This window comes from Nocardia flavorosea NBRC 108225 (genome assembly GCF_001613385.1).
GTDB lineage: Bacteria > Actinomycetota > Actinomycetes > Mycobacteriales > Mycobacteriaceae > Nocardia > Nocardia flavorosea.
On sequence record NZ_BDCG01000018.1, the window covers coordinates 56,591 to 113,738 of the forward strand.

The 57,148-nt window shown below is 68.8% G+C and carries 52 protein-coding genes, 1 tRNA gene and 1 riboswitch (1 of these 54 only partly in view); of the genes, 20 read left to right on the forward strand and 33 right to left on the reverse strand.

Annotation, left to right across the window (positions count from 1 at the left end; translation table 11 throughout):
• The 3 genes in view from NFL01S_RS24125 to NFL01S_RS24135 are tightly spaced (each overlapping or abutting the next) and all read right to left on the reverse strand, a layout consistent with a single transcriptional unit that may run on beyond the window.
• Positions 1-423, reverse strand: partial view of an ABC transporter substrate-binding protein gene (locus NFL01S_RS24125; RefSeq protein WP_062978599.1) — the 5' end (the start) only. Its footprint begins 588 nt before the window's first position; only the first 423 of its 1,011 coding nucleotides appear in the window; it begins with the start codon at positions 421-423; the stop codon falls past the left edge of the window.
• Complete coding sequence (locus NFL01S_RS24130; RefSeq protein WP_062978600.1) at positions 424-1,194, reverse strand: ABC transporter ATP-binding protein; 771 nt, start codon at positions 1,192-1,194, stop codon at positions 424-426.
• Entirely contained in the window at positions 1,194-2,246 is a 1,053-nt protein-coding gene (locus NFL01S_RS24135; protein ID WP_062978774.1) for a FecCD family ABC transporter permease, read from the reverse strand. The genes NFL01S_RS24130 and NFL01S_RS24135 overlap by 1 nt, the downstream gene beginning before the upstream one ends.
• Before the next feature lie 109 nt (positions 2,247-2,355).
• A riboswitch (cobalamin riboswitch) is annotated at positions 2,356-2,570 on the reverse strand.
• 176 nt (positions 2,571-2,746) lie between these two features.
• Between NFL01S_RS24135 and NFL01S_RS24140 the strand changes: the two genes are divergently transcribed.
• A tRNA-Met gene (locus NFL01S_RS24140) sits at positions 2,747-2,820 on the forward strand.
• Between the two features lie 144 nt (positions 2,821-2,964).
• Here NFL01S_RS24140 and NFL01S_RS24145 read toward each other — a convergent pair.
• From NFL01S_RS24145 to sucB, 6 genes are all read right to left on the reverse strand, one after another.
• Positions 2,965-3,252: a putative quinol monooxygenase gene (locus NFL01S_RS24145; protein ID WP_062978601.1), complete on the reverse strand. Its 288-nt coding sequence runs from the start codon at positions 3,250-3,252 to the stop codon at positions 2,965-2,967.
• Between the two features lie 250 nt (positions 3,253-3,502).
• The gene (lipA, locus tag NFL01S_RS24150; protein WP_062978602.1) at positions 3,503-4,525 is read right to left on the reverse strand and encodes a lipoyl synthase; all 1,023 of its coding nucleotides are present in this window, start codon (positions 4,523-4,525) and stop codon (positions 3,503-3,505) included.
• Positions 4,522-5,295, reverse strand: coding sequence for a lipoyl(octanoyl) transferase LipB (lipB, locus tag NFL01S_RS24155; RefSeq protein ID WP_062978775.1), 774 nt, complete (start codon positions 5,293-5,295; stop codon positions 4,522-4,524). Before lipB ends, lipA begins: the two co-directional genes overlap by 4 nt.
• A 2-nt stretch (positions 5,296-5,297) precedes the next feature.
• On the reverse strand, positions 5,298-5,825 hold the full coding sequence (locus NFL01S_RS24160; protein ID WP_245670853.1) for a GNAT family N-acetyltransferase: 528 nt from the start codon (positions 5,823-5,825) through the stop codon (positions 5,298-5,300).
• Positions 5,822-6,712, reverse strand: a complete 891-nt coding sequence (locus NFL01S_RS24165) for a TIGR01777 family oxidoreductase (RefSeq protein WP_062978603.1) — start codon at positions 6,710-6,712, stop codon at positions 5,822-5,824. The genes NFL01S_RS24160 and NFL01S_RS24165 overlap by 4 nt, the downstream gene beginning before the upstream one ends.
• Before the next feature lie 10 nt (positions 6,713-6,722).
• On the reverse strand, positions 6,723-8,492 hold the full coding sequence (gene sucB, locus NFL01S_RS24170) for a 2-oxoglutarate dehydrogenase, E2 component, dihydrolipoamide succinyltransferase (RefSeq protein ID WP_062978604.1): 1,770 nt from the start codon (positions 8,490-8,492) through the stop codon (positions 6,723-6,725).
• 254 nt (positions 8,493-8,746) lie between these two features.
• On the opposite strand from sucB, the gene NFL01S_RS24175 reads away from it, so the two are divergent.
• Positions 8,747-9,100 (forward strand): hypothetical protein, encoded by a 354-nt coding sequence (locus tag NFL01S_RS24175; RefSeq protein WP_062978605.1) that lies wholly within the window; start codon positions 8,747-8,749, stop codon positions 9,098-9,100.
• A gap of 590 nt (positions 9,101-9,690) precedes the next feature.
• Here NFL01S_RS24175 and NFL01S_RS24180 read toward each other — a convergent pair.
• Entirely contained in the window at positions 9,691-11,202 is a 1,512-nt protein-coding gene (locus NFL01S_RS24180; RefSeq protein WP_062978606.1) for a leucyl aminopeptidase, read from the reverse strand.
• 10 nt (positions 11,203-11,212) lie between these two features.
• Positions 11,213-12,016, reverse strand: a complete 804-nt coding sequence (locus NFL01S_RS24185) for a TetR/AcrR family transcriptional regulator (protein WP_062978607.1) — start codon at positions 12,014-12,016, stop codon at positions 11,213-11,215.
• Positions 12,017-12,118: 102 nt separating this feature from the next.
• Here NFL01S_RS24185 and NFL01S_RS24190 point away from each other — a divergent pair, with 102 nt between their 5' ends.
• The 3 genes from NFL01S_RS24190 to NFL01S_RS24200 all read left to right on the forward strand — a co-directional run bounded on the left by NFL01S_RS24190 (position 12,119) and on the right by NFL01S_RS24200 (position 15,663).
• Positions 12,119-12,730 carry a GNAT family N-acetyltransferase gene (locus NFL01S_RS24190; protein WP_062978608.1) on the forward strand — a complete coding sequence of 204 codons (612 nt, stop codon included), beginning with the start codon at positions 12,119-12,121 and terminating at the stop codon, positions 12,728-12,730.
• A 642-nt stretch (positions 12,731-13,372) separates the two neighbouring features.
• Positions 13,373-14,467 (forward strand): glycine cleavage system aminomethyltransferase GcvT, encoded by a 1,095-nt coding sequence (gene gcvT / locus NFL01S_RS24195; RefSeq protein ID WP_062978609.1) that lies wholly within the window; start codon positions 13,373-13,375, stop codon positions 14,465-14,467.
• A 95-nt stretch (positions 14,468-14,562) separates the two neighbouring features.
• The gene (locus tag NFL01S_RS24200) at positions 14,563-15,663 is read left to right on the forward strand and encodes a branched-chain amino acid aminotransferase (RefSeq protein ID WP_062978610.1); all 1,101 of its coding nucleotides are present in this window, start codon (positions 14,563-14,565) and stop codon (positions 15,661-15,663) included.
• 60 nt (positions 15,664-15,723) lie between these two features.
• On the opposite strand, the gene NFL01S_RS24205 is transcribed toward NFL01S_RS24200, so the two are convergent.
• The 4 genes from NFL01S_RS24205 to NFL01S_RS24220 all read right to left on the reverse strand — a co-directional run bounded on the left by NFL01S_RS24205 (position 15,724) and on the right by NFL01S_RS24220 (position 19,565).
• Entirely contained in the window at positions 15,724-16,437 is a 714-nt protein-coding gene (locus NFL01S_RS24205; RefSeq protein ID WP_062978777.1) for an MBL fold metallo-hydrolase, read from the reverse strand.
• A gap of 310 nt (positions 16,438-16,747) precedes the next feature.
• Complete coding sequence (locus NFL01S_RS24210) at positions 16,748-17,497, reverse strand: adenosylcobinamide-GDP ribazoletransferase (protein ID WP_245670854.1); 750 nt, start codon at positions 17,495-17,497, stop codon at positions 16,748-16,750.
• 25 nt (positions 17,498-17,522) lie between these two features.
• Positions 17,523-18,611 carry a nicotinate-nucleotide--dimethylbenzimidazole phosphoribosyltransferase gene (gene cobT, locus NFL01S_RS24215; RefSeq protein ID WP_062978612.1) on the reverse strand — a complete coding sequence of 363 codons (1,089 nt, stop codon included), beginning with the start codon at positions 18,609-18,611 and terminating at the stop codon, positions 17,523-17,525.
• A gap of 267 nt (positions 18,612-18,878) precedes the next feature.
• Positions 18,879-19,565 carry a maleylpyruvate isomerase family mycothiol-dependent enzyme gene (locus NFL01S_RS24220; protein WP_174555718.1) on the reverse strand — a complete coding sequence of 229 codons (687 nt, stop codon included), beginning with the start codon at positions 19,563-19,565 and terminating at the stop codon, positions 18,879-18,881.
• A 100-nt stretch (positions 19,566-19,665) separates the two neighbouring features.
• Between NFL01S_RS24220 and NFL01S_RS35705 the strand changes: the two genes are divergently transcribed.
• On the forward strand, positions 19,666-19,824 hold the full coding sequence (locus NFL01S_RS35705) for a hypothetical protein (protein ID WP_157116886.1): 159 nt from the start codon (positions 19,666-19,668) through the stop codon (positions 19,822-19,824).
• Positions 19,825-20,283: 459 nt separating this feature from the next.
• On the opposite strand, the gene NFL01S_RS24225 is transcribed toward NFL01S_RS35705, so the two are convergent.
• Positions 20,284-20,952 (reverse strand): DUF3043 domain-containing protein, encoded by a 669-nt coding sequence (locus tag NFL01S_RS24225; RefSeq protein WP_062978613.1) that lies wholly within the window; start codon positions 20,950-20,952, stop codon positions 20,284-20,286.
• 250 nt (positions 20,953-21,202) lie between these two features.
• Between NFL01S_RS24225 and NFL01S_RS24230 the strand changes: the two genes are divergently transcribed.
• On the forward strand, positions 21,203-21,559 hold the full coding sequence (locus NFL01S_RS24230) for a HesB/IscA family protein (RefSeq protein WP_062978614.1): 357 nt from the start codon (positions 21,203-21,205) through the stop codon (positions 21,557-21,559).
• 290 nt (positions 21,560-21,849) lie between these two features.
• The gene (locus NFL01S_RS24235) at positions 21,850-22,821 is read left to right on the forward strand and encodes a carbohydrate kinase family protein (RefSeq protein ID WP_062978615.1); all 972 of its coding nucleotides are present in this window, start codon (positions 21,850-21,852) and stop codon (positions 22,819-22,821) included.
• 379 nt (positions 22,822-23,200) lie between these two features.
• On the opposite strand, the gene asnB is transcribed toward NFL01S_RS24235, so the two are convergent.
• Positions 23,201-25,144, reverse strand: a complete 1,944-nt coding sequence (gene asnB / locus NFL01S_RS24240) for an asparagine synthase (glutamine-hydrolyzing) (protein ID WP_062978616.1) — start codon at positions 25,142-25,144, stop codon at positions 23,201-23,203.
• 440 nt (positions 25,145-25,584) lie between these two features.
• Between asnB and ctaC the strand changes: the two genes are divergently transcribed.
• The gene (gene ctaC, locus NFL01S_RS24245; protein WP_245670872.1) at positions 25,585-26,571 is read left to right on the forward strand and encodes an aa3-type cytochrome oxidase subunit II; all 987 of its coding nucleotides are present in this window, start codon (positions 25,585-25,587) and stop codon (positions 26,569-26,571) included.
• Positions 26,572-26,584: 13 nt separating this feature from the next.
• Positions 26,585-27,001, forward strand: a complete 417-nt coding sequence (locus NFL01S_RS24250; RefSeq protein WP_062978617.1) for a cytochrome c oxidase subunit 4 — start codon at positions 26,585-26,587, stop codon at positions 26,999-27,001.
• Positions 27,002-27,238: 237 nt separating this feature from the next.
• On the opposite strand, the gene NFL01S_RS24255 is transcribed toward NFL01S_RS24250, so the two are convergent.
• Positions 27,239-28,516, reverse strand: coding sequence for an FAD-binding oxidoreductase (locus NFL01S_RS24255; RefSeq protein ID WP_062978618.1), 1,278 nt, complete (start codon positions 28,514-28,516; stop codon positions 27,239-27,241).
• Between the two features lie 277 nt (positions 28,517-28,793).
• The gene (locus NFL01S_RS24260) at positions 28,794-29,558 is read right to left on the reverse strand and encodes a sporulation protein (protein WP_062978619.1); all 765 of its coding nucleotides are present in this window, start codon (positions 29,556-29,558) and stop codon (positions 28,794-28,796) included.
• Between the two features lie 165 nt (positions 29,559-29,723).
• Between NFL01S_RS24260 and NFL01S_RS24265 the strand changes: the two genes are divergently transcribed.
• Together NFL01S_RS24265 and NFL01S_RS24270 are read left to right on the forward strand one after the other, a co-directional pair.
• The gene (locus tag NFL01S_RS24265; RefSeq protein ID WP_062978620.1) at positions 29,724-31,037 is read left to right on the forward strand and encodes a hypothetical protein; all 1,314 of its coding nucleotides are present in this window, start codon (positions 29,724-29,726) and stop codon (positions 31,035-31,037) included.
• Positions 31,034-31,918 (forward strand): DMT family transporter, encoded by an 885-nt coding sequence (locus NFL01S_RS24270; RefSeq protein WP_062978621.1) that lies wholly within the window; start codon positions 31,034-31,036, stop codon positions 31,916-31,918. Before NFL01S_RS24265 ends, NFL01S_RS24270 begins: the two co-directional genes overlap by 4 nt.
• Here NFL01S_RS24270 and NFL01S_RS24275 read toward each other — a convergent pair.
• The 10 genes from NFL01S_RS24275 to NFL01S_RS24325 all read right to left on the reverse strand — a co-directional run bounded on the left by NFL01S_RS24275 (position 31,827) and on the right by NFL01S_RS24325 (position 40,656).
• Positions 31,827-32,552, reverse strand: a complete 726-nt coding sequence (locus NFL01S_RS24275; RefSeq protein WP_063916026.1) for a phosphoribosylanthranilate isomerase — start codon at positions 32,550-32,552, stop codon at positions 31,827-31,829. The two genes, NFL01S_RS24270 and NFL01S_RS24275, sit on opposite strands and share 92 nt — an antisense overlap.
• Positions 32,553-32,573: 21 nt before the next feature.
• Positions 32,574-33,299 (reverse strand): lysophospholipid acyltransferase family protein, encoded by a 726-nt coding sequence (locus tag NFL01S_RS24280; protein ID WP_062978622.1) that lies wholly within the window; start codon positions 33,297-33,299, stop codon positions 32,574-32,576.
• A gap of 214 nt (positions 33,300-33,513) precedes the next feature.
• On the reverse strand, positions 33,514-34,488 hold the full coding sequence (locus NFL01S_RS24285; RefSeq protein ID WP_062978623.1) for an ROK family protein: 975 nt from the start codon (positions 34,486-34,488) through the stop codon (positions 33,514-33,516).
• Positions 34,485-35,000 (reverse strand): hypothetical protein, encoded by a 516-nt coding sequence (locus tag NFL01S_RS24290; protein WP_174555719.1) that lies wholly within the window; start codon positions 34,998-35,000, stop codon positions 34,485-34,487. The genes NFL01S_RS24285 and NFL01S_RS24290 overlap by 4 nt, the downstream gene beginning before the upstream one ends.
• The gene (locus tag NFL01S_RS24295) at positions 34,997-36,358 is read right to left on the reverse strand and encodes an ArsA family ATPase (protein WP_245670855.1); all 1,362 of its coding nucleotides are present in this window, start codon (positions 36,356-36,358) and stop codon (positions 34,997-34,999) included. Before NFL01S_RS24295 ends, NFL01S_RS24290 begins: the two co-directional genes overlap by 4 nt.
• 62 nt (positions 36,359-36,420) lie before the next feature.
• Complete coding sequence (locus tag NFL01S_RS24300; protein ID WP_062978624.1) at positions 36,421-36,858, reverse strand: SRPBCC family protein; 438 nt, start codon at positions 36,856-36,858, stop codon at positions 36,421-36,423.
• 42 nt (positions 36,859-36,900) lie between these two features.
• Positions 36,901-37,278, reverse strand: coding sequence for a hypothetical protein (locus tag NFL01S_RS24305; protein WP_062978625.1), 378 nt, complete (start codon positions 37,276-37,278; stop codon positions 36,901-36,903).
• A gap of 383 nt (positions 37,279-37,661) precedes the next feature.
• A complete protein-coding gene (locus NFL01S_RS24315; protein WP_062978627.1) occupies positions 37,662-38,786 on the reverse strand; it encodes a glycosyltransferase family 4 protein in 1,125 nt (374 codons plus the stop codon).
• A gap of 46 nt (positions 38,787-38,832) precedes the next feature.
• Positions 38,833-39,915 carry an NlpC/P60 family protein gene (locus NFL01S_RS24320; protein ID WP_062978628.1) on the reverse strand — a complete coding sequence of 361 codons (1,083 nt, stop codon included), beginning with the start codon at positions 39,913-39,915 and terminating at the stop codon, positions 38,833-38,835.
• 162 nt (positions 39,916-40,077) lie between these two features.
• A complete protein-coding gene (locus tag NFL01S_RS24325; protein WP_062978629.1) occupies positions 40,078-40,656 on the reverse strand; it encodes a C40 family peptidase in 579 nt (192 codons plus the stop codon).
• 566 nt (positions 40,657-41,222) lie between these two features.
• Here NFL01S_RS24325 and NFL01S_RS24330 point away from each other — a divergent pair.
• Positions 41,223-42,998 (forward strand): DEDD exonuclease domain-containing protein, encoded by a 1,776-nt coding sequence (locus NFL01S_RS24330; protein ID WP_062978781.1) that lies wholly within the window; start codon positions 41,223-41,225, stop codon positions 42,996-42,998.
• An 823-nt stretch (positions 42,999-43,821) separates the two neighbouring features.
• Complete coding sequence (locus NFL01S_RS24335) at positions 43,822-44,097, forward strand: Lrp/AsnC family transcriptional regulator (protein WP_062978630.1); 276 nt, start codon at positions 43,822-43,824, stop codon at positions 44,095-44,097.
• A gap of 217 nt (positions 44,098-44,314) precedes the next feature.
• Here the strand turns inward: NFL01S_RS24335 and trpD are convergent, their stop codons facing one another.
• Positions 44,315-45,373: an anthranilate phosphoribosyltransferase gene (trpD, locus tag NFL01S_RS24340; protein WP_062978782.1), complete on the reverse strand. Its 1,059-nt coding sequence runs from the start codon at positions 45,371-45,373 to the stop codon at positions 44,315-44,317.
• 512 nt (positions 45,374-45,885) lie between these two features.
• Here trpD and ctaE point away from each other — a divergent pair.
• The 4 genes from ctaE to qcrB all read left to right on the forward strand — a co-directional run bounded on the left by ctaE (position 45,886) and on the right by qcrB (position 50,367).
• Complete coding sequence (gene ctaE / locus NFL01S_RS24345; protein ID WP_062978631.1) at positions 45,886-46,494, forward strand: aa3-type cytochrome oxidase subunit III; 609 nt, start codon at positions 45,886-45,888, stop codon at positions 46,492-46,494.
• Positions 46,495-46,615: 121 nt separating this feature from the next.
• Positions 46,616-47,479 (forward strand): cytochrome bc1 complex diheme cytochrome c subunit, encoded by an 864-nt coding sequence (gene qcrC, locus NFL01S_RS24350; RefSeq protein ID WP_084493204.1) that lies wholly within the window; start codon positions 46,616-46,618, stop codon positions 47,477-47,479.
• Between the two features lie 102 nt (positions 47,480-47,581).
• Positions 47,582-48,730, forward strand: coding sequence for a cytochrome bc1 complex Rieske iron-sulfur subunit (qcrA, locus tag NFL01S_RS24355; protein ID WP_062978783.1), 1,149 nt, complete (start codon positions 47,582-47,584; stop codon positions 48,728-48,730).
• Positions 48,727-50,367, forward strand: a complete 1,641-nt coding sequence (qcrB, locus tag NFL01S_RS24360; RefSeq protein WP_062978633.1) for a cytochrome bc1 complex cytochrome b subunit — start codon at positions 48,727-48,729, stop codon at positions 50,365-50,367. The genes qcrA and qcrB overlap by 4 nt, the downstream gene beginning before the upstream one ends.
• A 247-nt stretch (positions 50,368-50,614) precedes the next feature.
• Here qcrB and NFL01S_RS24365 read toward each other — a convergent pair whose 3' ends face one another.
• Complete coding sequence (locus NFL01S_RS24365; protein ID WP_062978634.1) at positions 50,615-51,103, reverse strand: polyadenylate-specific 3'-exoribonuclease AS; 489 nt, start codon at positions 51,101-51,103, stop codon at positions 50,615-50,617.
• A 126-nt stretch (positions 51,104-51,229) separates the two neighbouring features.
• On the opposite strand from NFL01S_RS24365, the gene NFL01S_RS24370 reads away from it, so the two are divergent.
• Positions 51,230-52,615 (forward strand): class II 3-deoxy-7-phosphoheptulonate synthase, encoded by a 1,386-nt coding sequence (locus NFL01S_RS24370; RefSeq protein WP_062978635.1) that lies wholly within the window; start codon positions 51,230-51,232, stop codon positions 52,613-52,615.
• Positions 52,616-52,899: 284 nt separating this feature from the next.
• On the opposite strand, the gene pknB is transcribed toward NFL01S_RS24370, so the two are convergent.
• Complete coding sequence (gene pknB, locus NFL01S_RS24375; protein ID WP_062978636.1) at positions 52,900-54,813, reverse strand: Stk1 family PASTA domain-containing Ser/Thr kinase; 1,914 nt, start codon at positions 54,811-54,813, stop codon at positions 52,900-52,902.
• Between the two features lie 141 nt (positions 54,814-54,954).
• Between pknB and NFL01S_RS24380 the strand changes: the two genes are divergently transcribed.
• Entirely contained in the window at positions 54,955-55,323 is a 369-nt protein-coding gene (locus tag NFL01S_RS24380; protein WP_062978637.1) for an Rv2175c family DNA-binding protein, read from the forward strand.
• A 421-nt stretch (positions 55,324-55,744) separates the two neighbouring features.
• Here NFL01S_RS24380 and NFL01S_RS34740 read toward each other — a convergent pair whose 3' ends face one another.
• A complete protein-coding gene (locus tag NFL01S_RS34740; RefSeq protein WP_245670873.1) occupies positions 55,745-56,902 on the reverse strand; it encodes a phytoene/squalene synthase family protein in 1,158 nt (385 codons plus the stop codon).
• Positions 56,903-57,148: the final 246 nt, after the last annotated feature.

Sequence of the window (57,148 nt, forward strand, 5' to 3'; positions counted from 1 at the left end):
CGAACGCACCCACTCCGGGGTGAGACCGGTGGACTCCTTGAACCCGTAGTTCCACCCGGCGAAGACGAAATCGGGATCGGCCGCCTGGACCACCTCGCGGGTGAACGCGTAGCCGAGCAGCGGTGTGCGCTCGAATTCGGCCTGCCACGGTGAGGAGGCGATATCCCGCTCCTTTCCGGGATAGCTGCTGTGGCCTACCAGCCGGTCGGCCAATCCGAGCGCGAACATCATCTCGGTGATCCCGGTGTCGTTGGTGACGACCCGCTCGGGGACGCCCGGGACCGTCAGCGGCGCACCGCAGTTGGTGACCGTGACCGGCGTGCCGGTCGCGGCCTGTGCGGGCCGCTGCACCTCGGCGCCGCACGCCGTCGAAACGACCGCGGCCGCCACGGCCGATGCCACCAGCAATCGGGGAGACCTCATCTAACAGTCCTTCTCGTCGAAGATGATCTGCGGAACACCCAGCCGGGGATGGCTGACGATATGACCGCCGATCGAGAACCAGCGGGCAATCACCTCCGCGGTGATCACCTCGTGCGGTGTGCCCGCGCAGGCGATCCGGCCGCCGTGCAGGACGAAGAGCCGATCGCAGTATTGGGCGGCCAGATTGAGATCGTGCAGGGCCGCGACCACCGTGATCCCCAGCTCTCGCGCCGCGGACAGCACGCTGTACTGGTGGTGCACGTCGAGGTGATTGGTCGGTTCGTCCAATACCAGCACCCGCGGCTGCTGAGCCAGGGCCCGGGCGATCAGGACGCGCTGGCGTTCCCCGCCCGACAGTGACAGGAAACCGCGGTCGGCGAGGTGGGCGATATCGGCCGTCGCCATCGCCGCCGCGCAGATCTCGTCGTCGCGCCGAGGGGTGCCGCGCAGCAGTGCCGTATGCGGTAGCCGCCCGGTGGCGACGACCTCGGCGGCGGTGAAATCGAACGGTGTGGTGGTGTCCTGGGTCAGCGCCGCCACCTGGCGGGCGTTCGCGCGCATACCGAGCGCTGCGATATCCGTGCCGTCCACCAGGACCCGCCCGGAACCGGGGGACAGCGCGCGGTACAGACACCGCAGCAGGGTGGATTTACCGCTGCCGTTCGGTCCCACGATGCCGATGAACTGCCCGGCGTCGGCGGCCAGAGTCACCTCCTCGAGGATTGTCGTACCGTCGATTTCCACGGTGACATCGTCGTAGTCGACACGCATCAGGCGCCCCCGGCCAGTGCGCCGCGGCGCCGCATCAGCAGCACGAACACGGGGACGCCCACCGCCGCGGTCACGGCGCCCAGCGGTAATTCCTGCGGCGGCAGGAGAATACGGGCCACGAGGTCGGCAGTCACCAGGAATACCGCGCCCAGTAGCGGGGTCACCAGCATCAGCCGCCGATGGTCGGCGCCGACCAGTAGCCGGGCGACATGCGGTACCACCAGACCGACGAAACCGATGGCCCCGCAGACCGCGACGAAACAGCCCGTCATCGCGGCGGAGACCACGAACAGCAGCAGGCGGAACCGGGCAGCGTTCAGGCCGAGAGCGGCGCTGACCTCATCGCCCATCGACAGGGCATTCAGGTGCCGGGCGAACGCCGCGATGATCGCCAGGCCCACCACGGCGACGGTGACCACCAGCGGAACCATCTGCCAGGTCGCCCCGGCCAGACTGCCGAGCAACCAGAACATCACCGAACGGGCGGCATCGCCGTGCGGTGCCATGAATACCAGCACCGTTGTCGCCGCAGAAAAACCGTAGCCGACGGCGGTACCTGTGAGCACCAGCCGCAACGGCACCAGCCCGGCACTCGACCGGGCCATCAGGTAGACGAGGACAGTGGCGCCGAACGCTCCGGCGAATGCCGCGGACGACAGTGCGTAGACCCCCAGCGCGCCGAAGGCGCCGAAAAGCACGACCGCGGTGGCGCCCACCGAGGCACCCGACGAAATACCCAGTACATACGGATCGGCGAGGGCGTTGCGCACCATGGCCTGCACCAGTAACCCGACCGCACCGAGCCCCGCGCCGACCGCGGCCGCCAGCACGACCCGCGGCAACCGGGAGTCGACGACGATCCGGTACTCGGCGATATCCGCCGCCACGACGACACCGCCGGTGAGTTCGGCCCACAGGAAACCGAGGACGGCCCGCCACGGGATATGCACCGCGCCGAGCATCAATCCCAGTAGGGCGACGATCACCAATGCCACCGTGAGACCGGTAAGCAGCATCGCCACCGGAAGCCGTCGCAGCCCATGCGAATTCATCGAGCCGGAACCGGCCACCCGTCCCCGATATGACCGTGTGCAGGCATACGTGCGCGACGAAGACCCATATCTTGTCAACCGCTCCCTCGGAGTCGACACCGGCCACACCGGCGGTATGGCCACGCGGGCAGGTCTTCGGACTCGTGGACGTGCTCCCGGATACCGGGATTGCCTACTGGCGGTCGCTTCCCAGGCGCAAGGCCCAGTGCTGATGACCGCGGTCGTTTCCACTCACCGCTGCGGGGCAGTTCCGGATTCCCACCGGATTCCCTCTTACGAACCACTCGTCGTCGACGGGCGGTAACCAGCGCGCGGTCACGGTAACACCCCGGATTTGCCCGCCGGGCATTCCGTGCGGGAATGTGCATCACCTCACTCGGCCGGCGCCGCGTACCGACGAGCGAGCGGGCTTCGGCGGACCGATTCGAGGGGTTGGCGGCCGGACGTCCGGAGGGCGTTTTGGTCCCGCGGCCCTTCGTGCGCTACGGTTGTCGATGCAACGCGGGGTGGAGCAGTTCGGTAGCTCGCTGGGCTCATAACCCAGAGGTCGCAGGTTCAAATCCTGTCCCCGCTACTGAAGGGTCCGGCCGGACGGTACAACACCATCCGGCCGGACCCGATTTTTCGTTTCATCACCTCGAGGATCATGCCGCGGCGGCATGATCCTGAGCCCGGTGAGCCGCATCGGCTGCGACCGGAATACGACGCCGGTCGGCGGTCAGGTCAGCGGACGAGTTCCGGCGATATCGTATTCGGACACCACTGCCCCGGCGATCTCCGCATTCTGCTCGGCGCTTGTGCCGGAGCCGCGAAATACCTCCACCGATTCCTGGGAGTCCCAGCGTTCGAAGATATTGATCCGGCCGGGATCGGTGAGGTCGGCACCGATCGCGAAATCGAGGCAGCCCGGCGCGGCCCGGGCCTGCGTGATCACGGTGACGCAGCCGGCGAGATACGCCTCGCGGGCGTCCGGTGCGACGAGAAGGTGTCCGGCGACGATGACCATCTACTTCGCTCCTGTTCGGTCGATTCACCGATAGAGACCGAACCGGGCAGCCCGATTCATCGGTGCGTGCTCGGCATCCGATGCCGCACACCGAACGCATGGTCAACCGGGCTGTGGGCGCGATCCGGGCACCGGCGGACGCTCGCGGCGGAACAGCGCGGGACCGCGGACTGGAGCCTGTCGGGTGCTCCGGGATCCGGCGCTGGTCGCGCAACCGGACTCCCGGAGCGTACGGCGCTGTGGGAAGGGCTCAGGCCCGCGACCCGAACCGTTCCAGGACTGCGCTGGCCTCCTGGGAGGCGGTGCCCCCGTCGGCGAGATGCGCCATGGTGTCCGCAATGGTGCGGCCGTGATGCGCCATGGCCTGGGCGTAGAGCCGACCGGCGCGGTAGGAGGAACGCACCAGCGGACCGGCCATCACACCGGCGAAACCGATCTTCTCGGCGACCTTCGAATGCTCCACGAATTCTTCGGGTTTCACCCAGCGATCCACCGGGTGATGCCGCGGCGAGGGGCGCAGGTACTGGGTGATGGTGAGAATATCGCAGCCGGCTTCGTGCAGGTCGCGCATGGCCTGGGTGACTTCCTCGGGGGTCTCGCCCATACCGAGGATCAGGTTGGATTTGGTGACCAGGCCTTCGGCGCGGGCCGCGGTGAGCACCGCGAGCGAGCGTTCGTAGCGGAATGCCGGCCGGATCCGTTTGAAGACGCGGGGCACGGTTTCCAGGTTGTGCGCCAGCACCTCCGGACGTGTGGAGAACACCTCGGCGAGCTGGTCGGGTTTCGCGTTGAAATCCGGGATCAGCAGTTCCACACCGGTGTTCGGGTTGAGCTGCTTGATGGCGCGCACGGTTTCGGCGTACAGCCACGCGCCGCCATCGTCGAGATCGTCGCGGGCGACACCGGTGATGGTGGAGTAGCGCAGGCCCATGGCCTGGACGCTCTCGGCGACCCGGCGCGGTTCGTCGCGGTCGAGCGGGGACGGTTTACCGGTGTCGATCTGGCAGAAATCGCAGCGCCGGGTGCACTGTTCGCCGCCGATGAGGAAGGTGGCCTCGCGGTCCTCCCAGCATTCGAAGATATTGGGGCAGCCCGCTTCCTCGCACACGGTGTGCAGGCCTTCCCGTTTCACCAGGCCCTTGAGCTCGGTGTATTCGGGACCCATGGTGGCGCGGGTGCGGATCCAGCCGGGTTTGCGCTCGATCGGGGTCTCGGCGTTGCGGGCCTCGATACGCAGCAGTTTACGGCCGGCAGGGGCTTGGGCGGAGGTCATGCGGTGGGACCTTTCGAATCGCTTGCCGCGGTGGCGGCGGCGGGCTCCGCGGCGGCCGGGGTGGGGGCCTGCGGAATATCGTGCTCGGTAACGGGAAGCTCACCGTTGAGTGCGGCCGGTATCGCGGCGGCCAGCCGCGGACGGACCTCGGCGACGGTGACCGTGCGGCCGAGTTCCTGGCTGAGACCGGTGGACCCCACATCCCGGATACCGCAGGGAATGATGGCGCCGAAAGCACCGAGATCGGGATCGCAGTTCAGCGAGATCCCGTGCAGGGTGACACCGCGCTGCACCCGGATCCCGATGGAGGCGATCTTGCGTTCGGGCAACAGACCGGACGCGGCGAGCCATACACCGGAGCGCCCGGGCACCCGCCCGCATTCCACACCGGCATCGGTGACCACCTGGATCAGCGCCTGCTCCAGCCGCCGGACGTAATCGACGACGTCGATCGGCTCGGCGAGCCGGATGATGGGATAGCCCACCAGCTGTCCGGGCCCGTGCCAGGTGATCTTGCCGCCGCGGTCGACATCGATCACGGGGCTGCCGTCGGCGGGGCGGTCGGCTTCCTCGGTGCGGCGGCCCGCGGTGTAGACGGACGGGTGTTCCAGCAACAACAGGGTGTCGGTGCCGCGGCCGTCGGCGCGCTCGGCGGCGAGTTCACGTTGCAGATCCCAGGCCTGCTGATACTCGATGAGCCCCAGGTCGCGCACGTCGACGGGGGTGCTGTCGTAGCGTGCCGACCGGGTTGCGGTACGGGTGTTGTTCACGATCACGACGTTACGCTCATCTCCAGTGTGAGCTGCATCAGTGTCAGGTCCATCCAGCGGCCGAATTTGCGGCCCACTTCGGGCAGCCGGCCTACGGTGCGGAAACCGAACCGTTCGTGCAGCGCGATGGAGGCGGTGTTGCGGGATTCGATCACCGCGATCATGGCGTGGATATCGTTGCCGGCCCGGGCGCGCTCGATCAGTTCGGCCAGCAGGGCCGCGCCGATACCGCGCCGCTGGAAGTGGTCGGCGATATAGATGGAGTTCTCGGCGGTGTGCCGGTAACCGGATTTGGGCCGCCACGGGCCGTAACTGGCGTAACCGGCGAGCTCACCGTCGACCTCGGCCACCACGATCGGCCGGCCGTGCGCGGTGCGGTTGTCGAACCAGGCCTGCCGGTCGGCCAGATCGACGGGTTCGTCGTCCCAGATGGCGGTGGTTTCGGCGATCGCCCGATTGTGGATCTCCAGGATCGCGGGCAGGTCACTGATCCGCGCATCGCGGACCAGGGTGGCGGTGGCGGGGTTCACCGGCCCACCGCGGCGGTGAGTGCCGCGCCGACCGTGGGGTGGCGGAATTCGTAACCGGTCGCCTCGAGCACGCCCGGAAGCGCGCGGGGGCTGTGCAGGATCGCCTCGTCGGCGAATTCGCCGACTACCAGTTTGAGGGCGAAGCCCGGGACCAGCAGGGGGGTCGGCCGATGCAGGGCCCGGCCCAGGGCGCGGGTGAATTCGGCATTCGTGACCGGTGCGGGGCCCACCGCGTTGAGCGGACCCCGGACCGACGGGGTGGTGAGCGCGTGCCGGATCGCGCCGATCTCGTCGTCGAGGGAGATCCACGGCTGATACTGCCGGCCGTTGCCGAGCCGGCCGCCCAGACCGAACAGGAACAGGGCCTTCAATTGCGGCAGCATCCCGCCGGTGCCGGCGAGTACGACCCCGCTGCGCAGCAAGACCGTGCGGGCACCCGCCTCGGTGGCCGCGTGGGTGGCGGCCTCCCAATCCACGCACAGCGTGGGCAGGAAACCGGTACCGGGCGCACCGTTTTCGTCGACCGCGCGGGCGCCGGTGTCACCGTAGTAATGCACACCGCTGGCGTTCACCAGCGTCGGTACACCCGCCCGCGCGACGGCCGTAGCCAGCACATCGGTGGGGGTGATACGGCTGTCGCGGAGTTCCTGTTTGTACGCACCGGACCAGCGTTTACCGCCGATCCCGGCGCCGCACAGGTTCACCACAGCGTCCGCACCGTCGAAAACGGCGGGGTCGAGTTCGCCACCGGCGGGATCCCAGCGGCGTTCGTCGGGAGCGGCAGCCGGGCGCCGGACCAACCGGAGCACCTGCTCCCCGTCGCGGCGTAGTGCCGCGACGAGAGCAGTGCCGATCAGCCCGGACGAACCGGCCACCACAACCAGCATCTACGTGACCTTACAGGCCGAGATCGGCCTCGAACGCCGCCTCTTCGAGGCGGTGCCGGATGGTGGTGAGGAACCGTCCGGCGTCCGCGCCGTCGATCAGGCGATGATCGTAGGTCAGCGGCAGATAGCACATCGAGCGGACGCCGATGAATTCGCTACCGGAATCGTCGGTGACCACGGTAGGCCGCTTGACGATCGCGCCGGTGCCGAGCATCGCCGACTGCGGCGGCACCAGGATCGGGGTGTCGAACAGCGCGCCCTGGCTGCCGATATTGGTGATGGTGAAGGTGCCACCGGCCAGCTCGTCCGGCTTCAGGCCGCCGGTGCGGGCCCGGTTGGCGATATCGGCGATAGCGCGTGCCAGCCCGGCCAGCGAGAGGTCGCTGGCATTGTGGATCACCGGCGAGAGCAGGCCCTGCTCGGTGTCCACGGCGATCCCGAGATGCACCGATGCGTGGTAGGTGATCTCCTTGCTGTTCGCGTCGTAGCTGGCGTTGATGTTCGGGTGCGCCCCGAGTGCCTCCACCACGGCCTTCGCGAAGAACGGCAGGAAGGTCAGGTTCACGCCCTCGCGCTTGGCGAACTCGGCCTTGGCCTTCGACCGCAGGGTCGCGATCTTGGTGACATCGGCCTCGTGCACCTGGGTGAGCTGCGCGGTGGTCTGCAGCGATTCCAGGGTCTTGGTCGCGGTGATCTGCCGGATCCGGTTGGCCTTCTGCGTGGTACCGCGAAGCGCCGCCAGCGCGGGGCTGGGCGCGGGCGCGGCCGGAGTCTTCGCCGTGGGGGCGGCAGCCGGTGCCGGGGCGGCGGGCGCCTTCCCGGCTTCGGCGGCGGCGAGCACATCCTGCTTGCGGATCCGCCCGCCGACACCGGAACCGGTGACAGTGGACAGGTCGACGCCGTTCTCCTCGGCCAGTTTGCGGACCAGCGGGGTCACGTACGGGGTGGCGCCGTTACCGGACGAAGTGGGGGCCTGCGCTGCGGGCGCAGGTGCCGGAGCAGGGGCAGGTGCCGGAGCGGGCGCAGGTGCCGGAGCAGGGGCAGGTGCCGGAGCAGGGGCAGGTGCCGGAGCAGGGGCAGCGGCGGGGGCCGGCGCGGGCTCGGGCGCCGGGGCCGGCTCGGGAGCCGGAGCCGGAGCGGGCTCGGGCGCCGAACTCGCGGCGGGTGCGCCGGAGCCGATCACGCCGAGCTGACCGCCGACCTCCACGACATCGTCTTCGTTCGCGGTGATCTCGAGCAGGGTGCCCGCCACGGGCGAGGGGATCTCGGTATCGACCTTGTCGGTCGAGACCTCGAGCAGCGGTTCGTCGACCGCGACCTCGTCACCGATCGCCTTGAGCCACCGGGTCACGGTGCCCTCGGTGACCGATTCGCCGAGTTCCGGCATCTTCACCGGGGTCCCGGAGGCCGAACCGGACGCCGCCGCGGGCTGCGCAGCCGGCGCGGGCTCCGGTGCGGGCGCGGCTTCCTGCGCGGGCGCGGGGGCAGGCTCGGGTTCGGCGGCAGCCGGCTCCGGAGCCGGTGCGGGGGCGGCGGATTCGCCGGCCTCACCGATAACACCCAGTTCGCCGCCCACCTCGACGACGTCGTCTTCCTGCGCAACGATCTTCGTCAACACACCCGCCGCGGGGGACGGGATCTCGGTGTCGACCTTATCGGTGGAGACCTCGAGCAGCGGCTCGTCGACCTCGACCGTGTCTCCTTCCTGTTTCAGCCACCGTGTCACCGTTCCCTCGGTAACGCTCTCACCAAGAGCGGGCATCTGGACGGAGAAGGCCATGTCCGTTGACTCCTCTAACTGCTCGACGGGTCTACAACAGTTCGTTCCGGTGGATCCCGTCGCGGGTCGCGACAGTGTTCCAGCCGACGTTCATTCTGCGCGGCGCCGGAGATCCGTGTGGTTGTTGTTCCGGGAACCATCCTTGCACCCGCCGCCGCGCGCGGTTACCGGAGGGCATCCCATTCTGCGATCCGGCACCATGGAATCACCGCCCTGTACGGCGGGTTCGAGTAGCGAGCAGGAGGTCGGCCGCAGTGGGCTTACTCGATCGTTTCCGTCGCGTCGCAGCTGGGCGTGGCCGTGTTTCCCGTGGCCGCTCGCCCGAGGCCGCGTATCTGGCGGACTGGGTGCGCACACATACCGGAGTGGAGGGGTTCGTAGAACCGAAGACGACTGTGACCGATGTCACCGTGGTGCTCGTTGCCGCGGATGGGGAGTGGACCCGGCGGATCGTCGGCGAACGCGGCGCCCGGCGACTCGCCCGCGATCTGAGGATCCCGGTATACGACGTCGGCAAGACCGGCTATCCGCAACGGATGCGCGACTACGACGCCCGCCGCCGGATCGAACGCAAACACGCGCTCGAACGCGAACTCGGCGAGGACTGATCAGCGCGTCCCCCAGCGGTACGGCCGGCACCGGCCGGTACGACCATGGGCGGCGGGGCCTACTCCCGGCGAACGGCCACCCGCTATCGGTCGCCGCCGTGGCATCCCGGCGGGCGCGAACCGAAGAGTCGTCCATGAGTGCCCTGCCCGTGGTGACATGGGTGCGGATCCCCGGCCCGAGGGCAGGGCGGGAGCTGTGCCCGCTCCGCCGGGTCGCTCGTTCACGGCGCGTGCGCGACGCTCGGTCGCGGTTACCTCGGGGCGGGATCCGAAGCAGAAGGCCGAGGCTCGTCCCGTTCACCTACTCGAACGCCCACCGCGCGGCACCGTGGCGTCCGGCTCTCGCCCGCGCGGCGAGGGGCTGCCGGCCCCGCCGGTCGATGATCCGGAGCCGCGGTGCGGTCGGACACTGTCTCCGGCGCCGTCGGAAAATTCCCGGTCCTTGCGTCAACTCGTCAGTCGGTCATCCCAGCGGACGAGTCGTGACCGGGGCCGGATTCGGCCGGCGGGGATCGGGCCGATATCCGGCGCCGCCCGCGGACGGCGCCGGATGTAGGTCGCTTCGTTACCTGCCCGACTCGGCCTGCGACCTATTCGGCGGCGATATCCTCGAGCACGGCGATAAGCGTGCGGACCGGGACGCCGGTGCCGCCCTTGCCGATATAGCCGAACGGCCCGCCGGTGTTGTACGACGGACCCGCGATATCGATATGCGCCCACTGGACGCCCTCGGGCACGAATTCCTTCAGATAGGTGCCGGCCACCAGCATCCCGCCCCAGCGGTGCGAGGTCGCGTTGACCATATCGGCAACCTTCGAATCGAGGTCGGCGCGCAATTCCCCGGGGAGCGGCATCGGCCAGCCGTGCTCGCCGACCTCGCGGGAGATACGGGCGACCCGGTCGCGGAAATCGTCGGTGCCCATCACGCCCGGGGTCCGGGTGCCCAGCGCGACCATCTGGGCGCCGGTGAGCGTGGCGACGTCGATCAGGTACTGCGGATCGTCCTCCCCGGCGCGGACCATGGCATCGGCCAGGATGAGCCGGCCCTCGGCGTCGGTATTGGTGACCTCGATCGTGGTGCCGCCGTACTGGGTGAGTACATCGCCGGGCCGCTGCGCGGTATCCGACGGCATGTTCTCGGCCATCGGCACGGTCGCGATCACGGTGATCGGCAGGCTGAGCCGTGCCGCCAGCAAGGTCGTCGCCACGACCGCCGCCGCCCCGGCCATATCCGAGGTCATGTTCTCCATGTTCGCGGCCGGTTTGATGGAGATACCGCCGGTGTCGAAGGTGATGCCCTTGCCCACCAGCGCGACCTTCTTGTCGCCGCCGCGGTAGGTGAGCCGCACCAGTCGCGGCGGCCGCGAGGATCCTTTGCCGACACCCACGACGCCGCCGTAACCCCCGGCTTCCAGCGCTTTCTCGTCGAGGATCTCGACCTCGAGCCCGGCGCCCTCGGCGAGCAGTTCGGTCCGGCGCGCGAATTCGGCCGGGAAGAGATGGCTGGGCGGGGTGTTCACGAAATCGCGTGCGGTGGCCACGGCCTCGGCCGTCAGCTGCGCCCGCAGCAGGGCGTCACCGCCGAAATCAGGTTCGGGGACGAGCAGTTCCAGCCGGGCGAGCGGGGCGGCCTCCGGTTTCGGCGCGGATTTCGCCGAACGGAACGGGGTGAAGGAGTATGCGCCCAGGTAGAAACCCTCCGCCGCCGCGCCGATATCGAGACCGGACAGGGTGGTGACTGCCCGCGTGACCCCGGTCAGCGAGCGGGCGGCGACACCCGCGCTGCGGCGGATCTGCTCGGCGTCGAGGTCGGCGGCGCTGCCCAGTCCGACGGCCAGCACGCTGGTGACATTGTCCAGCCCGGCCGGTGCGGGCACCCGGATCAGCTGTTCGGCCTTACCGGTGCCGCCGACCGCGGTCACCTGATCGAGCAGCCGGACGCGCAGGTCGGCGTCGAGCACATCGCCGAAGAGGTCCTCGGGCACCAGGGCGGGCCCGTCGTCGGTGGTGGCCACACCGACGACGAGGACGTCGGTGCCGGGCTCGATGGTCTGGGTACGTGCCAATTCCGGTCCGAGCGGACGATCTGCGACAGCTGTCATGGCTTTCAGGCTATTCGGTGACGGTCCGCTGCCGTACCGCGACACCGTCGAGGAGCATGTCCACGCCGTAGGACAGCAGCGCGTCGAAGTCGAGTTCCGGCGGCGGCCAGGCCTGCGGATCGAAGACCCGGTACAGCGTGGGCCGCGCTGTCGCGTCGATGAGATCGGCCAGACCCGGCGGGTCTACCGCGGTATCGTCCGGTCCGCCCAGCCGATCGGTTCGTTCCGAGGCCCACAGCAGGGCAAGCCCCTGTACCAGCGCCGAGTAGCTCAGATAGGCCGACATCAGCTCGGCGCGGGGCAGATCCAATTCGCCGAAGGCCGACATCGTGCGCTCCAGAGTGTCCAGCAACCCGGGGCCGAGCGGTGGCCGGACGCGTGCCAGCACCGGCAGTACCCACGGGTGGCGCCGGTAGAGCTGCCATTCCCGCTGCGCCTCGTGACGCAGGCGTGCGCGCCACCCCGACAGTTCGCCGGGCGGCGGCGAGGGAGCGTCGAGAACCAGCTCGACCATTGCCGCGAGCAACTGTTCGCGATCGTCGAAATGCCGGTAGAGCGCCGCGGTGGCCACTCCCAGCTCCCCGGCCAGCCGGCGCATGGTGAGGCCGTCGAGGCCGGTGCGATCCGCGAGTTCCACGGCTGCCCGGGTGATCACGACTGCCGACAGGCGGCGCGGCGCCGGGCGGACGCGGGCCGGCGCGGCGGTCTGCCGGGCACGGTAGGCGCGCGCCTGGCAGGAGCGGGAGCAGTATTGCCGGCGCCGGCCCCGGGAAGGTTGCCGGAGCTCCGCGCCGCAGCGCACACAGTGAGTCACGAATTCGATTTCAACACACGAAATACCGTGACGAAATAGTGGTTGTGCAGAGGTAGGGCGCATAACTTCGAATCGCAGGAACACCATTCACGAGGAGGCAACGTGGGTACCGAACTGGATGTGCGGCGTGCGGAAAAAAGCGACTTCGACGCGTTGCTGACCGCGCTCCTGGTAGCGGCCCCGGACGAGGCGGTGACGGAGTGGATCATGCGCGGTCACCCTGCGGATCAGTTTCTCGACGTCTATCTGCCCGAGCTCATCGAACGCGGGCTCGCCGAGGACGAACTCTGGGTCGCGGGCGCCGCGGGCGAGATCTGGGCGGTATCGCTCTGGCAGGCCATGGATTCCGTCGAGCGGCTGCACACCGAGGCGGCGATCGCCCGTGCACACGCCGACCGCGCCCCGGATTTCCGGCCGGTGCAGCGTTCGGCGTACGTCACCGAGCTCCTGGCCCGGGAGCATCCGCGGCGGTTCCCGCACCGCTACCTGGAGCTGATCGTCACGGTCCCGCAGTACCGCGGCCGGGGTGCCGGTGCGGCGATTCTCGGCAATCGCATCCGGGCGCTGGCGGCCGCGGGGATTCCGGCCTACCTGGAGGCCAGTACCGAGCGTTCGTCACGCCTGTATGCCCGGCAGGGGTTCGTGCGCATCGGCGAAACCCACACCCTGCCCGAGGACGGTCCGACCTTGATCCCGATGTGGTTCGAGGCCTGATCATGCCTCCGGCCGCCGAGATGACGGCTACCGAGACCTGTGCACCCGACCAGCCTCGGCTCAGTCCGGCTCGGCCCGGCTCGGCCCGGTCCGGCTCGGCCCGGCTCGGCTCAGTCCGGCTCGGCTCGGCTCGGCTCGGCTCGGTCCGGCTCGGTCCGGCCCGGCTCGGCCCGGCTCGGCCCGGTCCGGTCCGGTCCGGTCCGGCTCAGCTCAGCCCCGTTCGGCCCGGCCCCGTTCGGCCCGGCCCCGTTCGGCCCGGCCCCGCTCGGCTCGGCCCGGCCCGGTCCGGTCCGGTCCGGTCCGGCTCAGCTCAGCCCCGTTCGGCCCGGCCCCGCTCGGCCCGGCCCGGTCCGGCCCGGCCCCGCTCGGCCCGGTCCGGTCCGGTCCAGCTCAGCCCCGTTCGGCCCGGCCCCGCTCGGCCCGGCCCGGTCCGGCCCAACTCAGCCCCGTTCGGCCCGGCCCCGCTCGGCCCCGCTCGGCCCCGCCCCGCTCGGCTCGGCTCAGCTTGGCCCGGTGCGCATGGCTTGGACCCGCCTGGCTCGGCTCGGTCCTGCCTGGCCCAGCCGGGGTGGTCACGGTCGTGGATACCGGGCCCGGGCGCTGCGTCCGCTGGGGCGGCTCGGGGCGGGATAAGCTCGCCGGGTGAGTGACGCCGGGCTGAAACAGGGACCTGTCCATGGAGTTCACGTCGAACTCGGAGCGAAATTCGCGCCGTTCGGCGGATGGGAGATGCCGGTCTCCTATGCGGGCACCGTGGCCGAGCACACCGCGGTCCGGGAATCGGTGGGACTGTTCGACGTGAGCCATCTCGGCAAGGCGACGGTACGCGGGGCGGGCTCGGCGGAATTCGTGAACTCGGCGCTGACCAACGATCTGGGCCGGATCGGCCCGGGTAGAGCCCAGTACACCCTGTGCTGCACCGCCGACGGGGGAGTTGTCGACGATCTGATCGCCTACTTCGTCCGCGACGACGAGATCTTCCTGGTGCCGAATGCCGCGAACACCGCCACGGTGGTCGAGTTGCTGGCGGCCGCCGCGCCACCGGCGATCACCGTGACCGACGAGCACCGCGACTACGCGGTATTCGCGGTGCAGGGGCCGCAGTCGACACAGGTCCTCGACGCGCTGGGGTTCCCCACGGACCTGTCGTTCATGGCGTTCACCGATGCCGAATGGTACGGACAGCCCGTCCGGGTCTGCCGGACCGGCTACACCGGCGAGCACGGATACGAACTGCTGCCCCGTTGGACCGGAGCCGAGGAACTGTTCCGGGCCCTGGTCGAGCAGGTGCGGGCCGCCGGCGGCGCGGTGGCCGGGCTGGGCGCGCGCGATACCTTGCGGACCGAGATGGGCTATCCGCTGCACGGGCACGAGCTGTCCACCGAGATCACGCCCGTCCAGGCCCGGGCGTCCTGGGCTGTCGGCTGGGCGAAGACCGACTTCTGGGGCAAGGCGGCGCTGGAGGCCGAACGCGCAGCCGGCGCGCGGCGCGTCCTGCTCGGCCTCGAGGCGCTCGACCGCGGGATCCCACGGGAGAACCAGACCGTGCGCCACGACGGCCGCGAGGCCGGGGTGACCACCTCGGGAACCTTCTCACCGACCAAGCAGATCGGGATCGCCCTGGCCCTGCTCGACCCGGCGATCACTCCGGGGAGCGAGGTCGAGGTCGATGTGCGAGGGCGGGCGCTGCGCTGCACCGTGGTGCGGCCGCCGTTCGTGAAGCCGCGCACCAGCTGATCCGGGCCGGGTAGCCGGGCGAAACCGCGTCTCACCGATGCCGGACAACCGACCACCGCGTATTCTGCCCGACCCCAGGACATAGACTGCTGGTCATGACCGCTGCTGCACAGTTCGCCCGTATCCCTCATCCTGCGCCCACCCCGGCGCAGCGGGTACAGGAGATCCTGGCGGCGCCCGGTTTCGGCCGCTTCTTCACCGACCATATGGTCACCATCGACTACACCGAGGCCGACGGCTGGACCAATGCGGTCGTCGAACCGTACGGTTCGCTCACCCTCGACCCCGCGACCATGGTCTTCCACTACGGGCAGGCCATCTTCGAGGGGCTGAAGGCCTACCGGCAGCCGGACGGGCAGGTTGCGTGTTTCCGGATCGACGCCAACGCGGCCCGGTTCCGCCGTTCCGCGCGCCGGATGGCGATGGCCGAACTCCCCGAGGAACTGTTCATCGAATCGGTGCGCCAGCTGCTCGAGGTCGACTCGGCCTGGGTGCCCGCCGCCGGTGGCGAGGAATCGCTGTACCTGCGGCCGTTCATGTTCGCGACCGAATCGGGTCTGGGCGTGAAACCGGCTTCCTCGTACAAGTACCTGCTGCTCGGCTCACCCGCCGGGGCCTACTTCCCACGCGGCGTGAAGCCGGTGCGGGTGTGGCTGTCCACCGAATACGTGCGCGCCGCCCCCGGTGGCACCGGCGAGGCGAAAGTCGCCGGTAATTACGCGGCCTCGCTGCTCGCCCAGGCCGAGGCCACGGCCAAGGGCTGCGACCAGGTGGTGTGGCTGGATGCCGTCGAACGCCGCTACGTCGAGGAGATGGGCACCAACAACCTGTTCTTCGTGTACGGCTCCGGTGCCGACGCCCGGCTGGTGACCCCCGAACTGTCCGGGTCGCTGCTGCCGGGTATCACCCGCGATTCGCTGCTCACTCTGGCCGCCGATTCCGGCTATCCGGTCACCGAGCGCAAGATCTCGGTGGAGGATTGGCGCGCGGGCGCGGAATCCGGGGAGATCACCGAGGTCTTCGCCTGTGGTACCGCGGCCGTGATCACACCGGTCGGCTCGGTCTGCGGGCCGGACGGCGAATTCGTGATCGGCGGCGGCGAACCAGGCGAGGTGACCATGGCGCTGCGCGACACCCTCACCGGAATCCAGCGCGGCACCTTCGCCGATGTGCACCAGTGGATGCGGGTGCTCTGAACCCCCGGGACATCCGGTGATCGCCGGGTACCGGATCGCGTCCGGTACCCGGGCGGCAGATCAGCCCGGCATGAGGGCGTGCCATTCGGCGAGCGACCGCGGGCGCAGCACGTAGTTGTTGTCGCGGATCGAGTCCAGCGAGGCATGCGGGTCCGCCGAATACCAGTGCCCCGGGTATACCTCCGGGTTGATCGGCATATCCGCCAGTGACCGCAGGCTGGCGAACATGGCCGCGGAATCGCCGCCCGGGAAATCGGTCCGGCCGCAGCCGTCGATGAACAGAGTGTCGCCGGCGATGAGCTTGTCGTCGACGAGGAAGCACTGGCTACCGGGAGTATGGCCCGGAGTGTGCAGGAATTCGATATCGAAGACGCCGACGCTCAATTTGTCGCCGTGCCCGTGCCCGGTCAGCTCACTGGGCGCGATCCCGGTGACATTCGCCACCCAGGATTTCTCCTCGTCGTTCACATGAACCGGAACAGTGGACTCTTCGAGCAGTTCCTTCACGCCACGTAGCGTGAAACCCATCATCGAGCCGCCGATATGGTCGGGATGGTGGTGGGTGACCAATACCCCGGACAGTTTCAGCCCGTCGTTCTCGGCGATACCGGCCAGATCGCCCGCGGCGTACGCCGGGTCCACGACGACGCATTCACCGGTGCCCCGGTCACCGATCAGATAGGCGAAATTACGCATCTGCGTGGCGATCGGGTCGCCCACGGCGAAATCCCGGCCGGCCAGCAGTTGACGGAAGTAGAGGCGCTCGGCTGACATACCTTCCACCTTATGGGCAGTGGCGCGGCGGTGAGACGCTGCGTTCGCAATATTGAGGCGGGTGACATCAGGACGCCTGGGGGTTGTGGTGCGCAACGTGTCTGGGTCACCCTTTGCCGAAGGTCCGGAACGCCGGAGCGATACGGAAACGAACCGGCCATCGCGCGCCGGGATCGGATCGCGGGGTCTCCGTGAGCCGTCCGATCGGGCAGGCGCGGGAGCGCCGCTCGGTGGCGCGGCGATTTGCCGACGCCGGTCTCACCCGGGTGCCTCCGATCGAATGATGCCGGGCGTTGTCATGCGTTGCCGTTCAGACAGCGTTCGCCGCGGCAACGAACCCCAACGCGGACAACGCCGTGGTGAGCTCGACGGCGGCGCCGAGCAGATCGCCGGAGAGCCCGCCGATCCGGCGGGCCCCGTGATCGGCCAGCCGTACGGCCACCAGTAGCGAGAGCACCGCGACCAGCGGCCCCGGCCATACGAGTCCGGGTACCGCGAAAACCGATACCGCGGCAGTCACGACAACCCAAACCGCGACCGTGACCCAGGACTGTGTTCCCGCGACCAGCGCGCCGAACCGGGTATCGGGCGCGGGTTCGATACCGCGGCGGCAGGCGGCCACGACCGCGACCCGTCCCAGGGCCACCGCCAGGATCACCGCATACCAGTGCCCGGATGCGGCGAGGGCGGTGAACGCACCGGCCTGGATACCGGCGGCCACCACGATGGCGGACACCCCGAAGGGTCCGGCGCCGCCGCTTTTCATGACCTCCCGCGCCCGCTCCGGCGGACCGTACACCCCGAGGCCGTCGAAGGTATCGGCCAGCCCGTCCAGATGCATGCCCCGGGTCAGCAGCGCCAGGACCGCGACCGCGGCGAACCCGGCCGCCGCACCCGCCGGTTCCAGAAGCCACAGCACGGCCGCCGCCGCGAGCCCGAGCGTGAGCCCGGCGATCGGTGCCAGTGCGATCGCGCGGGCGGCCGCGCGGCGGTCGACCTCGGCCGGGCCGCGGACGGGGAGCACGGTGAGCCAGGAGAAAGTGAGCCGGAGGGTCAGCACAGGACAGTCTCCGCGCCGAGGGCCGTCACTTCCGCATATCGATAGCCGGGCTATCGGCATCTTCGGTGGGAGCGGCGGCCGTGCTGACCCCGGCGTCGGCGAAGGTCGCCATCTCGGCGAGCACCGCTACGGCCGACCGCAGCACGGGCAGCGCGGTGAGTGCGCCGGAACCCTCGCCGAGCCGCATATCGAGGCCGAGGATCGGGTCGAGTTTCAGCTTCGTCAGCGCGGCCGTATGTGCGGGTTCGGTGGAGCGGTGCGCGGCCACCCACCAGGCCGAGGCGCCCGCCGCCAGATCCTCGGCCACCAGGGCCGCGGCCGTGACGATCACTCCGTCGAGCAGGACGGGCGTGCGCCGGGCCGCCGCCTGGGCGAGGAAACCGGTCATCGCCGCGATATCGGCGCCGCCGGCCACCCGCAGCAATTCGATCCCGTCCCGGGCGACCGGCCGTACCCGCCACATGGCGTCCCGGACAGCCGCGACCTTGCGCATCCAGCCGTGGTCGTCGACCCCGGTACCGCGGCCGACCGCCTTCACCGGTTCGGTGCCGGTGAGGGTCGCGATCAGCACGGTGGCCGGTGTGGTGTTGCCGATTCCCATATCGCCGGCAATCAGCAGATCGGCGCCCGCATCGATCTCCTCGTCCGCGACGGCTCGGCCCGCGGCGAGCGCGGCCGCGACCTCCGCGCTGGTCAGCGCATCCGCCCGGTCGATGGCGCCGCTGGACCGGCGGATCTTGTGCGCGCTCACCGCCGGATCCGTATCGGCGGCGACCGCGATATCCACCACCCGCACCGTGGCATCGGCCACCCGCGCCAGCGCGTTGACCGCCGCCCCACCCGCCTGGAAATTGGCCACCATCTGCGCGGTGACCTCGGTCGGAAACGCCGACACGCCATGTGCTGCCACACCGTGATCGCCCGCGAACACCACTACCCGGGCCCGCTCGAACTGCCGCGGCGGACAGAGCCCCTGGCAGGCGGCGACCCAGTTGCCCAGCTCCTCCAGCCGTCCCAGCGACCCCGGCGGTTTGGTCAGCGACGCCTGCCGCTGCTCGGCCGCCGCGCGGACGCCGGCATCCGGCGGAGCAACGGGTGCGAATCCCTCTGACACTGATGGAGCCTTCCGGTCGGGTAGCTGACGTGCCGGGACGCAGACCGGAAGCCGGTGACCGGCCCCCGGCCGCGATGGCCGGTCCTTCCGACAATATTGCCCGCCCGTCCGAGTAACAGCGCGAGGCACCCGCCACACGACCGTCGCCCACTCCTCAGGCCTACCGCCGCGGTGTCCCGGCGGCTGCCGCGCACCCGGAGGGCATGCCGCGCTGTGTCGGCGGTCTCCGTGGGTGTTCGCCGTCGGCGGCACAGCTCCGGCCGGTATTCAGGGCAGCGCGTCGGCAGCCCTGCCACCGCCCGACCGGGGGCGTCGATCCGCGATTCGGGACCGCAAGGTGGGCACACCCGGCCCCGTGAGCTCGTCGCAGTAGTCGGTGCGCCCGGCCATCGCCATGACCAGTGCCAGGGTGCTGCCCCGGACCTCCGGACCCGCGCCGATATCGAACGGTCCGTCGGTGGCGACGAGGTGCAAACCCTTGCGGATCGTGCGCCCGGCCACGGTGAAATCACGTTCGGCGAAGAACCGGGCGACCTCGGTGACCGCGGCGAGCTCCGGCGTTCCGGGCAGCCCTAGGGGCCGGCGGATGTCCTCACCGTGCACGACGACCTCACCGAGCCAGGCCGGTGTATGCCCGGAAGGCGCGGTCGTACTGGTGACCACCGCCCGGAAACGCGCCAGCGTCTCATCGGGACCTGCCCCGCGCTGCTCGAGCATCCGCCGCTGATTGTGCAGGTCGGGATCGAAACGCGCACCGGCCATACTCCGGATCCACCGCCATCGGCCGGTACTCGCCGCGGCAGTGAGATGTGCAACGACTTCCTCGACCGTCCACTGCCCGCACAACGAACGGGCGGCCCACTGGTCCGGTGTCAGCTCGGCGAGTCCCTCGGCCAATGCGGTCCGTTCCCGGTGTATTGCGGCCCAGACCTCGGCGCGCGGCATGTTCTCCATGATCGCATATGGAAGCACGGTCCAGTGACACACTGGATCATCGACAGCTACCGGCTCACTGCCGCCGATACCGTCCTGCAAAACCCTTGCTACCTTCGACGTGTCCGTGTGGGATCTGTCCGCCACCCTCGCCGTCGGCGCCCGCCTCGTCTTCGCCCGCCCGGCGGACACACCGACCGGCTACTTCGCCGCGGACCACGAGCTCGCCGAACGCCGCCACGAAATGGCCGATGACGGGCGCCCGGCACGAGATGAATGAGCTGACCCGGCCGTCGCCGGCGCGCGCGACGCCCCGGCTCACCGTGCCCCACGCATGGGTGTTACCCGTGCGTCCCACGACGTCGCCGGCCGCCTCTGGTTCGCGGCAGGTGACAGCACGCGCTGACCGGCAACCGCCCGGCGCGCGCAGCACGGCCCGCCGCACGGCGCCGAAGTGAATTCGGGCACTCCGCGCACAGGACGCGTTCGTCACGTGAACCGTGGCGTGCCCGCAAGCACGGCGCATAGTGATTCGGGCGGTGGCTTACACGCGGCGGGCGGCGAAATCCGGTTCCGCCGGATCGGGGATCGCGGTGGCGATACAGCGGACCGGACCCGTACCGGCCAGGGATTCGTGTAGGCGGATTTCCCCGACCGGGAGCTGACGAGCACCGGGGTACGTAACCGGTCGACCGGACGGGTGCGCCGCGGAAACCGGGTGCGGTACCGGGAAGGAAGGTCAGATGGCGTCGCCGGGACCGACGCGCGGTTTCGGCGCGCGCATCTTGCGCATCTGCGAAGCGCGCACGAACGCGTACCAGCCCAGCCGGAAACCGGTATCGGTGCTCTTGGGGAAGCGTTCCCGGACCCGCCGGTTCACGATGCGGCCGAGCAGGAAACCCTCGGCGATCATGAACGCCATCATCACGAGCATGGCCAGAGTGACGATGGACTGCCATGCCGGGGCCGCGAACATGGACAGGATCAGCAGCAGGGCCATCGGCATGAACAGCCCGACCAGATTGCGGCGGGCATCGACGATATCGCGCACGTACGCACGCAGTTCCCCGCGGTCGCGCGGCAGCAGGTATTTGTCCTCGCCGGCGAGCATCCGGGCGCGCCGGTCCTGCGCGGCGGCCCGCCGTTCCGCGGCCGCGGCCTTGCGATCCGCCTTGCTGCCGCGGGTCTCCTTGCGGCGGGCACGGGCTTCCTTCGCGGTCATCGGTGGTGGCGCTACGGGGCCGCGGCGGCGGCCCTCGGCTTCGCGCCGGCTCGGTGTCGGCCGGCCCTTCCCTGCAGTGGGGGTGGCTTTTGCCGGTGCCGCGTCGGCTTCGGTGGCGGTCGCGGCCCGCGAGCTGTCGGCGGGCACGTCGGTACCGCTGGACTCACCGCGTCGGAACAACTTCACGGTAACCAGGCTAATCGGTCGGCTGACCGGCCCGGAAGCCGGGCGGTAGCTCGGTGGGAACAGTCACCACGCGGACCGGTCGTGGCGGCCCTCACGGACGGTAGGTCCGGATACGATTCGCGAACCGACCCGGGTGCTGTGGCGGGCGGGGCCTCAGATGGCAAGATGGGGAATAGCAGCCCGTCCGAGGGTGTTGACCCCTGAACCGTGCGCTGTTCACGGACCGACCACGCTGTCCATAGGAGAGTTCATGACTGTGCAGAACGAGACCGCCACCGAAACCCACGGCGTGAAGCTGACCGATACCGCCGCGAGTAAGGCCAAGGCGCTGCTCGATCAGGAGGGCCGCGACGATCTCGCGCTGCGGATCGCGGTACAGCCGGGCGGTTGCGCCGGGCTGCGCTACCAGCTCTTCTTCGACGACCGCACTCTCGACGGTGATCTGACCGCCGATTTCGGCGGCGTCACGCTGACCGTCGACCGGATGAGCGCCCCCTATGTGCAGGGTGCCGCCATCGACTTCGTCGACACGATCGAGAAGCAGGGCTTCACCATCGACAATCCGAACGCCACCGGATCCTGCGCCTGCGGCGACTCCTTCAACTGAATGTGCGCCGCTCCGCGCGGCGCAACCCCGGCTCCTCGGGACCAGCGTCCGGCCCGTGATACCGGCGGCTGCGCCGCACCAGCGGCGCGGTTCGAGCCGGAGGCCGGGCGGTGGAGTCCGGCATCGTCAACCCGGATTACGGGCCGGAATCGGCTGTTGCCCGAGGGTATCGCCGGATAAACACCGTTTACGACACATAGTCGTAGCTCCCGTGAGTTGATACGGTAACTCAGCGGGGGCAAGGCCCCGTTCACTTTCTGTTCGCGCTGATTCCGAAGGGGCCCACCTACGTGTCCATAGCTGTATCCGCGTCCGTCGCGACCGACCATCTCATGCGTTTCCCCGGCCGGTTCGCCGACGCACTGCTGCCCGATCAGCTCGAGCATGTCTCGCTGAGTTTCCTCGTCGACGATCTGGTCGTCCGGCGCGGCGGGGTGGGCGGCAATATCGCCTACGCCATGGGTCTACTCGGCCGTACACCGCTGCTGATCGGCGCGGTGGGCCGCGATTTCGACGATTACCGCACCTGGCTCGAGAACAACGGTGTCGATTGTTCGGCGGTCCGGGTCTCCGAGACCGCGCATACCGCGCGCTTCGTCTGCACCACCGACGAAGATATGGCCCAGATCGCTTCCTTCTACCCCGGGGCGATGAGTGAGGCCAGCGATATCTCGCTGACCGCGCTCGCCGAACAACGCACCCTCGATCTGGTGCTGATCGGCGCGAACGATCCCGAGGCCATGCTGCGGCATACCGCCGAATGCCGCGAACTGCACGTCCCGTTCGCCGCGGACCCGTCCCAGCAGCTCGCCCGCCTCGACGGCGACCAGGCCGTACAGCTCATCGAGGGCAGCACCTACCTGTTCACCAACGAATACGAATGGGGCCTGCTCAAGCAGAAGACCGGCCTCACCGAGGAAGAGATCGCCGCCCGGGTCGGGGTGCGGGTCACCACTCTCGGCAAGGACGGTGTGCTGGTGGTCGATACCGACGGCACCGAGGTGCGGGTCGAGGCGGTACCGGAGACGGCCAAGGTCGATCCGACCGGCGTCGGCGATGCCTTCCGGGCAGGGTTCCTCACCGGTCATACCTCCGGGCTGAGCCTGCAGCGCTCGGCACAGCTCGGTTCGCTGATCGCGGTGCTGGTGCTGGAAACCGTCGGCACCCAGGAATGGACGCTGGACGCCGATGCCGCCCTGAAACGGCTCGGCGAGGCCTACGGTGCCGAGGCTGCCGCGGAGCTCGAACCGCTGTTGCGCTGAGCTGTACCGCACGCCGTGCCGGGCGAACAAGGAGAGCGGCCGGCGGTACGTCCCGGTCTTCATCCCGACCGGGGGCGATGGGAACGGACACTCCCCGGAGACGTACGGCAACAGACCCGCCGACTGGGCGGGCGGTGGTTCGACCGCAACAGAGGGGGGTCGTGAGGCCCACACCGAGAACTGGCGCCGGGGCGCGCCGGACCAGCGGGCATCTCCGTACCGGGCGGCTCGTTTATGTCCGCTCGGTATTTCGACCGGCTCGGACTTCGATCGCCTGGTGCCTCGACCGGCTCGGACTTCGATCGCCTGGTGCCTCGACGCAGTACTCCGAAGGCCCCGCTCGTTCGTCGAGCGGGGCCTTCGACCGGGGTGGTGCCTGCTAGACCTGCACCGGGTAGGTCGGTTCGGCGATCTCCGGTTTGATGCGGTCCTCGACGAAGATCCCGTGCCAGATCATGAACACCAGCAACGTCCACAACCGGCGGCTGTGATCGCCGTCCCCGGCGCGGTGCGCGTCGAGCATCGCCAGGACGGCCGCCTTGTCGAGCAGGTGGTCGGTCTGCGATTCGGTGATCTGCTGCCGGGCCCAGTCGTAGAGTTCGGTACCGCGCAGCCAATGCCGCAGCGGGACCGGGAACCCGAGCTTCGCGCGATGCAGCACATGCCCGGGGACGATGCCCTCGAGCGCCTGCCGCAGCGCGTACTTCGTGGTCTCCTTGGTGATCTTCTGCTCCAGGGGGACCTGTTCGGCCACCCGGAACACCTCGGTGTCCAGGAACGGCACCCGCAGCTCGAGCGAGTTCGCCATGGTCATCTTGTCGGCTTTGACCAGGATATCGCCGCGCAACCAGGTGAACAGGTCGAGATGCTGCATCCGCGTCACCGGATCCCAGCCCGCCGACCGCTCGTAGATGGGGGCGGTGACGTCCTGGTGGGTCCATTCCGGACGGAACTCCCGCAGTACCGACCGCAGCTGGGCGTCGCTGAAACTGCGGGCGTTGCCGTAGTAGCGCTGTTCCAGGGTGAGCGATCCACGATGCAGCAGGCTCTTACCGCGCGTGCCCTCCGGGATCAGATCGGATACCTTGCCGGCCAGCCGGCGCAGTCCGCCCGGCAGTTTGTCGAACGCGGCGAGCGACAGCGGTTCCCGGTAGATGGTGTAGCCGCCGAACAGCTCATCGGCCCCCTCGCCCGACAGCACCACCTTGACGTGCTTACGGGCCTCCTTGGCCACGAAATACAACGGCACCAGCGCCGGATCGGCGACCGGGTCGTCGAGGTACCAGACGATCTCCGGAATCGCGGCCGCGAACTCGGCGGGAGAGACCACCTTGACGATATGCCGGGCCCCGATCGCCGCGGCGCTTTCGGCCGCCACATCGACCTCGGAATAGCCCTCGCGTTCGAAACCGGTGGTGAAGGTGATGAGGTTCGGGTTGTGCCGCATGGCCAGCGCCGCGATGGCGGTGGAATCGATACCACCGGACAGGAACGAGCCGACGGTCACATCGGCACGCATATGTTTGGCGACCGAATCCTCGAGCGCGGCCGCGATCTCGGAGTAGCGGGTGGCCTCGCTGCCCGCCGCGAACGGGCGGATATCGAATTTCGGTACGAAGTAGCGGGTTGTCACCGGCCGTTCGCCGGGCCGCAGCACCGCGTAACTACCCGATTCCAGCCGCCGGATACCGGCGTGCAGCGTTTCCGGCTCCGGGACGTACTGCAGCACGGTGTAGTGCTCGAGCGCGCGATGGTCGAGCGATTCGTCGAGCCCGAGGTCGGGGAGCAGCTCCAGCAGGCTTTTCTTTTCGCTGCCGAACGCCGTACCACCGGACCCGGTGGCCAGGAACAGCGGTTTGATGCCGAAGGGGTCGCGGGCCAGGAACAGCTCCCGGCTGCGGGTATCCCAGATCGCGAAGGCGAACATCCCCCGCAACCGGCGTACCGCGTCGGGACCCCAGTAATGGAACGCCGCCACGATGGCCTCGCCGTCGCCTTCGGTGGCGAACATCGGCTGCTCGCCGAATTCGGCCGCGTGGTCGCGGGCCAGTTCCTCGCGCAGCTCCAGATAGTTGTAGATCTCGCCGTTGAAGGTGAGCGCATAGCGCTCGGGGTCGTCGGCCGGCCCCCAGCGCAGCGGCTGATGCGAATGTTCGATATCGATGATCGAGAGCCGGTTGAAGCCGAAGATCAACTGGTCGTCGTGCCAGGTGCCGCGCTCATCCGGACCCCGGTGCCGCACACAGTGCAGGGCGTCGTACACCCGTTCCACTGTTTCCGGCGCTGCGGTATCGGACGTCAGAAATCCGAGCAGTCCACACACTGCGGCGCTAACCTCGTTTCCTCTGGTCGGGGGTCCGCGCCGAGGGATGCGGGCGCGGCGGGCGAAATCTAGTGTCCGAGTATGCCGCACGCCCGGTTCTCCCGTGCGATACACCTCCGTTCTGCGGCTACGCTGTCGCGCGGAGTGCCGAAGCCGACCCGACGGCGTACCGGGCGCGTGTTTGGTCTACGCTGCGTAGTACTCGGACTGTTCCGGGTGGTGCCGCGTGGTGCGCGGAGCCTCCGGAAGGCCCGATGAGCTGTTTGTCTGTATCACCGGAGGCGTCCTGCCACCGTGGATGCGATGTCGGAATGTGTGGCGACCAGGAAGGCGTGAGCGTGGCGCACAAGGCGAGCGACGAGATCGGGGCACGGCCTGCCCGGCGGCGGGGAAGTGTCCTGCGGCGGGCCGGACTGGCGGTATCCCTCGGGATCACCGCGATGCTCGTCTCCGGCTGCTCGATCGACAATGTGTGGTTGCGGTTCGGCTGGCCCTCGGGTGTCACCCCGCAGGCGCACCGGATGCGGGAACTGTGGACGTGGTCGGTCGTGGCCGCCCTGATCATGGGTGTGCTGGTCTGGGGTCTGACCTTCTGGACCATCATCTTCCACCGTAAGAAGAAGGATTCGCCGGAGTTCCCGCGGCAGACCGGTTACAACGTGCCGCTCGAACTCAGCTACACGGCGATCCCCTTCGTGATCATCGCGGTGCTGTTCTACTTCACCGTGGTCGTGCAGAACTACGTGCACGAGAAGGTCGACAACCCCGATGTGGTCGTCGACGTGACCGCCTTCCAGTGGAACTGGAAGTTCGGTTACCGCGAGGTCGACCTGAAGAACGGCTTCACCTACAACGGTGTCGACACCGTGCGTGAGGACGCCAACCAGGAGCAGTTGCAGGAATACGCCGAGCGGACGAACGAGGACGGCCACGAGCAGCCGGGCCCCGTGCACGGCCGCCCGGAGAACGACATCCTGTCGTTCCTGCACTACAACAAGATCGAAACGGTCGGTACCAGCACCGAGGTGCCCATCCTGGTGCTGCCCACCGGCAAGGTGATCGAGTTCCAGCTCGCCGCCGCCGACGTCATCCACGCGTTCTGGGTTCCGGAGTTCCTGTTCAAGCGGGACGTGATGCCGAACCCGAAGGAGAACAACTCCGACAACGTCTTCCAGATCACCGAGATCGACCGTGAGGGCGCGTTCGTGGGTCGTTGCGCGGAGATGTGCGGCACCTTCCACTCGATGATGAACTTCGAGGTGCGGGCGGTGACTCCCGAGAAGTTCGAGAGCTATATCAAGGCCCGGGAATCCGGTATGACCAACGCCGCGGCACTGGAATCCATCGGCGAGTCGCCGGTGGCCACCTCCACCAAGCCGTTCAACACCGATCGCACGGTCAAGACCGATACCACCGAGAGCAAGTGAGGACTGATCTCCGATGAGGATCGAAGCACGACTGTTCGAACTGCTCACGGTGTTCTTCATCATCGTGGGTGTCATCTACGGCTTCTTCACCGCGCAATCGCGCACCGGTATCGAATGGGCAGGCACCACGGCGATCGTCCTGACCGCCGGCCTGTCGCTGATCATCGGCACCTATTTCCGTTTCGTGGCCCGCCGTCTCGACCTGCGGCCCGAGGACTACGAAGACGCGGAAATCGTCGACGGCGCGGGTGACCTCGGGTTCTTCTCGCCCGGTAGCCCCTGGCCGATCCTGCTTGCCGGTGCCGCCTCGGTCACCGCCCTGGGCTTCGCCTTCTTCGAGCCCTGGCTGATCGGTCTGGGTGTGATCCTGATCCTCACCGCGGCCGGTGGCCTGGTCTTCGAGTACTACCTCGGCCCAGAGAAGCACTGAGTTCGGGCGCCTTCGGGCCACGAGCGAACAAACCCCGCTGTCCGAGTGGACAGCGGGGTTTTGTGTTGGAGCATTCGGGTCCGGGTCAGCCGCCGAGAGAACTTCTCCGGATGGCCCCATGGGCGGGGCCAGCCCCTGGTCTGGACTGACGGAGCCGGGGGAGCGAAGCGGAGGAGGGAAGACCAGGGGTTGACAGGGCCCCGCCCTCGAGAGGCGGAGCGTCTCCGAAATTACAGCTCAATCCACCGATTCGTACCGAATGCTGTTCTCCGACCGGCAGATCTCCTCGATACCGGTCACGATATCCCGCAACTGCTCGGACGGCAGCGCATGCGGTCGCAACCGGCAGGTGAAGGTGATCAGCCCGTGGTCGGCCGCAGGCAGGCTGTGGGCCGTGGATTCGGCGCGCAGATAGTCCGACCGCACCCCATAGGTCATGGCGGAGATGACGGTGAAGCAGCCGGTCCGTTCCCGGTGCCCGTTGAACAGATCGTGCAGACGGTAGAAGACCGACGTGTAGTTCGACAGCGGAGCGAAAACCCCGACCCGGTAGGCGGGCCCGCGTTCCGATGAGCTGATGACCGTATCGGCGAGATATTCGGCATCGCGCAGTGTCAGCACCTTGGGAGTGAACATCACCGCGCCGGCCGCCGCGTTGCGGACCGGCATACCGGCCTTGCCGCTGCTGGCCGAGGCGATGGCGCCGAGCGATTTGCGGGCCCGGCTGCCGACCTCGCGGCGGGCGCGCAGGGAACGGGTCGGTGCGGTGGGGTAGAGGCTCGACCACTGGCCGAATCGGACCGTGCCGAGTTGCACCTGCCCGGCGCCCACCGGGCGGGTCACCTTGAGCGGTGCCGTATCCACCCAGCGGCCCACCTGCAGGACGGCGTCGCGGGGGTTGGCGATCTCGCTGTAGGCGTAGTCGAGGAAACTGTCGAAATCCAGGAAGCGGTGCGAATCGGTGGACAGCCAGGTGTTGTCCTTGTCGACCTCGACCGCGTCGAGGGTCAGTGCCGTGATGATGCCCGCCCGGCCGCCCGCACCGAGGAGGCGATGGAAACGTTCGGTGTGATGGGTGCGCCCGCAGGTACCGATCCGGCCGTCGGTGTCCACGTACTCCAGGTCCACGATCCGATCGATGAACAACCCGTATCGGTGCGAGGAGGTGCTGACGCCGCCGACCGAGGCGAAACCACCGGCGGTGATCTCGCGGTGATCGCCGACGACCGGTAGGCCCAGTCCGTGCGCGGCCAGACGGCGGTCGATATCGGACAGCCGGGCGCCCGCCTGGACCCGTACGGTCCGGCGGCCGAGGTTCAGATCGACGATGGCGTTCATCCGGCGCAGCGAGACCACGGCCTGCTGATCCGGCAGGGTGAGACCGTCGGTGGCGGGATCGCCGCCGTGAACGGTGAGCGGCCTGGCGTGATTCCGGGAATTCCGCACGGTGCGAACGACATCCGCGGTGTCGCGAGGCAGGTACTCGGCGGGGGAAACGATGTGCGGCGTGCTCATGGCACGAAAGCTAACCACAGCGCGGCGGCCGCGGCGATATCGAATCACAGATCTGCTCCCGCCTGCCTGTCGAATGGACCGTGACCTGTGGGTTTACCCCGCTCTCGACCGGGCCGGGGGAAGACCGCGCAACGTGCCCGGCCTTTCGCGCGATGTCCAGGGGGATTTCGCTGCCCGGACCGGTTTCGTACGAGGTGAGTCTCCCGCGCCCGGGTCGACGGTAGGTGAACGTCCACCGCCGGCCCGGACACTCCGGTGTACCGGCGTGGCGAATCCGTCAGCGGGCGAGCAGATGCACTCGCTGCCCGATCACATCGACCCAGTTCACCTGTTGGAAGGTCGCGAAATCGACTCGGATCGCGTCCTGTACATCGCGGCCCGGCGCGAACATCATGGCGCGTTTGTCGGCTTCCAGTACGACATACATACCGTGCGGGTCGGCGAGGAAGGTCACCTCGAGCTGGTTCAGGCCCGGAAAGCGCGGTGAGGGACCGAATTCGATTTCCTGGAAGAACGGCAGCTGCTGTGGGATCCGGTCCACTCGGCCCGCCTCCACATCGGCGTGCCGGAGACCGAAACCCCAGGACTCGACGGCCGCGAGCAGCACATGCTGCGGCGGCAGAGCACCGATACCGATGGGATCGGTATCGGTGGCATCGAATCCGCCGTCCACATCGACCCGGGTGCGGACCGCCACCGCGGTCCCGTGCAGGTGCCGGCCGTCGTAGAAGGTGATCGGTGTTTCCCACGGCGTGAGCAGTTCGAACCGGCCCTCGAGCGGATGCCCGGGCCGCAATTCGAACGGGCCGAATACGGGCAGCTGGGCGAACGCCATATCGAGCAGCTGTTCCCCGTCGTCGTATTCCCGTTCGGCCCGGGTGATCAGCTCCACCGAGACCCCGTTGATCCGCACCGGCCGATCCTGGCAGCGCATCCGGATCACCCCCTGTACCGGCTGCCCCGGCTGCACGCCCGGTGTGAAGAGTTCGGTCTCCACCTCCGTGGAGCCGGTGCCGAGCGCGCCCAGCAGAGTTTTGAACATCGATTCGTCTCCCTTCGCCCCCGCCCGCGAATCGTTCCTCGCCCCGGGGCTGTCGGATCAACAGCGTAGATCGGATCGCCTGTTCGTGTCGGAGGGTGCCGGTAGAGTCGGCATCGCCTTGGGCTCCTGGGGAATCCGGCCTCGGTGGGGTGGGATGGAGGTTCCGTGTCGAATATCGAGCAACGAATCGATTGGGCGGTCGAATGGCTGCACCGCAGCCAGGCCAGCGTCCGTCACGGGGGTGCCGGCTGGGGCTGGTTGTCCGATGTGCTGCCCAATCCGCAGAACACCGCGGAGGTCGTGGTGGCGCTGACGGCGGCGGGCCGGCGGATACCTCGGCTCGCCGAGGTGCGCACTCTGGTGCGCCGCGATGTCGTGGACACCGACAGCGGGGAATGGGTGTTCCGGTCGCCGATCGATCTGTCCTGGCGGTTGCGGGCACTGGGGTGCCTGGGGGTACCGCCCACCGATCCCGCGGTCGAGCAGTGCCTGCGGGAGCTGTATGCCGCCCGGGATACCGGAACCCGGGGATGGCGGTTGTCCGAAACCGTCGGCCCCATCTCTCTCACGGCCACCACGGCCGCGCTGCACGCACTGGCAGGTCTGGCCGATGCCGACGAAACCGCGGCCGAGGCATTGCTACAGGGCACTTCGCTGGTGGTGTCGATGATGCTCGACGACGATCCCCGCGCCCAGCCGGTGTATGCGTGCGCGCATGTCGCGCGGCTGCTCGCCCGGCCGGAAATCGCGGCGGTGGGCGGGAAACGGGTCGAGAAGGTCCGTGAACTCACCGTGCGGCGCATGCTGTATGCCCTGCGCGACGGTACGGCCGGCGCCGAGGAAGAATCCTTCCGGGAGGGCCTGATGGCCTCCACCTGGCGCCATCTCGGCCTGCACCTCGCCGTCGGCGCAGTGGTCGCCGCCGACGAGCGCGCCGTATTCGATCCGGGCGTGCGCCGCGGCCTGGTGGAACTGCTGGAATTACAGGAGACACAGGAGCGGTCGGCCGTCTGTGGCGGGTTCCGCACCTCCACCGGGGGCTTCATCACCTCGTTCGCGACCGTGCAGGGGCTGGAGGCGATGCTCGCGGTACGCCGGGTGGTCGACGAACGGGTCAACCCGGCGGTGATCTTCGATCTGATCTGCCGGGAACAGGGAGCACACCCGAGGGATGCGCAGCAAGTGGTCGGGCATCGGCACCGGACGGTGCTGATGAACAGCTATGCCGGTGGGCTCACCCTGGCCGCCGCGGCACCCGCCGGGCTCACGATCGCTTTGCTGGCCGTATTCTTCGCCCCCGACCTCGGGGTGGTCGCGAGCCGTGCACTGGTCGTCTGGGGCACATTCTTCATCGCACTCGGCACCTACACCGGTATCGCGACCCGGTTGCCCTCGGTACCGAAAGGGCGGACGGCGGCCGCGGTGTTCGCGGCCTACACCGCGGTCATCCTGCCCGTCGTAACCTTCCTGCTCTCGTGAGGGTCTCCTGGCGCGGTCCGGCGCTGCTCGGCGTGGCCACCAGCCTGTGGGGGCTGTCGAGCGCCGGTATCGCCGCCGTGGGTGCCCCGGGAATCGCGGCGGCCCCGGTGGCCGCCGGCGGGGCGGTGGCGCTGTTGGGTTTCGCGCTGGCCCGGGGCGCCCATCCGTGGCGGGACCTGCGGAGCGCGCCGGGGCTGTTCCTGCGGCTCGGAGTGCTCGAGGTGCTCAACCTGGTGTCATACGTCGCCGCACTGCATATCGGGCCGCTGCCGGTCGTGGTCGCGCTCCACCTCACCTCGCCGGTGTTGCTGATCGTCGTCCGCATCGTCCGCGGAATGCGGGCGATCACGCTGGTGCTGGCCGCGGAACTGGTCGCGATCGGCGCGGCGATCTGGCTGGTCGCCGGGCACCGGCCGGCGGATACGGCCCTCGGGCCCGCCCTGGTGGGTTGCGCGCTGGCACTGATCAGCGCGGGGTGTGTGGCCGGGCTGATCACCCTGGTGGTGCGGGAGTCGGCGGCCCGCGCCGGTGCATCGGCGGCCGGGTTGCAGCTGCTGGCCGCGGCTGTGCTGGCTGCCCCGTTACTCGGTATGGCGATGCTGTTCGGTGAAGGACCCACGGCAGGGCAGACGGTGGCGCTCGCGGTGCTGGGCGCACTGCTGCTCGGACCGGGTTTCGCCTGCTACTGGCTGGCGCTGCGGGAGCTCGACGAGGTGACCACGGGTTTGATCGGGCTCAACGAGGCCGTGGTGGCGACACTTGCCGGTGCGATCCTGGTGGGCTCCGAGATCACCGTGGCGACCCTGATGGCTGGAGTCCTCGTCCTCGGGGCCGTGGGACTGGAACTGGGTAGCCCGGCTCGTGCTCGTGCGCCGTCTTGACGAATGCGGCGCAGGCGGCGAAGTCCTTGTCGCCGGTTTCGGTCTCCACACCGCTGTTCACATCCACCCCGAACGGGCGTACCGCCTCGATCGCCTCGTCCACATTGTCGGCGGTCAAACCGCCTGCCAGGATCACCGGCCGGCCGATGAGCGCCAGCTCGCGGACGATGCGGGCGCTGACCGCCCAATCGTGCGTGCGGCCGGTGCCGCCGAGCCGGTCGGTGGTGCGGGAGTCGAGCAGGACGGCATCGCAGTCCACGGCTATGTCCAGGGCACGGGCCACGGCATCGGCCCCGGTGACATGGACCGCGCGAACGATCGTCCGGCCGCGGGCGGCGGCGTGCACCGCCCGCAGCGTGGGAGTATCCACCAGGCCGTGCACCTGGATGGTGTCGGCACCGATCCGGTCGGCCAATTCGAGAATGGCGTGCGCCTCCTCGAGATGGGTGACGAGCACCCTGTTCACGAACGAGGGCGTGGACTCCGACAGCCAGGCCGCGGCCTCCGCTGTCAGCGCGTCCTCGCTGAAGTGGGTGGTTCCGGAAATGAATCCGACGGCATCCGCGCCGGCGCTCACTGCCGTTTCCAGATCGGCCGCCGACCGGATTCCGCAAACCTTCGCGCGAACCGTCACCCGTTCATCGTACGCGGCGGGTCAGCTCGCGGCGGATTCCGGAATTCGCGGCGTATGCGAGGACGGACCCGAAGGTATGTTCTTCTTCAGGCTGGCGGCGTACACGTCGACGTATTCCTGCCCGGACATCCGCATCAGCTCGTACATGACCTCATCGGTCACCGCACGCTCCACGAACCGGTTACCGGCCATTCCCTCGTACCGGGAGAAATCGATCGGTTTACCGAACTTCACGGTCACCTTGCGGCGGCGCCAGCGGAACGGTCCGGGCGGGCTCACCTCGTCGGTGCCGATCACGGCCACCGGGATCACCGGGACCCCGGTGGTCAGCGCGACCCGGGCCATACCCGTTTTGCCCTTGTACAGCCGGCCGTCGGGGGAGCGGGTGCCCTCCGGATACAAACCCACCAGGCGACCCTCGTCCAGCAGTTTGCGGGCGGCGTTGAGCGCGTCCTCGGCCGCATCGGCGCCGCTGCGATCGATCGGATACTGGCCGGAGGCGCTGAAGAAGAACTTCTGGAACCGCCCCTTGAGACCCGGGGTATGGAAGTACTCCGCCTTGGCCAGATAGTTGATTCGGCGCGGGCTCGACAGCGGCGCGAACAACCAATCCGCGAACGACAGATGATTTCCCGCCATGATGGCCGCACCGTCGGCCGGGATGTTCTCCACACCTTCCACCTCGGGGCGGTTGTAGAGATGGATGAACGGACCCAGCAGCACGAACTTGAGCAGCCAGTAGAACATGACGTCCTTACTCCGGGAATTGGGATGGAAATGTGAAGAGCCTCGGGTGCCGACTCTACCGCCGGTCACGGAACTCCTCCAAGCCCGGCCATGTTAATTCTCGGTCTGTGGCGTCGTGTTCGGTGATGCACGTTCGGGGGTTGCATCGACCGAGGGTCTCGGGGCAAGCCGTCCGCACCGGGGCCCTGTGGGGCCCTGTAGGAGGGGCGGGTCGTCAGCGGCCGGCGATGAGGGCGGTGCGGGCGAGTTCGGCGGCGCCGATCATTCCGGCGGCTTCGCCCAGTTGGGTGGTGCGGATGCGGGCGAGGGGCCGGTGGCCGTGGCCGGTGACGGAGGCTGCATATTCTTCCCGGGCCTCGTCGAGAAACAGTGGGGCCGAACTGCTGACCCCGCCGGCGACGACAACCAGGTCCGGGTCGAAGATATCGCCCACGAACGCCAGGCCCAGGCCGAGCCAGCGGGCGAAATCGGCCATCACCCGCAGGGCCAGCGGGTCGCCGTCCTGGGCGGCGCCGGCCACCCGGCGGCCGGTGAGTGCACCGGGGTCGGCGATCACCTCTTTCGCCAGCAGCGACGGGGTGGAGTCGACGGCTACCAGTTCTATCGCGGATTCGGCCAATGCCGTTCCGCTGCAATACCGCTCCCAGCAGCCCCGTTTACCGCAGCCGCAGTCGCGGCCGCCGGGGACGACCTGCAGATGCCCGAGTTCCGGTGCGACACCGTGGGTACCGCGATACAGCACACCGTCGATCAGCAGCGCGGCGCCGATCCCGGTGCCGATCGCCACGAGAACGACGTTGTGACCGCCCGCCGCGGCGCCGAACCGGTATTCGGCCCACATGGCGGCATTGGCGTCGTGCTCCAGCAGGACGGGCAGGCCGATCCGGCCGGTGAGGCGTTTCGCCACCGGAGCGTCGCGCCAGGGCAGATGCGGGGCGAACCGGACCGTGCTGCGATCGGCCGAAACGAACCCGGCCACGGCCAGGCCGACGGCGTCGATATCGTGCCGGTCGCCGAGTTCGCGGACGGCGCGTTCGAGCGCGCCTTCCAGCGCGGGCGCCGAATGCGGGGTCGGGCACTGCACCGTATCGAGCACCTCGCCCGTTCCGTCGACCACCGAGGCGCGGATATTCGTCCCGCCGATATCGACACCCACGGTCAGTGGAGCGCCCGGAGCGGACGTGCTCATGGCTTGATGGTTATGGGGATACCGACATACCGGGACCTTCCGGCCGCGGGGGCGGTCGGTTCGGCCGGGGCGCCGCTATCCGGGCGGCCCGCCCGGCTGCCCGCCGCGGCAGCGGGTGCGGCGGCCGGTGGTGCTTCGTCCGAATCGGCCGCCGTCTCGTGGCCTTCCTGATGGCCGGTTCCGGAACGACCGTGCGCGGCTGAGTAACCCGCCCCGTGACCATGCGGCATCACCGGATCGACCGGTTCGCCCGCAAGCGCCTCCCGCAGGATGGTGACGATCGCCGTACCGTGTGCCGCGACGGTCGCCAGCACCTCGTGCTGTTCCCCGCGGACCAGTGCGGCCGCGGCACACAGCGGGCACCAGGTGCAATTGCCCCATTCCGGTTTGCCGTCCGCGGCCGCGTCGCGCAGTACCGGTTCGACCCGCTCCAGCACGGCCTCTGCGAGCAGACGCAGTTCCTCGGCGAATTCGGCGATACCCTCCGGCTGCCGGTATTCGGTTCCGGTCATCGCGGCCACTCCTGCGGGTCGGGCCGGAAACGGACCACCAGGTATCCGTTGTCCAGTTCGGCGGTGCTGACGGTGCAGCGGCGCAGTACCGGCGCCAGGCGCAACCGCCGGCGCACGCCGTCGGCTCCCACGATCAAATCGTCCTCCACTCGTCCCAGGCGCAGCGTGGCCGGATCCGCTACCGGTAGCTGGATACGCAGCGCATATACCGAATGCAAACCCGTGCCCGATTCCAATCGGACGGCGGGGGCCGCGGCCTGGCCGGCCGCCGCCGAACCCGCATCGTCGCGCATCGCCGCGTTGCTGTCACGCCGAACGGCCCCGGCGTGGCCGGTATCGCTCACGGCCCCGGTCCCGCCGGCGGGCGCGCGGTCTCCGGTGCCGCCCGCGAGCACGAGGTCGCCGCTGTACCGCGCCGGAACGACGCAGGACAATCCCGCGAGCGGGCCGATACCCACCGGTTCGGCGCCGGTATGGCCGGCCACCAAGACCGGGATCTCCGGCATCGACCGGCGCAGTCCGGCGATCACATCCCATTGCTCGGCGTAGCGATGCGAATACCAGCGCACCGCAGGATGCTGCGGTTCCGGCCCCGGCGGCGGGACTTCGGGCAGCACCTTGTTCACCACCACCGCCTGCAGTCGTAGCCCGAGCAACGCCGTCGCCGACCGCACCCGCGCCGATTCCGCGACCGCCACCCGTTCGGCCAGGGTGATCAGCCGGGCACTGGTGCGTTCGGGATCAGCCAGCAGATCACGGACCTCGGTGACGGCGGCGACGATCCGCTGCATCGTCGCCGCCAGGACCGCGCGCCGCAGATCGGTACCGATCGCGCTCATCATCCGCTGATGCGGCGGCCAGATCCGGTCCAGGTAACCGAGCAGAGTGTCCGGCGCGGTGAGGATGCGCAGCATATCGGCAGTGGGCGGGCAATCCAGGACGATCACATCCCAGTCGTCGTCGGCGGCGTACTGGGTGATTTCCACCAGCATCAGCAGTTCCTGGACACCGGGCAGCCCGGTCAGCTCCGCCGGATCCAGCGCGCCCAGGTCGAGCCCGTGGTCATGGCCGGGATCGGCCGCCAGCACATCGGCGATCTCCCGGAAACGGTCTTCCAGCAACGCCAGCGAATCGAGTTCGATCACGTCCAGACCGGGGACGACCCGGATGATTCCGGGCACCGCACCGGGGTCGTGCGCGAACCGGAAACCCAGTGCATCCCCGAGGGAATGCGCCTGGTCCAGCGAGGCCACCAGAACCCGCTGTCCTTCGCGCGCATAACCCATGGCCTGGGCGCAGGCCAGCGTCGTCTTACCGACACCGCCCTTGCCGACGAACAATTCGACCCGCGTCCGCACGCGCCGGGTACGGCCCGGCACGCCGTCGGGGCGGGCCTGCGCTCCGGTGCTGCGCGGCCCGGTCAGCCTTCGACCCGTTTCTTCAGTTCCTTGAGCGCGGTATCGGTGATCACCTTCTCCGCCTTGCGTTTGAACATGCCGATCATCGGAATGGTCAGATCCACGGTCAGTTCGTAGCGCACCTCGGTGCCACCGTCCGGCTGCTCGGCGAGTTCGTAGCGGCCTTCCTGTGCCTTCTGCAGCTCACCGCTGACCAGCGTCCAGCTCACTGCCAGATCATCGGGGCGCCAGGTGTAGGACAGCACGTAGGTGTCCTTGACGACACCGGCGTCCAGCACGAATCGAGCGGTGCGTGCGCGACCATCGGGTCCGGTTTCGAGTACCTCCACCGATTTGGCCGCCGATACCCATTCCGGGTAGGACGCCAGATCGGCGATAACGGACATCACCTGCGGGGCGGGCGCCGCGATGACGATCGATCTCTGGGTCCGGTCGGCCATAGGTTCTCAGTGGTTCCTTTCGGCGGTGCGGTATGGAATTCGTCAGTTCCCGGGTGAGACTCCGGCCGGCCGATCGCCCTCGAGCCGATCCTTGAGTTCGAACGACATCACCTTGCCCGCGACCCGTCGCTCCCGGTTGGCCGCGGCGAGTTTACGTGGCGGCAGCTGCCGCGACGGCTCGGCGTGCAGGAAGTAGTGCAGGATCACCCCGTCCAGCGCAGGCTCCAGCCACACCTCCATGGTGCCGGTCAATGCGCCCTGCACCGACCAGCGAATACCCTTGTCGCCCCGGTCTTCCCGGACATCGAGCTCGAGATCGGGCCACCAGCGCCGCCATTTTCCCGGGGCGGACAGCGCGGCGGCCACCGCGGCACCCGGCGCGGCGAGAAATGTCTGGTCGGCGACCTGGATACTGCTCACCCGGCTGAGCGTAGTAGATGCTGAAACATGCGGCGCCTGCGGCGCCGGGGGTTGTGGCCGCTGTGTTTATTTTGCGCCACCAGCGGCGGCGCGGGTTTCGGCCCCCGAGCTCGCTGCTGTCAGCACTCGACACCCGCGGCTGCGCCGCGTCGCATCGAGCACCGACAGCAGGGACGGGCGAAACCGTTCAGGGCCTCGCCTAACTCGACTGCGCCGCTGGGCGCGTCGGGGCCGGTGCGGGCGGGATCGTTGAGGGGCTTGCTGGACTCAACGGTGCTGCCGGCCGGGTTGGTGATGTTCATGGATCGGGACGTTTCAGGGTCGCGCTGGAGCCGGCACCACGGTGGTCGTTCCGATGCCGGGCAGGGGCCGAGCCCGAGGTCCTACAGGAACCCGCGGAGGCGGGTGCCCAGGGTGTCCCAGCGCCAGTGGCGGTCGACGAAGGCGCGGCCCGCGGCGCCCATGGCGGCGGCCGCGTCACGATCGGCGAGGATATCGCCGATCGCTTCGGCGACGAGGTCGGCGCGACGGCCGTCGACGACGCGTCCGGTTTCGCCGTCGCGCACGGTTTCCGGTGCTCCACCGGACATTCCGGCTACCACGGGGACGCCGCTGGCGGAGGCCTCGAGGTAGACGATGCCGAGACCCTCGACGTCCAGGCCCGCGCCGCGGGTGCGGGCCGGCATGGCGAAAACATCGGCGATGGTGTGGTGGGCGGCGAGTTCGGCCGCGGCGACCCGGCCGGTGAAAACGACATCGTCGCCGAGGCCGAGCGCCTCGGCGAGGCCACGCAGCCGGTCTTCGTACGGACCGCTACCGGCGATCACCAGGACCGCGCCGGGGATCCGCTCCCGGATCCAGCGCATCGCGATCAGCAGGACGTCTTGCCCCTTGCGCGGTACGAGCCGGGACAAGCACAGAATCGTGGGCCGATCGCCGAGGTTGTAGCGTTCACGCAGTTCGGCGCGGGCGGCGGGGTCGGGGCGGAACTTCTCGGTATCCACGCCCGGCGGTAGATGTTCGAGTGCGGCATCCGGCCCGAAGGCGGCCGCGAACCGGCGCCGGGTGTATTTGCTGACGTAGGTGACGATATCGGTGTTCTCGCCGATGACCCGCAATGCCTGCCGCGCCGCCGGCAGCATCGACCAGCCCACCTCGTGACCGTGGGTGCTGGCGATGATCCGTTCCGCGCCGGCCCGTCGCAGCAGCGGCGACAGCAGCGCCAGGGGAGCGGCGGCACCGAACCAGACCGTTTCGCAGCCTTCGGAACGCAGCAGCTTACGTGCGCGGCGCGCGACGGCGGGGGTCGGCAGCATGAGGGAGGTGGGATGGCGGACCACCTGGAACGGTTGCTGCGCGTCGAATCGGGTATGGCTGTCACCGCGCCAGCGGGGCGCGTAGACGACCAGATCGTCGGGCGGCAGCTGACCGGTCATCGCCTGCAGATAGGACTGGATACCTCCCGGACGTGGCGGGAAATCATTGGTAACCAGCAGAGTTCGAGCCATATGACTCACACTATTGGCGATCGCTGTCCGGCGCCGCTCCGGGGCCTCAGTAGCGGCGCGCCGAATGGTAGGGAGTGGAATCCACCGGCGCTACCGCCACCGGAACTCCGAAGGTGGAGGCGTGCAGCATGAGGCCGTTACCGGCGTAGATACCCACATGGGAGATGTCGTCGTAGAAGAACACGACATCGCCCGGTTGCAGATCCGCGCGGTCCACGGGAGTGCCGTAGGCGGCCTGTGCCGAGCTCGTGCGCGGCACCTGCTTGCCGACCTGCGCGAACGCCCACTGCACCAGGCCCGAGCAATCGAACTGGTCGGGGCCGGTGGCGCCCCAGACGTAGGGGTCGCCGACGCGGGTGAGCCCGGCGGCCAGCGCGCTGGTTCCGCTGCCGGGGACCAGATCGGCGAGCAGGCTGTCGCGGTCGAAACCGGGCGGGAACGGGGAACCGGCGAGCGCGGTCCGGTCTGCGGTGGACAGGGTGCCCCAGACCTCGATGACCTTGGCGACCGCGTTCTGCAGATCGGTCTGTTTACGGCCTACATCGTCGCGGACGGCATTGGCCTGATCGGTGGCGGTGCGTGCGGCATCGGCGGCGGCCCGGGCCGCCGTTTGTGCGGCCGTGGCCGCGTCGGTGGCGCGTTTGTACTGTTTGAGCTGGTCGGAAGTCTGGGTGGCGACCACGTCCAGCGTCGACATCTGGTCCAGGAGCTGCTGTGGTGAATCGCTGACCAGTACGGAGAACAGCCGGTTGGTACGCGCGCCCTGGTAGGCGGCGATCGCGGTGCGGTCGATTATCGGACGGTATTCGGCGACCTCGTCGCGGGCCGCGTCGACGGCCGCGGTGGCCGCGGCCACCTTGGCGTCGGCATCGCGCTGGATCGTGAGCTTCGCGTCGAGATCGGCCTGCGCGGTGAGTGCTTGCTGATTGAGCTGTTCGGCCTGCCGGGACAGGTCGATCATCTGCTGGACCGCTTCGGTGGCCGAGGCCGGAGCGGGTGCCGGGACCGGATCGGCGCCGGCGGGGCCGCCACCGTAGAGCGCCGCCGCCAGGAGCCCCGCCGCGAGGACGGTACGGGCGGGCCGGCGAGACGGCCCGAGATTGCGGCGACTCCGATGATGTGTTGCCACGGCCTGCCGTGCCCCGCTCTCCCTGTGACGCTGTGCGATGAACCGGTGAAGGTCTCGATCAGATTACGGAACGGTCCCGCGGGGTGTCCAGTACGACACGGAACAGTCACGTCGTCGGATGAAAGTACCGCGTCACCTGACCCCCGCGGGACCGTGGCCGGCTCAGTAGCGGCGGGCCCCGGCGAACGGCATCGACGAGATGGGCGCCAGCTGAACCGGGGTACCGGAGGTGGACGCGTGGACCACATTGCCGTCGCCGGCGTACAGGCCCGAGTGACCGCCGCCGTAGAACGAGACCACATCGCCGGGGCGAAGGTCGTCGAGCGAGATGGGGGCGCCGGCGGACAGCTGGGCGCCGCTCGTGCGCGGTAGCTCGAGTCCTGCCTGTCTATACGACCACTGCACCAGGCCGGAGCAGTCGAAGGCGTCCGGGCCGGCGGCGCCGTAGACGTACGGTGCGCCGACCTTCGACAGTGCGGCGTCGAGGGCCAGATCGCCGGCGGACTTGGTGGGGGTCACGAAAGGCGGCGGGGTGGCGGGGGAGCTGGGAGCTTCGACGCCGGGGATGCCCGCGGGGATCGGGATCTCGTTGGGCACCTCGAAGGTTCCTACGCCGTGGATGGTCACCGGCTGGGCAGCTGCCGGGGCGGCGGGCAGTAGGAACGCGCCCAGGGTGGCAGCGCCGACGGCTCCGGTTGCGGCAGCCCGCCGCGCCTGTCGCTTGACGGTGTTGAACGCCATGATGCGGTCCTTCCGATCTCCCCGCCGGCGGTACCGGGTTGGTGCGCCGAACTCCGCGAGGTCTCGAAAAGATTACGAACAGATCACGGTGGTTTGTAAAGCCTGAGAGGGCGATAAGCGTGGGTCGATCAGTTTTCCGGCGGCAAATTGTGCGAGTTGGGTCACAATCGACGATTCGGTTGCGTCGCGGTTACGTCCAGCAGGCGCGCGGCGGATCGATCGGTGGCGTTACAGCGGGTTCTCTCTCGAATATCGTGCGATTATCGTGCGATTTCCCAGGGTTGAGCGGGTGGATGTCGCAGTGGTGACAATGGCCTGAATGTGTTGTGCCCGAATATTTGCCCTGTGTGGCCCAATCGGTTTTGGGCCGACCGACCATATTCCGTGTAAATGGGCAATTGGATAGCAAATAAACATCGACTGTGAGCTGGCGCACACATATGTGGTGAATGGGTGCCAACCGGGGAACAGGAACAGGTTCCGCTGCCTGTCGCCGCGATCGTCCCGGTCCGGTATCGCCGAACTTGTCGGGCCCCGCCAGTACTCTGCTCGCCGTGTCCGAATCGATGCCGCTGCACGCCCGGCAGCTGGCATTCGATCAGCTCGATACCCCGCTCTACGACACCACTTTCGTGGTCGTCGACCTGGAAACCACCGGTACCAGCCCCGCCGACGACGCCATCACCGAAATCGGCGCCGTAAAGGTGCGTGGCGGCGAGGTTCTCGGCGAATTCGCCACGCTCGTGGATCCGGGGCAGGCCATCCCGCCCGCGGTCGTCCAGATCACCGGAATCACCACGGCGATGGTGCGGGCGGCGCCCACCATCGAAGCGGTCCTGCCCGGGTTCCTGGAGTTCGCGGCCGGGGCGGTGCTCGTCGCGCACAATGCCCGCTTCGATATCGGCTTCCTGAAGGCCGCGGCGGCACGCTGCGAAACGCCGTGGCCCCGGCCGCAGGTCGTGTGCACGGTTCGACTCGCGCGGCGGGTACTCGGCCGCGACGAGGCACCCTCGGTACGGCTCGGCTACCTGGCGCAGCTACTCGGGGCGAGTACGACACCGACCCACCGGGCGCTCGACGATGCGCGCGCCACCGTGGACGTCCTCCATGCGCTCATCGGCCGGGTCGGTAATCAAGGAGTGCACAGTCTCCCCGAACTGATCGACTATCTGCCCGATGTGACCGCCGGTCAACGCGCCAAACGCGCCCTCGCCGTCGACCTGCCCACCGCGCCCGGTGTGTATCTGTTCCGCGGACCGTCGGACGAAGTCCTCTATATCGGGACCGCGGTGAATCTGCGGCGCCGGGTCCGCAGCTACTTCACCGGTTCGGAAACCCGCGGCCGGATCAAGGAGATGGTCCGGCTGGCCACCCGGGTCGACCATGTCGTGTGCGCGCACGGTCTGGAGGCCGGGGTCCGGGAACTGCGGCTGCTGGCCGCGCATGCACCGCCCTACAACCGCCGGTCCAAATTCCCCAAGCGGGCCTGGTGGGTCGCGCTCAGCGGGGAGGCGTTTCCCCGGCTCACTGTGGTCCGCGACCCGGCCGGTCCGGCGGTCGGCCCGTTCCATGCGCGGGCCGCCGCCGCGGATATCGCCGCCACCCTCGCCGAATACTGCGGGCTGCGCACGTGTACCACCAAACTCGCGCGCACGGCACTGCACACCTGTACGCCGGAAACGCTCGGTGGCTGCTCCGCGGCGGCCGAGGCACCCCGCACCGCCGCCGACTACGCCCCGGCAGCCGCGGCCGCACGAGCACTCTTCGCCGGCACCGACGACGCGGCGATCCGTCACATGCTGGCCCGGATCGAGAAGTACGCGACCTCCGAACAGTACGAATCCGCCGCCCGCCTGCGCGACCGCCTGGCCGCCGTGATCCGCGCCCTGCACCGCACCCAGCGCCTGGCCGCGCTGGCCCGGATTCCGGAATTGATCACCGCGCACCCCGACGGCTGCGGGGGCTGGGAATTCGCGGTGATCCGCTACGGCCGCCTCGCCGGCGCCGGAACCGCCCGCCGCGGCACCCCACCGATGCCGGTGGTCGAACAGATCGTGGCCGCCGCCCAGACGATACGGCCGGCAGGTGGGCCGCCGGACCACGCAGAATTACCACTGGCCGATACCCGGCCACATTTTCCGCCGCTGCGTGGTGCCCCACCGGAGGAGGCCGGGGTGATCGTGCGCTGGCTGGAACGCCCCGGAGTGCGAATCGTGCGGACGGCCGACGGCTACGCAGAACCCGCCCGCGGCGCTGCCCGCTGGGTCGCGTGGGCCGACGCAGCCGATGCCGCAGCCGATGCGACGCGGGACGGCCGGTCCTATACCGAGGAGCGCGGGTAGCCGGCCGGGCTCCAAGCTCCGGCCGGGGGTCCTGCATCGCCGCCGACCAGGTCACCTGGTGCCGACTCTGCGGCGGACACGGCATCAGGTGAGCAGTCCAGTACCGATGAGCGGGGCCCGAGCCGGCCCGAAGCTCCTGATGGACCTGCCTGCTCCCGCAGCGGGATACGTCACCGACGTCTGGGCACCCACGATCTCGAGGTACGCGCCGCCGCTTGCCGCCTGGGCAGCGCAGCGGTGTCGAATGCCGGTGTACGGCTGCCCGCGGCACGGTCGCGTGCCTCGGCGGGGTATCTCTTCGGCCGGTCGTGTGCCGGAACCGGCCGATCGGAGGCCGCAAATGCTCCCTCCGGGCGTGGAACTCACCCCAGTCGATCTCCGCCCGCTGCGTCCGCACATGCGCCATTCGGCGCGCACTGGGCCGATGGCTCGTCGTTCGGGCGGCATGCGGTAAGCCGATGTTTCGCGAAATTTTCCGAATCGGTGCCGCGGGGCCACCTCGTGCCGTCCGAAGCATATGCGGCCGGACCTGGCACGTCCGTGTCCTGCCCGGCGGCGGACCGGCCGGCGGGCGCAGACCGGCGTGAGCCGGCCACCGGCCAGGTGCTCGCGGACTGCCTGCGGTCCGTTGCGGCGGCAATGCGCAGGGGCAGGGCCCGCACAGGAAACCCGGCCGCTATCGCACCGTGAATAGTTGCAGCGGGGCGGGCGGGACCCGTTCCTCGGCCCGCCGCGGAGGGCGGTCGACCGAGCGCCGGGCTTCCCGGGACGGTCGGTGGCGCTGCCGCAGGCGGCGCGGGCCGGAGGTGCTTAGGCTGTTGGCATGATTACCGCGATCGTTCTGATCCAGGCCGACAATGGGCGCATCCCGGAGACCGCGCAGGCGGTGGCCGATACCGAGGGCGTCGCCGAGGTGTATTCGTGTGCGGGCGATGTCGACCTGATTGCGCTGGTGCGGGTGCGCGACCACGAACAGGTGGCCGAGGTGGTCACCGGGCGGATCGACAAGGTTGCCGGGGTGCAGCGCACCGTGACCCATATCGCGTTCAAATCCTATTCGAGCGCGGATGTCGAGGCCGGGTTCTCCATCGGAGAGTGAGAGTTACTCGCCGGGGAGCTCCGGTGCGGCCGGGGACTGCCTCCTCCGTCCCGGTACATCCAGGAACATCTGCGGCCTGCCCGACCGACTCCGTCGACACGTTCGCGCGCCGCGTCCGAGCCGGCCTGTAGAGCGGAGCCCCGCGGAATCGGGAGCCGTTACCGGACCGGATCACCGTGCCGCCACCCGGTGCCGACGGTCGTAGCCGGAGCGCGGTTCAGGCCTCGCCGAGAGTTCGGGTGAGCGCGGCCCAGCGGTCCAGGAGAGCCGCGGCCGCGCCGTTGTCGAGGGCGGCGGCGGCGCGTTCGATCCCGGAGATGAGGTGATCGTCGAGGTCACCGTTGAGTTCCGCGCCACGGGACAGATCGTAGGCGGTGATCGCGGCCGCCGAGTTGACGAGGACGGCATCGCGTACCGCACCCGGATCGCCCGCGAAAACATCCCGGGCGACCTGTGCGTTGACCTGCGCATCGCCGCCGCGCAGCGCATCCAGCGGAACCCGGGGGATACCGAGTCGCACCGGGTCGATCACCGTTTTCCGGACCCGGCCGCCGGCCACCACGTAGGCGTCGGTGGTATCCGAGGTGGTGATCTCGTCCAGGCCGTCGTGTCCGCGTACCACCAGCGCCCCGGCCCCGCGGTTGGCGAAAACGCCGGCGATGGTCTCCAGCAGATCGGGAAACGCGCAGCCGACCAGCCCGGCGCGCGGCTGGGCCGGGTTGGTGAGCGGGCCCAGCACGTTGAAAACAGTCGGGATCCCGATTTCCTTACGGGCCGGACCGGCGAACCGCAGTCCCGAGTGGAACAGGGAGGCGAAGCAGAACCCGATCCCCACCTCGCGCACGCAGCGGGCCACCGATTCCGGGCCGAGGGCGAGTTTCACGCCGAGCGCTTCCAGCACATCCGCGCCGCCGCTCTTGGAGGACGCGGCCCGGTTACCGTGCTTGACCACCGGCACACCGGCCGCGGCGACCACGACCGCGGACATCGTGGAAATATTCACCGACCCCGACCGGTCGCCGCCGGTGCCGACGATATCGACGGCGTCGCCGTCGATCTTCACCAGGCGCGCGTGGCCGAGCATGCCGCGCGCCATACCCGACAGTTCGGTGGGGGTGGGGCCTTTGATCTTCATGGCCACGCCGAAGGCGGCGATCTGCGCGGCGGTGGAGTTGTCGGTGAAGATTTCGTCGATCACCCAGGTCGTATCGTCCGCGGTGAGGTCGTGTCCGTCGGCGAGGGCCCCGAGCATCTGGGGCCAGCTGCGCACGCTCATCTCTATCTCCTCGTCGCGCCGATTACCGGTGACCGAACGGTCATGGAACACCCTAATGTGCGCAGCGTCCGGTGGCGCAGCGCCGGCCGCGGGCGGGACCGGATCTCGATCGGCGCAGATGCCCCGCCGGGGTTCCGATAGCGCGGGCGCGCGGCACCGGACCGGATAGGGAGTCCTGTGCGGGGCGGTTGCCGTCGGCCGCAGCGCATCCGGACCGGCCTGAGATGCACACGGGGGAGGCCGCCGGGTGCCGGCTGCCCGGATCCGAGCGGAAACGAAGGTCGAGCCCCATGGCTGATCACGATCGGGTGACGGCTGCCAATATGTGTGGCGTTCGGGTTTCCGACCGGCCGGGGCCGGTATCTGTGCAGGTTCGCCGGTCGCTCCGGCGCCGGAGCCTCCGACGCGCCGGGTCGGTGCGAGAGACGTGCTGAGCCGGTGAATCCCGACACAAAAGATCAAGAGGGGAACCCGACTTCGACTGTCGTACTACGAAGAGTCATACTTACCCCGTGACGACCGCAGTAGGTACCTCAGGATCGGCCATAACCCAGCGTGTGCATTCGCTGAACCGGCCCAACATGGTCAGCGTCGGTACCATCATCTGGCTGTCCAGCGAGCTGATGTTCTTCGCCGGCCTCTTCGCGATGTACTTTGTCGCGCGCAGTCAGGCGCCCGAATGGCCCATGCCGCCGACCGAGTTGAACCTCGGCTTGGCCATCCCGGTCACCGCAGTGCTGATCGCCTCGTCGTTCACCTGCCAGATGGGTGTGTTCGCGGCCGAGCGCGGTGATGTGTTCGGGCTGCGCCGCTGGTACACCCTGACCTTCTTCATGGGTCTGTTCTTCGTACTGGGCCAGGCGTACGAGTACATCCACTTGGTCGACCACGGCACGTCGATCTCGAGCAGTGCCTACGGATCGGTGTTCTACATCACCACCGGTTTCCACGGTCTGCACGTCATCGGCGGTCTGATCGCCTTCCTGTTCCTGCTCGCGCGTACCAAGATGAGCAAGTTCACGCCCGCGCAGGCCACCGCCGCGATCGTCGTCTCGTACTACTGGCACTTCGTCGACATCGTCTGGATCGGGCTGTTCGCCGTGATCTATTTCATCCAGTGACGCCGGACAGCGTCCGAGCGTCAGCGCCGAAGGAGGTAGCGCAGCGTGACCACGCAGGCGTAGCTCGGGCGCACAATGCCACACTGCCGACCACGGTTCCGTCTACTCCAAAGGGACACAGATGAGTTCATCGCCCCCGACAGCGCCAGCGCCCGCCAGCGGTGGGCACGGCGAGGCCAGCAAGAAGCGCAGGCAGCGCCGCGTCCGCCGACGGATCGCGGGCGGTCTCGCGCTCATGGTGGGCCTCGTCGGAGCCGGATTCCTCGCCTCTGCGCTCACCCCTGAGCCCCAGGTCGCCACGGCGAACGAGGATTCGGTGGCGTTGATCCGCGAGGGCCAGCAGCTGTACGAGACCTCATGCATCACCTGTCACGGCGCCAACCTGCAGGGTGTGCCGGACCGTGGCCCCAGCCTGATCGGTGTGGGCGAAGCGGCCGTGTACTTCCAGGTGTCCTCCGGGCGTATGCCGATGGTCCGCAACGAAGCGCAGGCCGAACGCAAACCTCCGAAGTTCGACGCCCACCAGACCGACGCGATCGGCGCCTATGTCGCCGCCAACGGTGGCGGTCCGACCGTGATCCGCGACGCCAACGGCGAGATCGCCCAGGAATCGCTGCGTGGCGACGATATCGGCCGCGGTAGCGAACTGTTCCGGATGAACTGCGCCTCCTGCCACAACTTCACCGGCCGTGGCGGCGCCCTTTCCTCGGGTAAGTTCGCTCCGCCGCTGGACCCGGCCTCCGAGCAGCAGATCTACACCGCGATGCTCACCGGCCCGCAGAATATGCCGAAGTTCTCCGACCGGCAGCTCACGCCGGAGGAGAAGCGCGACATCATCGCCTATGTCAAGGACGCCGCCGAAGCGAAGGATCCCGGCGGCTGGGGTCTGGGTGGTTTCGGTCCCGCCACCGAGGGCCTCGCCATCTGGGTGATCGGCATCGTGGCGGTTGTCGGTGCCGCGATCTGGATCGGATCCCGGACATGATCGGGCCGGTATCCGGTGCCGTCCGCCGTACCTGCGGCGCACGGCCGGGCATGCCCCAGTGGAAGGGCCTCAGCCATGAGTGAAGAACAGGAGCGAAACGAGATGGGTCGCCTGGACAAAGATTCCGCGGCCGCGACCCCGGCGGAACCGACCGAGGCCGAACTGGACGCGATGTCGCGTGACGAGCTGGTCGAGCTCGGCACCGCGCGGGACGGCGTCGAGGTCGCCTACCGGCGGGAACGCTGGCCGGTGCCGGGTACCCGCGCGGAGAAACGCGCCGAGCGGCAGGTTGCGATGTGGTTCGCGATCTCCGGTCTGGCCGCGGCCGCCCTGGTGGGTGTGTTCCTGTTCTGGCCCTGGGAGTACAAGGGCAAAGACGACTCCGGTCACGGCATCTATTCGCTCACCACGCCGCTGTACGGTCTGACCTTCGGTATCTCGATCCTGGCCATCGGTATCGCCGTGGTGCTGATCCGTAAGAAGTTCATTCCCGCGGAGCTGTCGGTCCAGGACCGGCACGACGGCAAGTCCAGTGAGGTCGACCGGCGCACGCTGGCCGCGCAGCTGTCCGACGCCGGCGAGACCTCCACCCTGGGCCGCCGCAAGCTGATCACACGTACCGCCGGCGCCGGCGTCGGCGTGCTGGGTATCGGTGCACTGCTGGTGTTCGTCGGCGGTATGGTGAAGAACCCGTGGGCCAAGGGCGATAAATCGCCGCTGTGGGTGTCCGGCTGGACCCCCGACTACGAGGGCGAGACCATCTACATCCGCCGCGATACCGGCCGTCCGCAGGACATCGTGCTGGTCCGCCCCGAGGACCTCGACGCGGGCGCCATGGAGACCGTGTTCCCGTGGAAGGAATCCTGGCGTGGTGACGAGCATGCGACCCTGCAGTCGCTGCGCGGTATCCGCAACTCCGTGATGCTCATCCGCCTGCGGCCCGAGGACGCGAAGAACGCGATCAAACGTAAGGGCCAGGAGAGCTTCAACTTCGGCGATTACTTCGCCTACTCGAAGATCTGCACCCACCTCGGCTGCCCGACCTCGCTGTTCGAGCAGCAGACCAACCGGATTCTGTGCCCGTGCCATCAGTCGCAGTTCTCCGCGACCGAATGGGGCAAACCGATCTTCGGTCCGGCCGCCCGGGCGCTACCGCAGCTGCCGATCACCGTAAACTCAGAGGGGTACCTGGTCGCCAACGGTGACTTCATCGAACCCCTCGGCCCGGCCTTCTGGGAGCGTCGATCATGAGTGCTGGAACGGCTACCGGCCGCAAGCTCGCGGCACAAGCCAACGAAATCGACGAGCGGTATCGTGCCGCCGCCTTCATGAAGCGATCGATCAACAAGGTGTTCCCCACCCATTGGTCGTTCCTGCTGGGTGAGATCGCGCTGTACGCGTTCATCATCCTGCTGCTGTCGGGTGTGTACCTGACGCTGTACTTCGATCCGTCGATGGCGCATGTCACCTACGACGGCGCCTACCAGCCGCTGCGCGGTGTCGGGATGTCGCGGGCCTACGAGACCGCGCTGAACATCTCCTTCGAGGTGCGCGGCGGCCTGTTCGTCCGGCAGGTGCACCACTGGGCGGCGCTGCTGTTCGCGGCGTCGATCATCATCCACCTGTTCCGCATCTTCTTCACCGGCGCATTCCGCAAACCGCGTGAAGCGAACTGGGTGATCGGCTCGCTGCTGCTGATCCTGGCCATGTTCGAGGGCTTCTTCGGCTACTCCCTGCCGGACGACCTGCTCTCCGGAACCGGTCTGCGTGCCGCGTTCTCCGGTATCACCATCGGCGTCCCAGTGGTCGGCACCTGGCTGCACTGGCTGATGTTCGGTGGCGATTTCCCCGGCGACATCATCGTGCCGCGTCTGTACATCGCGCATGTGCTGTTGTTGCCGGGCATCATGCTGGCACTCATCGCCGCGCACGTGGCGATCGTCTGGTATCAGAAGCACACCCAGTTCCCCGGCCCGGGCCGCACCGAGAACAATGTGGTCGGTTCCCGGATCGTCCCGGTATTCGCCGCGGACCAGGGCGCGTTCTTCGCCTTCACCCTCGGTTTCGTCGCCCTCATGGGCGGGTTGTTGCAGATCAACCCGATCTGGAACCTGGGTCCGTACAACCCGTCACAGGTGTCGGCCGGCTCGCAGCCGGACTTCTACATGATGTGGACCGACGGTATGGCCCGTCTGATGCCGCCCTGGGAGCTGTATCTGGGCCGGTACACCGTGCCCGCGGCCTTCTGGGTGGCATTGGTCATGGGGCTCGTGTTCGTGGTCCTCATCGCCTACCCGTGGATCGAGAAGAAGCTCACGGGTGATACCGCCCGGCACAATCTGCTGCAGCGTCCGCGTGACGTCCCGGTCCGCACGGCGATCGGCGCCATGGCGATCACCTTCTATGTGGTGCTCACGCTGTCCTGCGTCAACGACATCATCGCGCTCAAGTTCGATATCTCGTTGAACGCGACGACCTGGATCGGTCGTATCGGTCTGCTGCTCGGACCGCCGATCGCGTATTTCCTGGCCTACCGGTTCTGCATCGGCCTGCAGCGCAGCGACCGGGCGGTGCTGGAGCACGGTATCGAGACCGGTGTGATCAAGCGCCTGCCGCACGGTGAGTACATCGAGGTGCACCAGCCGCTGGGCCCGGTCGACGACCACGGCCACCCGCTGCCGCTGGAATACCAGGGTGCGGTGGTGCCCAAGAAGATGAACCAGCTGGGGTCGGCCGGTCAGCCGGGCACCGGTAGCTTCCTGCGGCCCGATCCCCCTGCGGAGAGCGAACAGCATTTCGCGACCGAACTGGAAGAGGAGCATCGGCAGCTGGCCATCCTGAAACGAGTGCAGGACGACGCACGCTCGAACGGGCAGCACGAACACTGACCTGCGGTCGGTTCGCACTAGCGCCCGATGGCGCCCTCGGAAATCTTCCGGGGGCGCCATCGGCGTTTCCGGTGCCGGTGACGGACGGAGGCCGGGGCCCGGATGCGTGCTCAGCTCGCGCAGACCAGCGGCATCCGCCGACGCAGGGCGCCCATATCCCCGCGTCGTGGTCTGCCTGTTCGCCGCGGTAACCGCCGCCGCCGGCGACTTCCGGAGCGCCCACGGCTCGGTGAGCCGGCGCTGCGGGTCAGCGGCGCCGAGCTGCCTCGATCGCCTCGAATTTGGCGAGGTTGTGCCGGGCATCGGCCAGGGCGTCGTGCGCGTCACGCGGCGGCGGCGGCAACTCCGGGCGGCCGTGCGCCTCCCAGTGCTGCCGCAGCTCGTTCGTATAGCGGGGCAGGTCGGGCGGTAGGTCCACCATCGAACCCCACAGCTGGCACAGGACCACATGGTCGTAGGCACCCACCCACGCCCACATCTCGGGCTGCACGGTCGCGCGGGGTACCAGGAACCGGTGCAGCTCTTCCCGGATCTGCGCCCGGGTCCGCCACAGCGGCGACGTCTGCGGGGGCAGCTTCGGCAGGACATGTTTGCTCACCCAGGGCCCGGCCCGACCGGCATCGAACTCCGAGGAGACGGCATAGAACTCTCGTCCGTCCTCACAGACGACGCCGATCGATACGAGATCGATCACGCGACCGTCCTCGATGAACTCCGAATCGTAGAAATACCTCAAAATCGGCGGGTCTCCTCGGTGGTCGACAGAACGCACCGAGCTTAGTTGTGCCCGGCGACGGGCCGGGGTGCGCCCGGAAACACCTCCGGAAATATCCCGGGATCGGCCACCACTTATCCTGAACTGGTGAATTGGACCGTCGACGTACCCATCGACCGTTTGCCCGAGCTGCCGCCGTTGCCCGCCGAACTGCGTAAACGGCTCGACGACGCGTTGGCACGGCCGGCTCTGCAGCAACCGTCCTGGGACGCCGACCAGGCGGCGGACATGCGGACGGTGCTGGAGAGTGTGCCGCCGATCTGCCTGCCCGCCGAGGTGGACGAGCTGCGTGAGCAGCTCGCCGATGTCGCGCGCGGCGAGGCTTTCCTCATGCAGGGCGGGGACTGCGCGGAAACTTTCGCCGACAACACCGAACCGCATATCCGCGGCAACCTGCGGACGTTGCTGCAGATGGCCGTCGTGCTCACCTACGGCGCCAGCCTGCCGGTGGTGAAGGTCGCGCGGATCGCCGGTCAGTACGCCAAGCCCCGCTCCGCCGATACCGACGCGCTCGGTTTGAAGTCCTATCGCGGCGATATGGTCAATTCACTGGTTGCCGAGGCCGGTGTACGTCAGCACGATCCGTCGCGCCTGGTGCGCGCCTACGCCAATGCGAGCGCGGCGATGAACCTGGTGCGGGCGCTCACCAGCGCGGGTATGGCGGATCTGCACCGGGTGCACGACTGGAACCGGGATTTCGTGGCCCAGTCGCCGGCCGGTGCCCGCTACGAGGCGCTGGCCGAGGAGATCGATCGTGGCCTGCGGTTCATGACCGCGTGCCGGGTCAACGACCCCAGCCTCAAATCGGCCCGCATCTACGCGTCGCACGAGGCGCTGGTGCTGGACTACGAACGCGCCATGCTGCGCCTGGCCGAGAACTCCGCGGGCGATCCGGTGCTCTACGATCTGTCCGCGCATTTCCTGTGGATCGGGGAACGCACTCGCCAGCTCGACGGCGCGCATATCGCGTTCGCCGAACTCCTCGCCAACCCGATCGGCCTGAAGATCGGCCCGAAGACCACCCCGGCGCAGGCGGTGGAGTACGTGGAACGGCTCGACCCGAACAACGAGCCCGGCCGGTTGACGCTGGTCTCCCGGATGGGCAATACGAATGTCCGCGAGGTACTGCCGGCGATCGTGGAGAAGGTGCAGGCCACGGGCCATCAGGTGATCTGGCAGTGCGATCCGATGCACGGCAACACCCACGAATCGTCCACCGGGTTCAAAACCCGCCATTTCGACCGGATCGTCGACGAAGTCCAGGGGTTCTTCGAGGTGCACCACGCCCTCGGTACTCACCCGGGTGGCCTGCATATCGAACTCACCGGCGAAGACGTCACCGAATGCCTCGGCGGAGCCCAGGACATCTCGGATCTGGACCTTTCCGGCCGCTACGAAACGGCCTGCGATCCCCGCCTCAATACGCAGCAGTCGCTGGAGCTGTCCTTCCTCGTCGCCGAGATGCTGCGATAGTTCCTGCGGAACCTTCGGCGGGAGAAACTCGGTCCCGGCGGACGTGTGTCGCTGCCGGATCAACATGACCGTTCGAGCCGACCGTCGACCCGTGGGTGACCGATGCACGCAAAGGGCGACGGCGGCCCATTCCGCGTCGCCCTCGAAGAGCGGCACCCAGTTGCGGGCATACCGGTCGAGTATGCCGGTTCGGCGCCCCCGCCGAACCGGAGTCGGCGGGCGGTCGCGCCCACTTCAGCGAGGGATCCGGATCCAGCGGACTTCAAGCGCGCCTGCGCGCGAAACTACGGCACCGCGACCAGCGACACCGCGGCGCCGGATTCGACGTTCGCGTTGGCCGCGGGACGCTGCGAGATCACGACCGAGGAATCCAGCGGTGCGAACTGACGCACCTCGACCTGCAGACCCAGCCCTTCCAACGTGCGGCGGGCCTCGCTGACGGATTTGCCCACCACCGACGGCATGGTCACCGCCTCGGAGATCAGCAGGGTGACCGAGGAACCGGCGTCGACGGTGGTGCCGACGCCGGGTTCGGTGCCGATAACGCGGCCCACCTCTACCAGTTCGTCGTAGACCTGCTGCTCACCGGCGACGGTGAGACCGAGGTCCGCGAGTTTCTTGCGGGCCTGATCCGGGGTCTCGGCGCGGAGATCGGGTAGCTGGACCGGTTCGGATCCATTGCTCTTCCAGACCTGGACGTGCGCGCCCGCGGGAAGCACGGTGCCGGGTGCGGGATCGATCCGGGCCAGAGTGCCCTCGGGTGCGGTGCTGGCGACCTCGCCCGCGTCCACCGGTTGCAGGCCCTGATCGCGGATCAGTTGCTGGACCTCGTCCCAGTCGGCACCGGGGGAGACCGCGGGCACCTCCGGTTTACCGCTGGACACCAGGATATCGACGGTCGAGCCTTTGGTCTCGCGAGCGCCCGGCCCCGGATCCGTGCCCACCACACCACCGACGGGCACGGTATCGGAAGCCTTGTCCCTGGTCCCGGTCTCGAATCCGGCCTCCTGGAGTTCGGCGGTGGCTTGTTCGACTGTCATCCCGGCGACCGAGGGCACCGAGTTGTAGCGACCCATCCCCAGCCACCAGCCGCCGATCCCGACCAGCAGTGTCAACACCACCACCGCGGCCGTCCAGATGATTCCGTTGCGGCGCTTGGCGGCGTGACTTTCCCGGAAGGAGTTGTACTGGGTGGGGCGTTGCGGCGGAATGTAGGCCGGCGGCGGAGGTTCGTTTCGTGGCTGCGCCGTGGTCACCATCCGAGTCGGTTGCGGGCCCTGCGCCGCGACGGGCTCGGGCGCCGGGCGGGCGACGGGATGACGGGCGCTGGTGTGCTCCGCCGAATCCTGCGGCGCGGGAACCCGATAGTCGGGCAGGTTCAGCCGCGCGGCAATGGATCGTAGTTCGGCCACCATTTCCGTGGCATCGGCGAACCGGTGCCCGGGTTCGCGGGCGGTCGCGCGGGCTACCAGCCGGTCGAATTCGGGCGGCACCCCGGCGATGAACTCGCTCGGGCTCGGAACATCGTTCTCGACCCGCTGGTAGGCCACCGAGAGCGAATTGTCACCGGTGAACGGCACCTTGCCGGTGAGGAGTTCGAAGATCAGGATGCCGAATGCGTACACATCACTGCGGGCGTCGGCGCTACCGCTGGTGACCTGTTCGGGCGAGAGATAGGCCGCAGTACCCAGGATGACGCTTGCGGAGGTGGTATTGGCGGCTGCGACGGCGCGGACCAACCCGAAATCGGCGATCTTGACGTCGCCGGCGTCGGAGATGAGCACATTCTCCGGTTTCACATCGCGATGCACCAGACCGGCCGCATGGGCGACCCCGATCGCGGCCAGCACCGGTTCGGCGACGGCGCGGACCGCATGCGGCGGCATGGGCCCGCGTTCGCGCAGCAGTTCGCGCAGCGTCCCGCCCTGGACCAATTCCATCACGAGGAACGGGTACTCGCCGTCCACACCCTGGTCGTACACCTCGACGAGGGAGGGGTGTTTCAGCCCGGCCACCGCGCGGGCCTCGAACTCGAACCGGGTCAGGAACTGCGGATCACCGGCGAACTTGGGGTCCATCACCTTGATGGCGACCTGCCGGCCGAGCCGCGTGTCCACACCCCGGAACACCATCGACATCCCGCCCCGGGCGATCGGCGCGTCGATCCGGTAGCGCCGATCCAGTACGGCGCCGATCAATTCTCCTCCGGCTGTCACGAACCTCTCCACCCTCGTACCGCGTCCACACGGTCGCCGCCGCTGCGGCTCCCACATGTTATCGGCCGAACCGGTGCGGGTGTCTCACGGCGTGCAAGCGACCGCCGTCTACGGTTGTCTTCCGTGAGTACCTTTCCTTGCAGTGCCGATGTCCTGCCCGCCTCGGTACCGCTGCTCTCGCTACCCGATGTCGCGAAGAACCTGGGTGTCGTGGTGACCCGGGTGCACCAGATGCTGCGGGACAACCAGTTGCTCGCGGTCCGCCGGGACCGCGTCGTGGGGATCCCGGAGATCTTCTTCGACGAAACGGGTGCGGTACTGAAATCCCTGCCGGGCCTGATCACGGTGATGCGTGACGCCAAGTACACCGACGAGGAGATTCTGGAATGGATCTTCACCGACGACGACACACTGCCCGGTAAACCGGTAGAGGCGTTGCACGGCCCGCTGGCCCGTGAGGTGCTGCGCCGCGCCGCCGCCGATCCGTTCTGACCACTGCCTCTCCACTCCGTGGTCGTAGAAGCGGCAACGCCGGTCACCGCAGCCGGGGACCAGCGCACTTCCCGATCGGAGGTGCAGTCTTCGGTCTTCCGCGGGCCGCCCGTGGCCGGTACGCCGGTCGGTCACCCTTCGCGTCGCCGGCGCAGAATCGGCAACGATCACGCCGAGACTGCCGGTCAGTGTCGCGCGCCGACGGGTATCGGTGACCCGCCGGCGCAGTCTGTGTAGACGCCTGTCCGACGCGGGTATCGGCTGCGGGCAGCGACGTGCTGCGGGTGCACTTGACGGTGCCGTGTCGTGCCAGGCTGTCCGGCGGCCCTCGCCGGCCCGGAACGGTGACGATTCGCCGCGCTGCTCCTCAGCGGATTCGGGCAGGTCTTCCTGGTCCCCCGACCGCACGCATCGCCCAGGACTACCGGCGCAACGCGGCGCCGGCCGCCAGCCGCAGCCGACGAGGTCCCGGGACCACGGCGCGCCGCGCGAATACGTTGTAACCACTGTCTTCGATGCGTTCCAGGATGGCCGCGTACACGGTGGCGGCCGTGCGAATCCCCGGGCGTACGCGTGGGCTGAGCAACTCGATGCCCGGGTGCGCGCGGCGGTAGAGGTCACGGTTGACGGCGATCAGGTGCGCGAGCGCGCGACGGACCCGGCGATCGGTGCTACCGGTCCGATGGCAGTACACCAACAGCTCCTCGTCGACACCGAAGGCGGCGAGTTCGTCGGCGGGCAGGTAGATCCGGTCGCGGTCGAGATCTTCGCCGATATCGCGCAGGAAATTGGTGAGCTGGAAGGCGTTGCCCAGAGCAGCCGCCGCGGGTTCGGCCGCCGCGCGGGGTACGACCGTACCGAGTACCGGAAGCAGTTGCAGGCCGATGGCCGCTGCCGATCCGCGCATGTACTCGTCCAGGGCAGCCATGGTCGGGTAGCGGTTCCGGAACAACGGTGAACCGGGGGCGTCCATACGCATGGAGTCCAGGAACGTCCAGAAAAGGCGAGGATCGATGGCGAACCGGGTGACGGTGTCGGTGAGTGCCAGGGCGATCTGGTCGAACCTGGCGGGCAGCTCGGCGACTCGGGGTGCGCCGAGCGGCGGGGTTGCGCTGGAGTGGGGGGAGTCGAGCGGGGTGTTCGAGGTGGTATGGGGTGGGGCGGGTGGCGTGTTCGCGCTGGGCCGGGGGGAGTCGAGCGGGGTGGCCGAGGTGGACTGGGACGAGTCGAGCCGACGGGGCGCGGTCGACCGCGGGGAGTTGAACGGCGCGGTAGTACTGAGCTCCGCCGGGACGGCCGTGCCCAGCTGCTGCGGGACGAACGGGAGGGGCGCAGCGGACGGTGACCACGAGGCGCGCAAGGCGTACTCGACGGCGTCCAGCACGGCCGCCGGGGCATGCCGGCGCGCCGGGCCGTCGACGATATCGTCCACCATCCGCGCGAAGGCGTAGAGGGCGTGGACGGCGGGGCGCCGCTCGGCGGACAGCAGCCGGGTCGCCAGGTAGTAGGTGCGGCCGTGGACGGCGGCCGTCCGGCGGCAGCGTTCGTACGCCCGGCGCAACACTTCGGGGTCGGTGATGAGGTGGGAACCGGTGGTGCCGGAGGCCGCCGCCGCGTGCTCACGCCGCTCCGGGGAGGCCAGGTTATCGATATCCTCTCCGCTCACCGTGGAACCGGTCGATCGCCCGTGCGTGACTGTGGCGTTGCGTGTGGTTGAGGGTGTGGCGTTGTGCTCGGCCGGGGGCGTGGTGTTGTGCTCGGCCGGGGGCGCGGTCCCGGTGTCACCACTGGGACCGCGCTCGGTACCGGAGGCCACGGGTGGGCT

What these genes read in the sequence shown, in the direction of transcription:
- NFL01S_RS24130 (WP_062978600.1), bottom strand. Translation starts at nt 1,194, where the DNA reads ATGCGTGTCGACTACGACGATGTCACCGTGGAAATCGACGGTACGACA.
- NFL01S_RS24135 (WP_062978774.1), bottom strand. Translation starts at nt 2,246, where the DNA reads ATGAATTCGCATGGGCTGCGACGGCTTCCGGTGGCGATGCTGCTTACC.
- NFL01S_RS24145 (WP_062978601.1), bottom strand. Translation starts at nt 3,252, where the DNA reads ATGGTCATCGTCGCCGGACACCTTCTCGTCGCACCGGACGCCCGCGAG.
- lipA (WP_062978602.1), bottom strand. Translation starts at nt 4,525, where the DNA reads ATGACCTCCGCCCAAGCCCCTGCCGGCCGTAAACTGCTGCGTATCGAG.
- NFL01S_RS24165 (WP_062978603.1), bottom strand. Translation starts at nt 6,712, where the DNA reads ATGCTGGTTGTGGTGGCCGGTTCGTCCGGGCTGATCGGCACTGCTCTC.
- sucB (WP_062978604.1), bottom strand. Translation starts at nt 8,492, where the DNA reads ATGGCCTTCTCCGTCCAGATGCCCGCTCTTGGTGAGAGCGTTACCGAG.
- NFL01S_RS24180 (WP_062978606.1), bottom strand. Translation starts at nt 11,202, where the DNA reads ATGACAGCTGTCGCAGATCGTCCGCTCGGACCGGAATTGGCACGTACC.
- NFL01S_RS24200 (WP_062978610.1), top strand. Translation starts at nt 14,563, where the DNA reads ATGACCGCTGCTGCACAGTTCGCCCGTATCCCTCATCCTGCGCCCACC.
- NFL01S_RS24205 (WP_062978777.1), bottom strand. Translation starts at nt 16,437, where the DNA reads ATGTCAGCCGAGCGCCTCTACTTCCGTCAACTGCTGGCCGGCCGGGAT.
- NFL01S_RS24220 (WP_174555718.1), bottom strand. Translation starts at nt 19,565, where the DNA reads ATGGAGAACATGCCGCGCGCCGAGGTCTGGGCCGCAATACACCGGGAA.
- NFL01S_RS24230 (WP_062978614.1), top strand. Translation starts at nt 21,203, where the DNA reads ATGACTGTGCAGAACGAGACCGCCACCGAAACCCACGGCGTGAAGCTG.
- ctaC (WP_245670872.1), top strand. Translation starts at nt 25,585, where the DNA reads ATGCTCGTCTCCGGCTGCTCGATCGACAATGTGTGGTTGCGGTTCGGC.
- NFL01S_RS24250 (WP_062978617.1), top strand. Translation starts at nt 26,585, where the DNA reads ATGAGGATCGAAGCACGACTGTTCGAACTGCTCACGGTGTTCTTCATC.
- NFL01S_RS24255 (WP_062978618.1), bottom strand. Translation starts at nt 28,516, where the DNA reads ATGAGCACGCCGCACATCGTTTCCCCCGCCGAGTACCTGCCTCGCGAC.
- NFL01S_RS24260 (WP_062978619.1), bottom strand. Translation starts at nt 29,558, where the DNA reads ATGTTCAAAACTCTGCTGGGCGCGCTCGGCACCGGCTCCACGGAGGTG.
- NFL01S_RS24280 (WP_062978622.1), bottom strand. Translation starts at nt 33,299, where the DNA reads ATGTTCTACTGGCTGCTCAAGTTCGTGCTGCTGGGTCCGTTCATCCAT.
- NFL01S_RS24285 (WP_062978623.1), bottom strand. Translation starts at nt 34,488, where the DNA reads ATGAGCACGTCCGCTCCGGGCGCTCCACTGACCGTGGGTGTCGATATC.
- NFL01S_RS24290 (WP_174555719.1), bottom strand. Translation starts at nt 35,000, where the DNA reads ATGACCGGAACCGAATACCGGCAGCCGGAGGGTATCGCCGAATTCGCC.
- NFL01S_RS24300 (WP_062978624.1), bottom strand. Translation starts at nt 36,858, where the DNA reads ATGGCCGACCGGACCCAGAGATCGATCGTCATCGCGGCGCCCGCCCCG.
- NFL01S_RS24315 (WP_062978627.1), bottom strand. Translation starts at nt 38,786, where the DNA reads ATGGCTCGAACTCTGCTGGTTACCAATGATTTCCCGCCACGTCCGGGA.
- NFL01S_RS24325 (WP_062978629.1), bottom strand. Translation starts at nt 40,656, where the DNA reads ATGGCGTTCAACACCGTCAAGCGACAGGCGCGGCGGGCTGCCGCAACC.
- NFL01S_RS24330 (WP_062978781.1), top strand. Translation starts at nt 41,223, where the DNA reads ATGCCGCTGCACGCCCGGCAGCTGGCATTCGATCAGCTCGATACCCCG.
- NFL01S_RS24335 (WP_062978630.1), top strand. Translation starts at nt 43,822, where the DNA reads ATGATTACCGCGATCGTTCTGATCCAGGCCGACAATGGGCGCATCCCG.
- trpD (WP_062978782.1), bottom strand. Translation starts at nt 45,373, where the DNA reads ATGAGCGTGCGCAGCTGGCCCCAGATGCTCGGGGCCCTCGCCGACGGA.
- qcrC (WP_084493204.1), top strand. Translation starts at nt 46,616, where the DNA reads ATGAGTTCATCGCCCCCGACAGCGCCAGCGCCCGCCAGCGGTGGGCAC.
- qcrA (WP_062978783.1), top strand. Translation starts at nt 47,582, where the DNA reads ATGGGTCGCCTGGACAAAGATTCCGCGGCCGCGACCCCGGCGGAACCG.
- qcrB (WP_062978633.1), top strand. Translation starts at nt 48,727, where the DNA reads ATGAGTGCTGGAACGGCTACCGGCCGCAAGCTCGCGGCACAAGCCAAC.